This window comes from Bacillota bacterium LX-D (assembly GCA_031628995.1).
GTDB lineage: Bacteria > Bacillota > DUOV01 > DUOV01 > Zhaonellaceae > JAVLUO01.
In genome coordinates, this window is sequence record JAVLUO010000005.1 from 57,672 (window position 1) to 115,342 (window position 57,671).

At 33.8% G+C, this 57,671-nt stretch carries 65 protein-coding genes and 2 pseudogenes (1 of these 67 only partly in view); 65 read left to right on the top strand and 2 right to left on the bottom strand.

The features are described from left to right. The first annotated feature begins 711 nt into the window (after nucleotides 1-711). The gene (locus RDV78_06020) at nucleotides 712-1,101 is read left to right on the top strand and encodes a hypothetical protein (GenBank protein ID MDS1030050.1); all 390 of its coding nucleotides are present in this window, start codon (nucleotides 712-714) and stop codon (nucleotides 1,099-1,101) included. Between the two features lie 576 nt (nucleotides 1,102-1,677). Here the strand turns inward: RDV78_06020 and RDV78_06025 are convergent. Further along, entirely contained in the window at nucleotides 1,678-2,043 is a 366-nt protein-coding gene (locus RDV78_06025) for an ATP-binding protein (GenBank protein MDS1030051.1), read from the bottom strand. Nucleotides 2,044-2,235: 192 nt separating this feature from the next. Between RDV78_06025 and RDV78_06030 the strand changes: the two are divergent. The 27 genes and pseudogenes from RDV78_06030 (at nucleotide 2,236) to RDV78_06160 (ending at nucleotide 23,309) form a co-directional block, all read left to right on the top strand. Next, nucleotides 2,236-2,385 (top strand): annotated as a pseudogene (locus RDV78_06030) (thioredoxin-disulfide reductase). A 99-nt stretch (nucleotides 2,386-2,484) separates the two neighbouring features. Continuing rightward, nucleotides 2,485-3,195 carry an RNA polymerase sporulation sigma factor SigK gene (sigK, locus tag RDV78_06035; GenBank protein ID MDS1030052.1) on the top strand — a complete coding sequence of 237 codons (711 nt, stop codon included), beginning with the start codon at nucleotides 2,485-2,487 and terminating at the stop codon, nucleotides 3,193-3,195. A gap of 140 nt (nucleotides 3,196-3,335) precedes the next feature. Continuing rightward, complete coding sequence (locus RDV78_06040; protein ID MDS1030053.1) at nucleotides 3,336-3,851, top strand: YqeG family HAD IIIA-type phosphatase; 516 nt, start codon at nucleotides 3,336-3,338, stop codon at nucleotides 3,849-3,851. Next, nucleotides 3,841-4,701 (top strand): shikimate dehydrogenase, encoded by an 861-nt coding sequence (gene aroE / locus RDV78_06045; protein ID MDS1030054.1) that lies wholly within the window; start codon nucleotides 3,841-3,843, stop codon nucleotides 4,699-4,701. The genes RDV78_06040 and aroE overlap by 11 nt, the downstream gene beginning before the upstream one ends. Before the next feature lie 112 nt (nucleotides 4,702-4,813). Next, nucleotides 4,814-5,287 carry a MerR family transcriptional regulator gene (locus RDV78_06050; GenBank protein ID MDS1030055.1) on the top strand — a complete coding sequence of 158 codons (474 nt, stop codon included), beginning with the start codon at nucleotides 4,814-4,816 and terminating at the stop codon, nucleotides 5,285-5,287. A 92-nt stretch (nucleotides 5,288-5,379) separates the two neighbouring features. After that, nucleotides 5,380-6,537, top strand: a complete 1,158-nt coding sequence (aroC, locus tag RDV78_06055) for a chorismate synthase (protein MDS1030056.1) — start codon at nucleotides 5,380-5,382, stop codon at nucleotides 6,535-6,537. Between the two features lie 2 nt (nucleotides 6,538-6,539). Then, nucleotides 6,540-7,082: a shikimate kinase gene (locus RDV78_06060; protein MDS1030057.1), complete on the top strand. Its 543-nt coding sequence runs from the start codon at nucleotides 6,540-6,542 to the stop codon at nucleotides 7,080-7,082. Then, nucleotides 7,063-8,136, top strand: coding sequence for a 3-dehydroquinate synthase (gene aroB, locus RDV78_06065; protein ID MDS1030058.1), 1,074 nt, complete (start codon nucleotides 7,063-7,065; stop codon nucleotides 8,134-8,136). Before RDV78_06060 ends, aroB begins: the two co-directional genes overlap by 20 nt. A gap of 17 nt (nucleotides 8,137-8,153) precedes the next feature. Continuing rightward, entirely contained in the window at nucleotides 8,154-9,551 is a 1,398-nt protein-coding gene (locus RDV78_06070) for a GspE/PulE family protein (GenBank protein MDS1030059.1), read from the top strand. Between the two features lie 13 nt (nucleotides 9,552-9,564). Continuing rightward, on the top strand, nucleotides 9,565-10,614 hold the full coding sequence (locus tag RDV78_06075) for a type IV pilus twitching motility protein PilT (protein MDS1030060.1): 1,050 nt from the start codon (nucleotides 9,565-9,567) through the stop codon (nucleotides 10,612-10,614). A gap of 98 nt (nucleotides 10,615-10,712) precedes the next feature. Next, a complete protein-coding gene (locus RDV78_06080; protein MDS1030061.1) occupies nucleotides 10,713-11,915 on the top strand; it encodes a type II secretion system F family protein in 1,203 nt (400 codons plus the stop codon). A 34-nt stretch (nucleotides 11,916-11,949) separates the two neighbouring features. Then, complete coding sequence (locus RDV78_06085) at nucleotides 11,950-12,285, top strand: prepilin-type N-terminal cleavage/methylation domain-containing protein (GenBank protein ID MDS1030062.1); 336 nt, start codon at nucleotides 11,950-11,952, stop codon at nucleotides 12,283-12,285. Beyond that, nucleotides 12,248-12,766: a prepilin-type N-terminal cleavage/methylation domain-containing protein gene (locus tag RDV78_06090; protein ID MDS1030063.1), complete on the top strand. Its 519-nt coding sequence runs from the start codon at nucleotides 12,248-12,250 to the stop codon at nucleotides 12,764-12,766. Before RDV78_06085 ends, RDV78_06090 begins: the two co-directional genes overlap by 38 nt. Then, the gene (locus RDV78_06095) at nucleotides 12,747-13,121 is read left to right on the top strand and encodes a hypothetical protein (protein ID MDS1030064.1); all 375 of its coding nucleotides are present in this window, start codon (nucleotides 12,747-12,749) and stop codon (nucleotides 13,119-13,121) included. Before RDV78_06090 ends, RDV78_06095 begins: the two co-directional genes overlap by 20 nt. Before the next feature lie 142 nt (nucleotides 13,122-13,263). Further along, a complete protein-coding gene (locus RDV78_06100) occupies nucleotides 13,264-13,593 on the top strand; it encodes a hypothetical protein (GenBank protein MDS1030065.1) in 330 nt (109 codons plus the stop codon). A gap of 3 nt (nucleotides 13,594-13,596) precedes the next feature. Beyond that, complete coding sequence (locus RDV78_06105) at nucleotides 13,597-14,022, top strand: hypothetical protein (protein ID MDS1030066.1); 426 nt, start codon at nucleotides 13,597-13,599, stop codon at nucleotides 14,020-14,022. Between the two features lie 3 nt (nucleotides 14,023-14,025). After that, the gene (gene pilM / locus RDV78_06110; protein MDS1030067.1) at nucleotides 14,026-14,946 is read left to right on the top strand and encodes a pilus assembly protein PilM; all 921 of its coding nucleotides are present in this window, start codon (nucleotides 14,026-14,028) and stop codon (nucleotides 14,944-14,946) included. Nucleotides 14,947-14,948: 2 nt separating this feature from the next. Next, nucleotides 14,949-15,491 (top strand): hypothetical protein, encoded by a 543-nt coding sequence (locus RDV78_06115; protein MDS1030068.1) that lies wholly within the window; start codon nucleotides 14,949-14,951, stop codon nucleotides 15,489-15,491. 2 nt (nucleotides 15,492-15,493) lie between these two features. Further along, on the top strand, nucleotides 15,494-16,234 hold the full coding sequence (locus tag RDV78_06120; protein ID MDS1030069.1) for a hypothetical protein: 741 nt from the start codon (nucleotides 15,494-15,496) through the stop codon (nucleotides 16,232-16,234). Between the two features lie 11 nt (nucleotides 16,235-16,245). Continuing rightward, nucleotides 16,246-16,974: an NPCBM/NEW2 domain-containing protein gene (locus tag RDV78_06125; GenBank protein MDS1030070.1), complete on the top strand. Its 729-nt coding sequence runs from the start codon at nucleotides 16,246-16,248 to the stop codon at nucleotides 16,972-16,974. A 109-nt stretch (nucleotides 16,975-17,083) separates the two neighbouring features. Then, on the top strand, nucleotides 17,084-18,469 hold the full coding sequence (locus tag RDV78_06130) for a TldD/PmbA family protein (GenBank protein ID MDS1030071.1): 1,386 nt from the start codon (nucleotides 17,084-17,086) through the stop codon (nucleotides 18,467-18,469). Between the two features lie 13 nt (nucleotides 18,470-18,482). After that, nucleotides 18,483-19,823, top strand: a complete 1,341-nt coding sequence (locus tag RDV78_06135; protein ID MDS1030072.1) for a TldD/PmbA family protein — start codon at nucleotides 18,483-18,485, stop codon at nucleotides 19,821-19,823. Nucleotides 19,824-19,888: 65 nt separating this feature from the next. Beyond that, on the top strand, nucleotides 19,889-20,341 hold the full coding sequence (gene aroQ / locus RDV78_06140; protein ID MDS1030073.1) for a type II 3-dehydroquinate dehydratase: 453 nt from the start codon (nucleotides 19,889-19,891) through the stop codon (nucleotides 20,339-20,341). Then, entirely contained in the window at nucleotides 20,331-21,404 is a 1,074-nt protein-coding gene (locus tag RDV78_06145) for a Xaa-Pro peptidase family protein (protein MDS1030074.1), read from the top strand. The genes aroQ and RDV78_06145 overlap by 11 nt, the downstream gene beginning before the upstream one ends. A gap of 24 nt (nucleotides 21,405-21,428) precedes the next feature. Continuing rightward, entirely contained in the window at nucleotides 21,429-21,986 is a 558-nt protein-coding gene (gene efp, locus RDV78_06150) for an elongation factor P (protein MDS1030075.1), read from the top strand. 87 nt (nucleotides 21,987-22,073) lie between these two features. After that, nucleotides 22,074-22,514, top strand: a complete 441-nt coding sequence (locus RDV78_06155; protein ID MDS1030076.1) for an AraC family transcriptional regulator — start codon at nucleotides 22,074-22,076, stop codon at nucleotides 22,512-22,514. Between the two features lie 222 nt (nucleotides 22,515-22,736). Beyond that, nucleotides 22,737-23,309, top strand: a pseudogene (locus tag RDV78_06160) (transposase). An 815-nt stretch (nucleotides 23,310-24,124) separates the two neighbouring features. On the opposite strand, the gene RDV78_06165 reads toward RDV78_06160, so the two are convergent. Next, a complete protein-coding gene (locus tag RDV78_06165) occupies nucleotides 24,125-24,772 on the bottom strand; it encodes a transposase (GenBank protein ID MDS1030077.1) in 648 nt (215 codons plus the stop codon). A gap of 340 nt (nucleotides 24,773-25,112) precedes the next feature. On the opposite strand from RDV78_06165, the gene spoIIIAA reads away from it, so the two are divergent. The 37 genes from spoIIIAA to RDV78_06350 form a co-directional block, all read left to right on the top strand. After that, a complete protein-coding gene (gene spoIIIAA / locus RDV78_06170; GenBank protein MDS1030078.1) occupies nucleotides 25,113-26,144 on the top strand; it encodes a stage III sporulation protein AA in 1,032 nt (343 codons plus the stop codon). Beyond that, entirely contained in the window at nucleotides 26,144-26,662 is a 519-nt protein-coding gene (gene spoIIIAB, locus RDV78_06175; GenBank protein MDS1030079.1) for a stage III sporulation protein SpoIIIAB, read from the top strand. The genes spoIIIAA and spoIIIAB overlap by 1 nt, the downstream gene beginning before the upstream one ends. Nucleotides 26,663-26,677: 15 nt before the next feature. Then, nucleotides 26,678-26,887 (top strand): stage III sporulation protein AC, encoded by a 210-nt coding sequence (spoIIIAC, locus tag RDV78_06180; protein ID MDS1030080.1) that lies wholly within the window; start codon nucleotides 26,678-26,680, stop codon nucleotides 26,885-26,887. A 39-nt stretch (nucleotides 26,888-26,926) separates the two neighbouring features. Then, nucleotides 26,927-27,316 (top strand): stage III sporulation protein AD, encoded by a 390-nt coding sequence (gene spoIIIAD / locus RDV78_06185; protein ID MDS1030081.1) that lies wholly within the window; start codon nucleotides 26,927-26,929, stop codon nucleotides 27,314-27,316. 15 nt (nucleotides 27,317-27,331) lie between these two features. Continuing rightward, nucleotides 27,332-28,495, top strand: a complete 1,164-nt coding sequence (gene spoIIIAE, locus RDV78_06190; protein MDS1030082.1) for a stage III sporulation protein AE — start codon at nucleotides 27,332-27,334, stop codon at nucleotides 28,493-28,495. A gap of 25 nt (nucleotides 28,496-28,520) precedes the next feature. Continuing rightward, nucleotides 28,521-29,120 (top strand): stage III sporulation protein AF, encoded by a 600-nt coding sequence (locus RDV78_06195; protein MDS1030083.1) that lies wholly within the window; start codon nucleotides 28,521-28,523, stop codon nucleotides 29,118-29,120. 17 nt (nucleotides 29,121-29,137) lie between these two features. After that, on the top strand, nucleotides 29,138-29,731 hold the full coding sequence (locus RDV78_06200; GenBank protein MDS1030084.1) for a hypothetical protein: 594 nt from the start codon (nucleotides 29,138-29,140) through the stop codon (nucleotides 29,729-29,731). 11 nt (nucleotides 29,732-29,742) lie between these two features. Further along, on the top strand, nucleotides 29,743-30,300 hold the full coding sequence (locus tag RDV78_06205; protein MDS1030085.1) for a SpoIIIAH-like family protein: 558 nt from the start codon (nucleotides 29,743-29,745) through the stop codon (nucleotides 30,298-30,300). A gap of 362 nt (nucleotides 30,301-30,662) precedes the next feature. Next, nucleotides 30,663-32,543 (top strand): acetyl-CoA carboxylase biotin carboxyl carrier protein, encoded by a 1,881-nt coding sequence (gene accB, locus RDV78_06210; protein MDS1030086.1) that lies wholly within the window; start codon nucleotides 30,663-30,665, stop codon nucleotides 32,541-32,543. Between the two features lie 5 nt (nucleotides 32,544-32,548). Further along, nucleotides 32,549-33,895, top strand: coding sequence for an acetyl-CoA carboxylase biotin carboxylase subunit (accC, locus tag RDV78_06215; GenBank protein MDS1030087.1), 1,347 nt, complete (start codon nucleotides 32,549-32,551; stop codon nucleotides 33,893-33,895). Nucleotides 33,896-33,977: 82 nt separating this feature from the next. Further along, on the top strand, nucleotides 33,978-34,379 hold the full coding sequence (locus RDV78_06220; protein ID MDS1030088.1) for an Asp23/Gls24 family envelope stress response protein: 402 nt from the start codon (nucleotides 33,978-33,980) through the stop codon (nucleotides 34,377-34,379). 17 nt (nucleotides 34,380-34,396) lie between these two features. Next, nucleotides 34,397-34,930: an alkaline shock response membrane anchor protein AmaP gene (amaP, locus tag RDV78_06225; protein MDS1030089.1), complete on the top strand. Its 534-nt coding sequence runs from the start codon at nucleotides 34,397-34,399 to the stop codon at nucleotides 34,928-34,930. A gap of 16 nt (nucleotides 34,931-34,946) precedes the next feature. Further along, nucleotides 34,947-35,165, top strand: a complete 219-nt coding sequence (locus RDV78_06230; GenBank protein ID MDS1030090.1) for a DUF2273 domain-containing protein — start codon at nucleotides 34,947-34,949, stop codon at nucleotides 35,163-35,165. Between the two features lie 25 nt (nucleotides 35,166-35,190). Beyond that, entirely contained in the window at nucleotides 35,191-35,619 is a 429-nt protein-coding gene (gene nusB, locus RDV78_06235; protein MDS1030091.1) for a transcription antitermination factor NusB, read from the top strand. Next, a complete protein-coding gene (locus RDV78_06240; GenBank protein MDS1030092.1) occupies nucleotides 35,612-36,559 on the top strand; it encodes an O-sialoglycoprotein endopeptidase in 948 nt (315 codons plus the stop codon). Before nusB ends, RDV78_06240 begins: the two co-directional genes overlap by 8 nt. A gap of 51 nt (nucleotides 36,560-36,610) precedes the next feature. Continuing rightward, on the top strand, nucleotides 36,611-37,435 hold the full coding sequence (locus RDV78_06245; GenBank protein ID MDS1030093.1) for a sulfide/dihydroorotate dehydrogenase-like FAD/NAD-binding protein: 825 nt from the start codon (nucleotides 36,611-36,613) through the stop codon (nucleotides 37,433-37,435). A 33-nt stretch (nucleotides 37,436-37,468) separates the two neighbouring features. Next, nucleotides 37,469-38,836, top strand: a complete 1,368-nt coding sequence (gltA, locus tag RDV78_06250; protein MDS1030094.1) for an NADPH-dependent glutamate synthase — start codon at nucleotides 37,469-37,471, stop codon at nucleotides 38,834-38,836. A gap of 25 nt (nucleotides 38,837-38,861) precedes the next feature. Continuing rightward, entirely contained in the window at nucleotides 38,862-39,497 is a 636-nt protein-coding gene (locus RDV78_06255) for a cyclodeaminase/cyclohydrolase family protein (GenBank protein MDS1030095.1), read from the top strand. After that, nucleotides 39,494-40,711: an exodeoxyribonuclease VII large subunit gene (gene xseA / locus RDV78_06260; protein ID MDS1030096.1), complete on the top strand. Its 1,218-nt coding sequence runs from the start codon at nucleotides 39,494-39,496 to the stop codon at nucleotides 40,709-40,711. The genes RDV78_06255 and xseA overlap by 4 nt, the downstream gene beginning before the upstream one ends. 3 nt (nucleotides 40,712-40,714) lie before the next feature. Beyond that, nucleotides 40,715-40,957, top strand: coding sequence for an exodeoxyribonuclease VII small subunit (locus RDV78_06265; GenBank protein MDS1030097.1), 243 nt, complete (start codon nucleotides 40,715-40,717; stop codon nucleotides 40,955-40,957). After that, entirely contained in the window at nucleotides 40,947-41,837 is an 891-nt protein-coding gene (locus RDV78_06270; protein MDS1030098.1) for a polyprenyl synthetase family protein, read from the top strand. The genes RDV78_06265 and RDV78_06270 overlap by 11 nt, the downstream gene beginning before the upstream one ends. Before the next feature lie 689 nt (nucleotides 41,838-42,526). Further along, nucleotides 42,527-43,123, top strand: a complete 597-nt coding sequence (locus RDV78_06275; GenBank protein ID MDS1030099.1) for a hypothetical protein — start codon at nucleotides 42,527-42,529, stop codon at nucleotides 43,121-43,123. Then, nucleotides 43,120-45,021, top strand: coding sequence for a 1-deoxy-D-xylulose-5-phosphate synthase (gene dxs, locus RDV78_06280; GenBank protein MDS1030100.1), 1,902 nt, complete (start codon nucleotides 43,120-43,122; stop codon nucleotides 45,019-45,021). Before RDV78_06275 ends, dxs begins: the two co-directional genes overlap by 4 nt. Continuing rightward, nucleotides 45,018-45,842: a TlyA family RNA methyltransferase gene (locus tag RDV78_06285; GenBank protein MDS1030101.1), complete on the top strand. Its 825-nt coding sequence runs from the start codon at nucleotides 45,018-45,020 to the stop codon at nucleotides 45,840-45,842. The genes dxs and RDV78_06285 overlap by 4 nt, the downstream gene beginning before the upstream one ends. A 2-nt stretch (nucleotides 45,843-45,844) precedes the next feature. After that, nucleotides 45,845-46,369, top strand: a complete 525-nt coding sequence (locus RDV78_06290; protein MDS1030102.1) for a GxxExxY protein — start codon at nucleotides 45,845-45,847, stop codon at nucleotides 46,367-46,369. A gap of 13 nt (nucleotides 46,370-46,382) precedes the next feature. Then, nucleotides 46,383-47,240, top strand: a complete 858-nt coding sequence (locus tag RDV78_06295) for an NAD(+)/NADH kinase (protein MDS1030103.1) — start codon at nucleotides 46,383-46,385, stop codon at nucleotides 47,238-47,240. Further along, complete coding sequence (locus RDV78_06300; GenBank protein MDS1030104.1) at nucleotides 47,240-47,836, top strand: class I SAM-dependent methyltransferase; 597 nt, start codon at nucleotides 47,240-47,242, stop codon at nucleotides 47,834-47,836. The genes RDV78_06295 and RDV78_06300 overlap by 1 nt, the downstream gene beginning before the upstream one ends. A gap of 3 nt (nucleotides 47,837-47,839) precedes the next feature. After that, complete coding sequence (argR, locus tag RDV78_06305) at nucleotides 47,840-48,292, top strand: arginine repressor (GenBank protein MDS1030105.1); 453 nt, start codon at nucleotides 47,840-47,842, stop codon at nucleotides 48,290-48,292. Between the two features lie 25 nt (nucleotides 48,293-48,317). Next, nucleotides 48,318-50,015, top strand: coding sequence for a DNA repair protein RecN (recN, locus tag RDV78_06310; protein ID MDS1030106.1), 1,698 nt, complete (start codon nucleotides 48,318-48,320; stop codon nucleotides 50,013-50,015). A 226-nt stretch (nucleotides 50,016-50,241) separates the two neighbouring features. Then, a complete protein-coding gene (gene spoIVB / locus RDV78_06315) occupies nucleotides 50,242-51,708 on the top strand; it encodes a SpoIVB peptidase (GenBank protein ID MDS1030107.1) in 1,467 nt (488 codons plus the stop codon). Between the two features lie 40 nt (nucleotides 51,709-51,748). Next, nucleotides 51,749-52,522: a sporulation transcription factor Spo0A gene (gene spo0A / locus RDV78_06320; GenBank protein MDS1030108.1), complete on the top strand. Its 774-nt coding sequence runs from the start codon at nucleotides 51,749-51,751 to the stop codon at nucleotides 52,520-52,522. 141 nt (nucleotides 52,523-52,663) lie between these two features. Continuing rightward, nucleotides 52,664-53,782 carry a putative cytokinetic ring protein SteA gene (gene steA, locus RDV78_06325; protein MDS1030109.1) on the top strand — a complete coding sequence of 373 codons (1,119 nt, stop codon included), beginning with the start codon at nucleotides 52,664-52,666 and terminating at the stop codon, nucleotides 53,780-53,782. 20 nt (nucleotides 53,783-53,802) lie between these two features. Next, nucleotides 53,803-54,477, top strand: coding sequence for a glycosyltransferase family 2 protein (locus RDV78_06330; protein MDS1030110.1), 675 nt, complete (start codon nucleotides 53,803-53,805; stop codon nucleotides 54,475-54,477). Next, complete coding sequence (locus tag RDV78_06335; protein MDS1030111.1) at nucleotides 54,471-55,301, top strand: hypothetical protein; 831 nt, start codon at nucleotides 54,471-54,473, stop codon at nucleotides 55,299-55,301. The genes RDV78_06330 and RDV78_06335 overlap by 7 nt, the downstream gene beginning before the upstream one ends. A 13-nt stretch (nucleotides 55,302-55,314) precedes the next feature. Beyond that, nucleotides 55,315-56,394 (top strand): DUF3866 family protein, encoded by a 1,080-nt coding sequence (locus RDV78_06340; protein MDS1030112.1) that lies wholly within the window; start codon nucleotides 55,315-55,317, stop codon nucleotides 56,392-56,394. Nucleotides 56,395-56,584: 190 nt separating this feature from the next. Next, nucleotides 56,585-57,115, top strand: a complete 531-nt coding sequence (locus RDV78_06345; GenBank protein MDS1030113.1) for an NUDIX hydrolase — start codon at nucleotides 56,585-56,587, stop codon at nucleotides 57,113-57,115. Further along, nucleotides 57,102-57,671 carry the 5' portion of a hypothetical protein gene (locus tag RDV78_06350; GenBank protein ID MDS1030114.1) on the top strand. The gene runs 114 nt beyond the window's last position, so the window shows 570 of its 684 coding nt (coding positions 1-570); it begins with the start codon at nucleotides 57,102-57,104; its stop codon lies beyond the right edge, outside the window. The genes RDV78_06345 and RDV78_06350 overlap by 14 nt, the downstream gene beginning before the upstream one ends.

Sequence of the window (57,671 nt, forward strand, 5' to 3'; positions counted from 1 at the left end):
GTGGGTCAAACTGACGATATAAAAATGCGGCTGGTTCCGCTTTTTTTGCGGAATAAAAGTTGAGATGCTCTACGACCAGCGCTGTAGTTTTTGAGCAATTATTTACCAACAGACGTTGGTGTTAAGCAGGTAAGGGAAGTGAATACAGTTTTATGTTAATTGGAGCTCGTTGATGAAGAGGAGGTTTTTGAATTTATATCTGCTATTCCACTAATAGTAGATATAAAAGATATAATACTTTCTAAATCGGTGCTTTTAGGTAATCTGGGTAATCTTATTTGGGAACAGCGGCATGTTCTACGGCCAGCGTGCAAAAAGCTTTTGTCTGACAAAACTGAACATGAGACTGCTCTGGAAAACGCATTGCGCATACTAATCTTTTTAGGTGACACCGATTTTATAAAGCTGGCGGAAAGCTTTATTGGAAAAAAAAGGCGATTAGGCAGTATTGCGTTATTTATGCTTAATCTGATTCCGAAATTACTTGATTTTACGTGTCTATTTAACGGGGGACGCCGCATAAATATGAACCTCTTATACTTGATGATATGGATATTGTAAATGTTGTTGAAATATCAATGGATGAAAATAAATGGGAAAGTTAGTATAGATCCTGAATAGAAAATTAGTGATAATACTTAATGCATTGGCGCAAGTATTTAAAAGTGTCACAACAGGATAGTGTGAATCAAAAGTTAGAAGGTATAAAATATGGAGAAAATGTCATTGATTTTTACTAGAATTCTTTATACGTTATTTATAATTGGAACTATAATTTCACTCTTTATTGTTTATAAAGATATAGACAATAGTATTGCTTTCAAATTCTTGATAGGGTATCTATTTTTTACTTTCTTTTTGATTTTGTATGTCCCTTTTATTACTATTTTAAATTCAAGAAAATTAAAGCGGGTTGAGATAAGGAAAAGGCTGTTCAAGTTTATTGCTTTGTTTATTTTATTTGGATCTTTAAATTATATCTTTGATTACGTTTTTAGACCTTCAAACATAGATGTATTTAGAGAATTCTCTATTGCTTTGGGTTTAGCTTTTGGTATCTCCTTTATCGATGTTACATTTTTAAAAAAGAAAGAGAAATAAAATAGTTTAAGGCAAATCCATAAACTTAAGGAGTAGTTTAGTGGAAGAAAAGCTGTAGACAAGGAAAGAACTCTTTGGAGGGGCTGATAGATGAATTTATATATTTTAAATACTTTTACTGAACAAGTTTTTAGTGGAAATCCGGCTGCTGTCTGTGTTTTACAGTAAGAAAAGGTCGGTTATCATAATTCTTTTAGTGTTCGTACCACTTCTCTAAGTATTGCCGGGTTGAAGCCAGGGTGGATCTCTATAACCGCATGCCCTTGACGCTTACATTAGTGCTGCTACCATGATTTCATTCTCAAAAATTTCAGTCCATCTTGAAAACTCAAGATTAGTAGTAACGAGTAACACTTGCGCGTTCAGAATGCTCAGAAATAACCTGAAATAGTAGTTCTGATTGGTGTCTGTTAAAAGTCAGATAAGATAATTCGTCAAGAATTAGTAAATCAACATTTGACAGAGTTTTCTCATACTTTGACAACTTATTGAACTGAAGTGCTTCTGATAGGTCATTAACTAAGGCAGCAGCCGTATAAAATCGGACGTTAAAGCCAGCTTGGCATGCTTTGAGACCTAGGCCAATAGACAATGGGTTTTCCCAGCTCCGGGATTACCGATCATGACTATGTTTTGCCTGTTTCTAATAAAGTCACAGTTTGACAGTTCCCAAATGCAGCCACTTGAAACTTTCTCTAGACAGTTAAAATCAAACTCATCTAATGTTTTAACAAAAGGAAATTTAGCAGCATTAAGCTTACGTTTTTGTTGGTTTTCTTGCCTTTGAGAAACCTCTATTTTCATAAGATTTCGCAGGAAATGTTCATAGCTTTCCCCAGGTTCAAGCTGCCGGATGACATTTTCATAGTTTATAAATGATGAAGTACGTATGTTTTTAGCGTAAAGTCTAATAGTTTCCTTAATCGGATTAATTTCATTCATATGGACATATCCCCTTCCCCTAGCAAAGCATCATATTTAGTGAGCCCAGCATTTCGTACCTTTATTTTATTTGAAACGGGTAACGGGTGTGCTTTAGAAATAGGTGCTAGAAAAGATAGAATTAAATCTACAGTAATGTAAGCGTAAAATAGTCCCCACACTGTGTATAGGTGGGGACTATTTTACGCTTACGAAACTAGCAATGATATGGAAACAAATATTCCTGGTGCTTTTGCAGCTGGAGACGTTCGATCAAAAAATGTACGTTAAGTAATAACTGCGGCATCTGATGGTGTTATAGCAGCGTTAAGTGCGGAAAAGTATCTTCTTTCTAAACGATAAGTAATATCGATTATTATTTTACAATTAATTACCTCTATTAAATTAGAACGTTTTAAATCCTACTCCCATATACTATATGGACTTAAGTTTGGAGGTGGGATTTTGAGTACATTAATGATGGCTTTCTTCGCTTTTTCCGTAATAAAAGGAATTGCTCTTTTAGTTTCGTACATTAGCAATAACGCTTTCCCACAGCCTTTATCAGAAGAAGAAGAAGCATTACAGCTTACAAAAATGAAAAAAGGGGATTTTGAAGCTAAAAATGTTCTAATCGAACATAATTTACGATTAGTAGCGCATATTACTAAAAAATTTGAAGGATCAAGTGAGGATAGTGATGATCTTATTTCTATAGGAACTATAGGTTTAATTAAAGCAATAAACACTTTTGATCCTGGAAAAGGAACTCGGTTAGCTACTTATGCTGCACGGTGTATTGAGAATGAAATTTTAATGCATTTACGATCTATAAAAAAAGTCAGAGGAGAAGTTTCCTTATATGACCCTATTGGAGTAGATAAAGAAGGCAATGAAATTACTTTAATTGATGTTTTAGGAACAGATCATGATGTTGTATCTGAGTCTGTTGAAAATGCTTTTGAACAACAAAGAGTTTTAGAAAAAATCAAAATTCTTAATAAAAGAGAAAGAAACGTTTTAGAGCTACGCTATGGTTTATTTAATTCATTTAGAAAAACACAAAGAGAAATTGCGAAGCATTTAGGAATTTCTCGTTCCTATGTTTCTAGAATTGAGAAAAAAGCAATTGAAAAACTTACTAAAGAATTTACAGCTGATAAAAAGCAATAGTAAGGCTTTTGGTCTGGCTTTTTTGTATTAATTACTTTTTACAACCTTAGAATTAACTATTTTTTGGACGTGATTTATCGGTTATAATAAAATTAGAATTGTATAATTTATTTATCATTTTGCTAAGAAGAGAGGATATAATGGTTAAACATTTTTTAAAACCTCGATTGCATGTTAAAACGTTACTCCAAATACCCTTGCAAGAAATAGTTAGTAAAGGTATTAACGGGTTAATTATTGATTTGGATAATACAATAACTGAATGGAACAGTCCAAAGCTTAGGAAGGAATTTATTGAATGGTTTAAATTATTGTCAGCCTACAATATTAAGGCATGTATTGCATCTAATAACAATAAAGAAAGGGTTGAACAGATAGGCATTAGTTTAGGGATTCCCGCTATTTATAAAGCATGTAAACCACGGAAACGCGCTTTCCGTAAGGCCATAAGAATAATGGGGACAGATATAAAATCAACTGCTGTAATAGGTGATCAACTATTTACCGATATTTTAGGTGGGAATAGATTGGGATTATACACAATTTTAGTTACCCCTTTGAATTCAAAGGAATTCCTAGTTACACGTATGGTGAGGAAGGTGGAACACTTATTTTTAAAAGCACTACTTGAGAAGCGAAGTCAATATGAAAATTAAGGGTGATACTGTAGTAATGGGTATAATAGGTTATCCATTAAAACATTCTTTATCACCAATAATGCATAATGTTGCCTTTAAAGCTTTAAACTTAAATTATGTTTATGTTCCTTTTCCTATAAAACCTGATAATTTAGTTCAAACTATAAAATTTTTACCGAAATTAGGAATTAAAGGTGTAAATATAACTATTCCCTATAAAGAAGAAATACTTAATTTTCTAGATGAAATATCTGAGGATGCGTTATTAATTGGAGCAGTAAATACAGTAGTTATCAAGGAAGAAAAAATGTATGGTTACAATACAGATGGAAATGGTTTTTATCAATCATTGATAGCGGCTGGCTTTAATCCCGATGGTAAAAAGGTATTAATTGCAGGTGCTGGAGGAGCTTGTCGTGCTGTTGCATTTACTTTATGCAAAAAAGGAATTTCTGACCTCAATTTAGCTGTTCGTTCATTTACTAAGGCAGAAGCCCTTGCCAATGACCTTAATTCACACTTTTCAACTGACATAAAAGTTACTTATATAGATAATCTAACTGAAGAAGAAGTTAGTGAGGCAGATTTAATAATAAATACAACTCCAGTTGGTATGTATCCCCAAGTAAATGATCTGGCACCTTTAAAAGTTAAATTTTTGCATTCTAATCAGTTTGTTTGCGATTTAATTTATAATCCATTTGAAACAAAGTTATTACAAGAGGCCAGAAAAAAAGGTTGCCGAACCCTGAATGGATTAGGAATGTTAGTATACCAAGGGGCAGAGGCATTTTCTTATTGGACTGGTCAAGAGGCACCTATAGATTTGATGTCGAAAGCTGTTTTGAAATCCCTGCTAAATAATTAGAAAAGTAATAGTATGAAAAATATTGACAGAAAAAAGTTCTCACTTTTAGGAGGATTTTTCTATTTCCTTGTTAAATTGCTAAATAATAGCAATTTACAGGGAGTTGATTACTATGTCGGAAAAACTTACAATTCAGCAAGTTAGCAATATTTTGCAAGTAGAAATTAGCACACTACGTTTTTGGGAAAAAGAATTTGAAGAATATTTAATGATTAAAAGTAGCAAAGGTATACGCAAACGCTACGGGCAGGAACAACTTGAAATATTTTCACAAATTAAGGAGCTTTTACAAACTGAACAATACACTATTAAAGGTGCAAAAAGAAGGCTTGAGCTAGAAAGAACATTGACAAATGCTTTAGGAGTTGAGCAAAACTTTAAAACAACAGTATTTCATATGTTGAATTCTATCATGTCAGAGTTACAAAAAACTCGAGAAGAAAGCCAAAAATTGACTAGGGAAATTCAATTATTAAGAATGGAAAAAGAAATAATAGAAGGTAAATTGTTGGAAGAACAGAATAAAGGTATATTTGAATTTTTAAAAGGGAAATGGCAGATTAAGAGGACAGGTGAAGTAAGTTAGCTGGGTTCTTTCGGTTTTATAATTTTAATTACAAAGCTAAACATTTTTAGAAAAGATATAATATTATTAATATATATTAAAGGAGAGTTGACATGCTGCGTTTTTTAACAGCTGGTGAGTCGCATGGAAAATGTTTGACGGCTATAATCGAGGGGTTTCCTGCGGGATTAAATTTAACTGCAGATTATATTAACAAAGAATTGGCTAGGAGGCAGCATGGCTATGGTCGGGGAGCAAGAATGGAAATTGAACATGACCAGGTTAGTATTCTTTCTGGCATTCGCGGAGGGAAAACTCTTGGCAGTCCAATAACTCTAAATATAAGTAATAAAGATTGGGAAAATTGGCAGAATATTATGAGTCCCGAGGAAGAAGCTGATTTAAATTTAGGAACAATCACTAAGCCCCGACCAGGCCATGCAGACCTAAGCGGAGCAATAAAATATGAACATAAGGATCTCCGTAATGTATTAGAACGAAGCAGCGCACGAGAAACAGCTACTAGAGTTGCAGTTGGAGCTGTTGCAAAGAAACTTTTACAGGAAATTAATATAGAGATTATTTCCCATGTGATTAGTATTGGTGATGTAAAAAGTTTAGGGCCTATTAGTATTCAAGATATAAAACAAAAAGCTTCGAATTCACCAGTTTTTTGTGCAGATATTGAAACCGAAAAAGCCATGTTGCAAGCAATTGACCGAGCCAAAGACAATAAGGACACTTTGGGAGGGATTTTTGAAGTCATTGTTTTAAACATGCCTATGGGAATTGGTAGCTTTGTACATTGGGATAGAAAGTTAGATGCTATGTTGGCACAAGGCTTAATGAGCATTCAAGCTATTAAAGGAGTAGAATTTGGCATTGGCTTTCGCAGTGCAGCATTACCTGGATCTAGGGTGCAGGATGAAATAGCCTATAACCAAGAGCAGGGGTTTTTTCATTTAACCAATAATGCTGGGGGCTTAGAAGGCGGAATGACTAACGGTGAGCCATTGATTATTAGGGCAGCAATGAAACCGATACCTACATTAATGCAACCCTTGGCAAGCGTAGATTTGCATACTAAAGAACCTTTTAACGCTGCGGTTGAACGTTCTGATGTTTGTGCTGTTCCTGCTGCTTCTGTTATAGGAGAAGCAGTCGTTGCTTTTACCTTAGCGCAAGCTATTCTGGAAAAGTTTGGAGGAGACACTTTGGAAGAAATAAAGGATAGAGTAAATAAATATCGTGAATATCTGAGGCAGGTTTAATTATGGGACAGCAACTAAATATTATATTGATAGGATTTATGGGAACTGGGAAAAGCAGTGTTGGACGGAAATTAGCTAGAAAACTGAATAAAGAATTTATAGATACTGATCAAGAAATAGAACAGTTAATTGGTTTGAATATTACACAAATATTTAAAAAATATGGAGAGGTAAGATTTAGGTCTGAAGAAAAACTAATGATTGAAAAAATTGCCTCTAAAAGAAATTGTGTAATTAGTACGGGGGGAGGTACTGTCTTAGATCCTGATAACGTTGCAATACTCAAAAATAATGGGATATTAATCTGCTTAACGGCTTCGCCTGCAACTGTTCTTTCGCGAGTAGGTAAAAATAATAATCGGCCAATGCTTAAAAATAAGTCGTCATTAGAGTTAATTTCAAGCCTTATTGATGAACGCAAACCATATTATAAGTGTGCTGATTTTTCCGTTGATACATCAGACTTAGATATAGATGAAATAGTGGAAAAAATTTTTTTGTTTTTAGATGAAAGAGGTTTATTGAATGCAGAAGTTAATGGTTGATTTAAAAGAAAAAAGCTATCCGATATATATCGGAAAAAATCTATTGGGGAAAATAGGTGAAATATTATTAGATTACTCTTTAAGCAAAAATTGCTTAGTTATTTCAAATAATACAGTTTTTAGCTTATATGGTGAAAAGCTTATAACGTCCCTTCAAAATTACGGGTTTAATCCTAGAATTGCTTTAGTAGAAGATGGTGAAGGGGCAAAAGCTTTAAGTTGGGCCAATACTTTGTATAATCAGGCCATAGATGCCTCTTTGGATAGGTTATCACCAATTATTGCTTTAGGTGGTGGAGTCGTTGGTGATCTGGCTGGTTTTATTGCAGCTACCTATTTACGCGGAATTCCTTTTATACAAGTCCCTACTACATTGTTAGCACAAGTTGATAGTAGTGTAGGGGGGAAAGTTGCAATTAACCATCCTCGAGGCAAAAACCTGATTGGATCATTTTATCAGCCGAAGTTGGTGGTTACTGATTTAACCACTCTTGTAACACTTCCCGAACGAGAAGTTAAAGCTGGTATGGCTGAAATTATAAAATACGGTGTTATATGGGATGGCGAATTTTATCAATATATCAAAAATAACTGGAACGGAGTTTTTAGATTTGACTTTGAAATATTAAAAAACATTGTTACTCATTCATGTAAAATAAAGGCTGAAATTATAGGAAAAGACGAATTGGAAAACGAAGTAAGAATCATTCTTAATTTTGGCCATACCATTGGACATGCTTTAGAAACATTAACTGGCTATACCAAATATAGGCATGGGGAAGCAGTAGCTGTTGGCATGGTTATTGCTGCTAATATTGCTCTTCAAAAAGGTTTGGTTACTGAAATAGTTAAGAATGATATTGCGGAATTTATAAATTCCATAGGCTTACCTACTGAAATTCCTTCTGAACTTAAACCAGAAAAAATAGTAGAATGTGTTCACCACGATAAAAAGATGAAGAATGGGTTAATTCAACTAATTCTGCCTCAAAAGTTAGGTAAGGCAATTTCAATGAATTTAAAACCGGAGGAAATCTTGCTTTATCTTAGTTAAGAGAGTTAGGTGATTTTATGGTTTTACAAAAAAACTTAGGTGAATTTTTAATCGAAAAGGGGTTAATTTCCTGGGAACAGTTGCAAAAAGCCTTAAGTATTCAAAAACCAAAACAAAATTTAGGACAACTTCTAATTAAATTGGGTTTTATTTCTGAGGATGAGTTTTTAAGCGTTCTAAAAAATGAATTTGATGAACAAAAAGAACCTATTAAACCTATTAATGAAAAGCTAAATAATAATTATCTTATTGATGGCAGAGCTCCTATTATAAAATTAGTAGATGAATTAATAGAGGAAGCTATTGGAAGACAAGCTAGTGATATTCATATTGAGCCCCAAGAAGACCGTTCCCTTAGGGTTAGATTTAGGATAGATGGACAATTACAGGAATATACAACTTTATCAAAAGATGTTGCTCCTAATTTCATTGCTAGAATTAAGATTATGGCCGATATAGATATTACTGAAAAAAGGATTCCTCAGGATGGTAGAACTAGGGTTATATTCAAAAACCAAGAAATTGATCTTCGTATCTCTTCCGTACCATTAATCTTTGGCGAGAAAATTGTAATACGTATTTTAGATAAAGAAAAGAGATTTATTAACCTTGAAAAATTAGGGCTAGAATCAGAACAATTTGAAGAATACAAGAAAATGTTAAGAACCACCCAAGGTATGATCTTAATTACAGGTCCAACTAGTAGTGGCAAAACTACTACTCTTTATGCTAGTTTAAAAACAATTAATAGTTTAGAAAAAAATATTGTAACTATTGAGGATCCTGTAGAATACGTATTAGAGGGTATAAACCAAATGGGAGTAAATCAGAAGACAGGATTAACATTTGCTCTGGGGCTTCGTTCCATCTTACGTCAAGATCCCGATGTTATTATGGTAGGAGAAATAAGGGATAATGAAACAGCTGATATAGCAATACGAGCTGCTACTACGGGTCAGTTAGTATTAAGCACATTACATACGAATGATGCAGCAGGAGCTTTACCCCGTTTAATCAATATGGGTGTAGAGCCTTTTTTAGTTGCTTCAGCTGTAATTGCAGTTGTTTCGCAAAGGTTGGTTCGTAAAATTTGCCCTTATTGCAAGGAAGGTTATGAGGTAGCTAAAAACTCTTTGGAGAGGTTACTTTTAGGTAATGTTCAAGATGATTTAAGATTACATCGAGGAAAAGGGTGTGCAGAATGTGCTGGGACGGGCTATAAAGGAAGAACGGCAATTTTTGAGTTGTTACCTATAGACGAGGATATACAATATTTTGTGATGCAAAAAATGCCTTCAAAGGAAATTAAAAAACAAGCAATTAAAAAAGGAATGTTAACATTAAGAGAAAATGGCATTAGGAAAGTTTTAAATGGAAGTACAACTTTAGACGAAGTTATGAGAGTAATTGGTTGATGGAGGCTTGGTTATGCTTTTGAAAGATATATTACAATCTGCTCTTAATAAAAAGGCCTCAGATATTCATTTGACTGTTGGGCAAAGGCCAGTTTTTAGAGTAAATGGAAGCTTAGAACCTCAACTTGACTTTGAAAATATTTCTCCAGAAAAGAATGAGCTTTTTACTAAAGAAATGTTGGACAGTTCAAAGCTCAGCTTATTACAACAAAATGGTGAACTTGATTTTGCTTATTCAATTGCTGGACTTGGACGATTTAGGGTTAATGCATTTTATCAAAGGGGATCCATTAGTTTAGTACTAAGAATTATTAATTCTTCAATTTTGTCTTTTGAAGAATTAAATTTACCAACTATTTTAAATGAATTTACTAAGAAAAATAGTGGAATTGTTTTAGTTACTGGGCCAACGGGAAGCGGTAAATCAACAACTTTAGCTGCTTTAATTGACAAAATTAATAATGAACATAATTGCCATATTATTACTTTGGAAGACCCTATTGAATATACGCATAAACATAAAAAAAGCATTGTTAATCAAAGGGAAATTGGTTCAGATTCAAGATGTTTTGCAGCTGCTTTAAGGGCTGCTTTGCGCCAAGATCCCGATGTTATTATGGTAGGAGAAATGCGAGATTTAGAAACCATTAGTACTGCTTTAACTGCTGCCGAGACTGGCCATTTAGTTTTTGCCACATTGCATACAAGTTCAGCATCCCAGACAATAGATCGCATTATTGATGTATTTCCCAATCACCAACAGCAACAGGTTCGCATTCAATTAGCAGATAGCTTGCAAGGAATTGTATCTCAGCAACTTATTCCACTGAAAAATTTGAAAGGACGAGTTGCTGCATTTGAAGTTTTAGTTGCTTCTACTGCCATTCGTAATTTAATTAGAGAAGGAAAGACGTATCAGATTATCTCCAGCATTCAAACTGGAGCAAAGTATGGAATGGTTTCAATGGATATGGCGTTAAATAATTTGCTTCAAAAGGGTTTAATTAGCCAAGAGGAATTTTTAGCTAGAAATACTGATAAAAATAGTTACTTTAATAAGTAATTTTGTTACATTTTGTTTTTTAATGAAGGAATTTACAACTGCATATAGAATATAATCAATAATTTAACTTTAATATAAAAAAATGGAGAGCTTGGTTGATGCCTAAATTTTTTTATAAGGCAAGAGATGAAATTGGGAAATTATATGAGGGTCGTATAGAAGCTGAAAATATTAATGATGTAGTTAGACAATTACGCAACCAAAATCTTTATATAATAAAAATAGTTAATACTGAAGATATATTTAAATTGCAGAATATTTTTAATTTTAGGATACCTCCTTCCGAACTAGCGATTTTTTGCCGCCAATTTTCTTCTATGTATGATTCTGGTTTACCATTATATACTGTTATAACAATCCTTCAGAATCAAGTGTCAAATAAAAAATTGCATCATGTTCTTAAAAGTGTAGGACAGAGCTTACAAGAAGGTACTTCACTTGCTGCAGCTTTTGAAAAACATATAGATATTTTGCCAAATATGATGATATCCATGCTTAGGGCAGGGGAAGTTAGTGGAACCTTGAATAAAATACTACGTCGCATGGCTGTTTATTTTGAAAAAGATTATAACATAAGAGAAAAAATAAAAACTGCTATGATTTATCCTGTCATTTTAATTTTTGTTTTTTTTATCTCTGCTTATATTGTCTCAAGTTACGTATTGCCAGCTTTTCAAGAAATGGCTATGAGCTTAGGTATTGAATTACCATTTACAACTAAATTAATTTTTGGAGTAAATAATTTAATCGTTAATTTCTGGTACTTTTTTGTTTTTGGTCTGGTTATTTTGTTAATACTTATGCAAAAAACTTATAAAACGGAAAGGGGAGCAGCTTTATGGAACGAAATTCAACTGAAAATACCAATTTTCGGCGATCTATTGCAGAAAATAATAATTGCTCGTTTTGCTCGAATTTTAAGTGTGCTTTTAGATGCCGGTACGCCAATTTTGCTTGCGCTTGAGATGAGCAAAAAAACTGTAAACAATAGAATTATCTTAAAAACCCTAGATGAAATACAAAGCAGTATTCGTCAAGGAAAAAGTATCTCCAGTTCTTTGTTACACAACAAAGCCTTTCCACCCTTAGTTATTCAGATGATTGAAATTGGAGAAGAAATTGGACAACTTGATCGGATGCTGGAAAAGCTTAGTACTTTTTATGAGGAAGAAATTAACCATTTAATCGGCAGACTAAACTTATTAATTGAGCCTTTTACTACAATTATAATGGGCGTTCTTGCAGGTGCTTTTGTCGGCGCGGTTTTACTACCTATCTACAATGCAATTAACTCTCTTTAAAATATTGCTGTTAATTTTTTGGGGGGCTAAGAATATGTTGAAAATTAGAAAAAGTTTTTTACTTAATAGCAATGGATTTACTTTGTTAGAGCTGCTGGTGGTAATTGTAATCATAGGATTGTTAGCTTCAATTGCCATTCCGTCTTTTTCAGACGCGGCTTATAAATCAAAAAATAAAAAGGTAGAGGCAGACATAAGGGTTTTGCAAAGTGCTGCCGAACTATATTATGCGGAAAATAACAAATACCCTGAAGAATTACATGAATTAGTAGACTCCGATATATTAAAAGAGATACCAAAAGATCCCTGGGGAGGGGATTATAAAATTGATAATGGAGAAGTGTCTAGTAGTAAAACTTCTGATGAGTAATGAAAAACAAAATGCATTTGAAAAAAATAATAACCAAGGGTTTTCTTTGCTGGAATTGGTTGTTATTCTAACTATTATTTCATTTTTAACATTTATATATATACCTTCTTTAGGAAAAACAATTGAGAAGCAAAACCTAATAAATGCAGCCAGAATAATGACCGTTAACCTGCGAGAAGCCAGACAACTTGCAATTTCCGAGGAAAGGAATATTACTGTTCTTTTTCGGCGACAGCGTGTTCCCCAAGAACCTAACTCTTATGTAATTCGGTATGGTCCTACTGAAACTTATAAAAAAATATTCATAAAGTCAGGAATTTCACTTGTTAAGACTACTTTTACCTTGGAAACGCTTACGTTTAATACAATTGGAAATTGTAATGCAGGTACTGTTATTTTGGAAACACCGAACGGTGGAAAAATGTATGTAATTGTTGATAGCGTAGGGAGAGTAAGAACGAGTGATGTACCGCCTTTATAATACTTCAGGTTATTTATTAATTGAATTAGTTATAACTACTGTAATTATATCATCTACCCTTGTCGGTGGGATGCTTTTTTATGAATTAGGTGCTAAGATTGAAAATCAATCTGATCTAGAGTTAAAGGCTTTATATCTTGGACAAGCAAAAATTGAAAATTTAATTGGCACATTTAATTCGCAGGATACTTTTCTACCTACTGGATCGAATACTGAAATTATTGGTAGGTATGAAATAAATACAAAAATATTTGAAACCGATTCTAACGTACAAATGATTCAGGTTACAGTAAAATATATTATTTATAACAAAACTAAAGAGGTAAATTTAACTACAGAGGTGTTTAAATATTAATTTAAAGAAAGTGGAAGAAGGATTCACTCTAATTGAATTAGTTGTTACATTAACAATACTTAGTTTAATAATGTTACCGGTATTAAATTTGCAGGCTTTAAGTATCAAGGCTTATAAAAGATTTGATGCGGGTATAGAGCTTATGCAGCATCTTAGTATTGCCATGGAGTCTGTGGGCAGCGATATTAGAAAAGCAAGTTCTATTAGTTTTAGTTCGGAGTTAAGCAAGCTAGTTTTGAATACTAAGGATGGTGTTATAACTTATAGATTGGAAAATGAAAATATTTTCGGTCCATCGGGAGTTAGAGGAAAACAGCTATGGAAAAATTATGCTAATGACCCAATAGCAAGCTATTTAAACAGCTTTAATGTTAAAGTGGAAAATAATTTTGCCAAAGTTAAATTGACTGCAATTAAGCCGAATGGTGAAAATGTAGTTTTAGAGAATATGTTTTTTCTCAGAAATAAATAGGAGGTGTTATTTATTAAATTAAGTAAAAATTCAGAGGGGTTTGTTCTGATATTTGTTTTGCTTATTTTTCTCTTAATATTGACTTTTGGCAGTGCTATTGCTTCTGTTACGGTGAGTGAATTTAGAATATTAAAAAACCTAAGCAATTCAACAAAAGCATTTTATCTTGCTGAAGCTGGTTTGGCGGAAGCAAAAAAAATTATTATTAACAGTAACTATTCTGCTATCAATAATCTTAGTATTAATAAGGAAATTGGTGAAGGGGACGTAAATATAAAAATAACTCGTAAAGCAGATCTGTATACAATTATTTCTGTTGGAAAGATCGGTAGGGCTCGTAGAACTGTTGAGGAAATCATAAGAATTGTAATTAATCCTCAACTCCCTAAACAGGTAAAATTAATTAGAATTAACTGGTCTGAAGGGTAAAAAATGCTTAGTATACTTAAATATTTTAGTAGCGTTAAATCTGTTGTAGGCATGGAAATAAATTCATCGTATATTAAATTGGTAGAACTAAGAGGTTCTTTTAAGAATTGTGAGTTGATCGGATTACAGAAAATTGATTTGCCACTAGGTATTATTGATGATGGAAAAATAATAGATCAAAAAAACTTTATTAAATTATTAAAGGAAATTGTTGAGGAACAGAGTTGGCAGGGAAAGCAAATAGCTATAGCTATTAATAGTAGCAAAATAAAGGTAATTCCAATTTATTTGCCGCTAATGCCACAAACTGAGTTAAAAAATGCGGTAAGCTGGGAATTGCAAAAATTAATTGATTTTGAAGAAAAGGAAATTGTCTTTGATTACATTTGCTTTGGTAAAACCCAAGTTGAGGATAACGAAAAAATGCTAATCTTGGCAGCAATAGTACCAAAGCTAATTAGTATTCAATATTACAATACATTTCAGAGTGTAGGGTTAAAACTTACTACTTTAGATATTATTCCCTGTGCTCTTTGCAGAACTTTCCCTTGGCCCCCTAACGACTTTAATATATATGCGATTATAGATATTGGAAATGAAAGAGCAGTTTTTTGCCTTGTGTCCGAAAACAAGCTATTATTGACGAAAACTATTAATTTTACTGATATAAAAATAATCCCGAGTAATTTACAATTGCTTATAAATGAATTAAAAGGCTCACTAAAATTTTTAGGAAAAACGGTTAAAAAAATTATCTTAACAGGGGAAAGATCTAATCTTCCTGGCTTAATAGAATTTTTAAATATAGAGTTAGATATAGATGTAGAATTAGGTAACCCTTTAGTTGGCATTTTAGCTGCTAACGATTTTCTAGATCCTAGTTTTAGTGTTGCAGGGGGGTTGGCATTAAGGGGGTTAAATTAATAATGGAGATAAACTTACTGCCTGCGGAATTGAGAAGTAGCTCATTACCTAATTCATTTTACTTTATAGGTAAGATTACAGTTGGTATACTACTACTAATTACTTTGTTAACCTATTTAATTTTCAAGGGATTTAATTACGTTCTCCAGAGTAAGAACATGGAAATTTCCCAAAAATTAGACCAAAATCAAATTATATATAGGCAGATAAATATTATCAAGGGTGAAATAGCAGAACATGAAAAGGAAATAAAAGAATACGAATCAATTTTAGAACAAAAAAATTATTGGAATAAAATATTTTGCACAATAAATAACAAAAAACCTAGTACTGTATCTTTAACTAAACTCCAGGTACAAGGTAATAATAAATTACTAATTAGGGGCACTACTTCGAAATTAACTACTATTGGTGCTTTCATTTATCAACTTAGTAAAATAGAATTTTGTAATAAAGTAAATCTTAATATTGCTACAACGTCATTGGAGAAAAACACAAATATTGAATTTGAAATTATTGTTGACCTGAAAGAGGATGTGGTTTAATTATGCAACGAATAAGGTTAACAATAGATAAAAAAGAATTTAATCTTATTTTTGGGCTTTTTTTATTGTGGATAATTGTTATGAAACAATATTGGTTACCAGAATGGCACAAAATAGAAAGCAATATAATTTCCTACCATTCTAAAGTCGAACAAATAAAATTTGAAAAAGAATATATTAGCAAATATAAACAATATACTAATCAAAATAAAAGCATAAAATTAAAATTAAACACTTTGAGTCAAAAATTTACAACTGGGATACCTAATGAACTACTCCTTGTAAGACTAGAGAACAATTCAAAGGAGTTACTTTTTTTAGAAATAAAGCCGTCGCCTATTAAAAATAATTTAGCAACAAAGTGTATCCCAATCAAGTTAAAAGTTCAGGGAAGCTATTTGAAGATAATGAAGTACATCCAGGAACTCGAAAAGAATTCAAATTTAATTATAGTAAATCCTACTTTCGAAATTGAACCTCCTGATATAGCTACGGCAGAATTCACCGTTGAATTTTATATTAGTAATAAACAAAAGGGAAAGGAAAATGAATTTATAGACTTGCAGTTGGAAAAAAATCTGCTTAAATCTCAAGAGCTTCCCCAAGTTAAAGCTGAAAAAAATCAAGAAAAAACAGTGAAAACCTTAGATGGTATTGAGCAAAAGAAAACAAAGACTGTTGGTAGTGATCAGAAGAAAAATGAAAACTTTTATGATGATAACTATAAATTTCCTATTCGATAAAGGTGAGAAATATGTTTAAAACTCATTTTAAGGCAATTTTGATAATCTTTTTAACCATTATTTTTTTAATTGGGAGTATACCTATAGCCTTTTCTGCCTCCTCACAGGAAAGTAATTATAAATTAAAAAAAATTAATATATATTTTAACGGCAAGAAATTTAATCAACAGATAGATGCTATCGTACAAGTTAAACAAGGAACCATGTTCATACCTATAAGAAAATTAAGTGAGATTTTAGGTGTAAGCGCAGATTGGCAGGGAAAAAATTCTAGTTTGTATTTAACTGAAATAAAAACATCTAACCTTGATTCAAAAAAAGTTTCGACTCCACTAGAGCAAATTACCGTGTTGCGTAACGTCGGGCCTTTTTACCAACAAAAGACTAGAAAAATTAAAATTTCTGGTAGAGAATTTGCCAGGGGAATTGAAGCTGATTTAGCGAAGGGCTCAAAAGAAGTTGTCCTCGAACTCAAAGGTAAATACAACTTACTGAATGGATATGTTGGAATAGATGATGAAACTAGAAATAGCAAAGGCGGTTTTACGATTACTTTTTATGGAGACGAATCTGAAATATACAAAAGTCAAACGATAAAACCATCTTTTTATCCTTTTTATATTAATATTAATGTGGCAAAAGTACAACGTTTACGAATTAAAATTGATTGGCATGACTGCGAAGTGGGAGATTACGATAAAATTATTGTTGCATTAGCTAACTTTTCATTTCATCAGTAATTATAGCCCTTGAAATTTTATTAAGGGCTTTTTGTATTTTTCTTTGAAGGAATATTCTAATTGTGCTTGAATAATACTACAAGGAAATATAGGTTTAAGAGGTGAAGTAATGTTAAGTCGGAACCAATTAAGTGAAGTTTTACAGACGGCATTACAAGAAGGTGGAGATTTTGCCGAAATATATATAGAACGAAAAATGACTTCTGGTATTACTTGTGAAGCTAATAAAATAGAACGCGTAGTTTCCGGTGGAGAAAATGGGGCGGGAGTTCGAGTTATTAACGGGGATAATACTATGTATGCTTTTACGAATGATATTACATTAAATGGGCTAAATAAAATTGCAGAGGCTGTGTCCAAAGCAGTTAAAAACCAAAAAAAATCTTTATCCATAAACCTAATAGAAGTTAAACCAGAATTGAAATTTCCCATTTTAAAAAGGCCAGAACAAGTTAAAATAGACGATAAAGTTGAAATTGTGCAAAGATGTGACCAATACGCTAGAGAGGTAGATAGTCGAATTAAACAAGTCACTGTTAGCTATGGTGATGTAGTGCAAAATATCACAATTGCCAATTCTTTAGGAAATTTTGTAGAGGATGAAAGAATTAGAACCAGGTTAGTAGTTAATGCCATAGCTGTAGATAAAGGAAATATCCAAACGGGTTATGAGTCTATGGGTGGCTTTTCTGGATTTGAATATTTTGATAAACACGACCCTGCTAAGTTAGCAAAAGAAGCAGCTCAAAGAGCCATATCTATGCTCTCTGCTAAACCTGCACCAGCTGGGAAAATGCCTGTTGTAATGGCAGGTGAGGCAGGAGGAACTATGGTCCACGAGGCCTGTGGGCATGGCTTAGAAGCAGACTTAGTGCAAAAAAAGCTTTCGGTTTATGCTGGTAAAAAAGGACAAGAAGTTGCCTCTAAATTAGTTACTGTAGTTGACGATGCTACTTTGCAAGGCAAATATGGATCTTTTAGATTTGACGATGAAGGTATGAAAGCACAAAAAACAGTATTAATCAAAGACGGTATTTTAGAAGATTATATGTACGATCGATTAACGGCTAAAAAGGATGGAAAAGAATCAACTGGTAATGGTCGTCGAGAATCCTACCAAAACCGACCCATAACCAGAATGACTAATACCTATATTGCTTCAGGGAAAATGATACCGGACGAAATTATTAAATCAACTTCTAAAGGTTTGCTAGTTAAGAAAATGGGTGGGGGTCAGGTGAATACAACTACTGGTGACTTTGTGTTTGATGTTACAGAAGGCTATTTAATCAAAGACGGACAAGTTGCTGAGGCTGTTAAAGGAGCTACTTTAACAGGTAACGGCCCCAATAGCTTAAAAATGGTTGATATGATAGGAAATGACCTAGGCTTTGGTATTGGAGTATGTGGAAAAGATGGGCAAGGAGTTCCGGTTACTGATGCGCAGCCAACTCTTAGGATTCCAGAATTAATAGTAGGCGGATTACTAGATTAAGGAGGAACTTAAGATGAATATTTTAGAAAGAAAAGCACAGCAAGCAGTAGAAATTGCCCAAAGTTTAGGAGCGAATATGTCTGAAGCCTATCTAGAAACAGCTAAAGAATTAAATGTAGAAGTAAGTTATCAGCAAGTTGAAGCAATGAAATTTGCGGATTCCCAAGGACTAGGTATGCGTGTTATTATAAACGATAAGGTTGGCTTTGCCTATAACTCTGATTTAAGTGAAGAGGCAATGGTGGCCACAGTTAAACAAGCCATAGCCAATGCTGAAAAAAATCACATTGATGAATTTAATGTACTACCTAAGCCTAGCAGCAGCTATCCCAAATTAAGTTTGCTAGATAGTTCGATACATGAAACATCTATAGAAGAGAAAATTTATTTAGCTAAGAGCATAGAAAAAGAAGCAATGGCCTTCGATCCTAGAGTTAAGATAATAGAAAATTGTACTTACCAGGATGCAGTATATTCAATTGCTTTAGCTAACTCAAATGGTATTACTAATAGTTACGAAGGTGCTTACTGCGGAGCATATGCTTATTTAGTGGCAGAAGAAAACGGGGATAGTCAAACTGGTTTTAGTTTAGATTATAGCTTGAGCTTTAAAAAGCTAGACCCAGCAAAAATTGGTCGCAAAGCAGCGTTTAGAGCAGTAAATATGCTTGGTGCCAAGGAAATAAGAACTCAAAAGTCCACAGTTGTATTAGATCCATATGTGGCTACTAATTTTTTAGGTATTATTGCACCATCCTTGTCTGCAGAAGCAGTTCAAAAAGATAAATCCATTTTTGCCGGGAAAAAAGGGAAAAAAGTATCTTCGGATGTTATTACAATTGTCGACGATGGTACTATGGAAGGGGCAATACTTTCTGCCCCATTTGATGGTGAAGGTATTGCAACAAGTGAAACTGTTCTAATAAAAGATGGGATCCTTCAAAATTACTTATATAATAGTTACGCAGCGTGTAAAGAAGGAGTTGAGTCCACAGGCAATGGAATAAGAAGTTCTTTTAAAAGTACACCTGAAATAGGCACAACTAACTTTTTTATTAAACCAGGACAAAAAACTAAAGAGCAATTAATTGAGGAAATTCCTAAGGGCTTATATGTAACAGAGGTAATGGGTATGCATACTGCTAACCTAATATCCGGTGATTTCTCCGTTGGAGCTGCAGGTATTTTAATAGAAAATGGAAAGCTGACAACTCCAGTAAGGGGTGTAGCAATCGCGGGTAATGTGTTTACCCTTTTAGAAAACATTGATTCCATAGCTAATGATCTTACTTTTTTTGTTGGAAGTGGATCACCAACTATCCGAATTGCTAATATGACAATTAGTGGAATCTAATTTTACTCTATCAAATTACTTAAAATTATGGTAAAATTTTGCCATGTTTAAAAGGAAGGGTCTTCTTGAAAATTTTAGTTGTTAACGGGCCAAATTTAAATTTGCTAGGAACAAGAGAGCCAAATGTTTATGGGAGCCAAGATTTAAAACAGATTGAACAGCAAATGCGCGAATATGCCCATCAGCACCAAGTAGAACTTAGATTCGAACAGTCTAATTATGAAGGGCTGATAATTGAAACATTGCACAAGGCTATGGGAGTCTATGACTTTATTATTTTAAACGCGGGAGCATATACTCATTACAGCATCGCTATCCGCGATGCAATAAGTGCTATTAAAGTTCCGGTGATTGAGGTGCATATGTCGAACATTTATGCTCGTGAAGAATTTAGACATAAATCAATTTTAGCTCCAGTAACTGTAGGGCAAATCTGTGGCTTTGGAACAGCAAGTTACATCTTAGCTATTAAAGCAGCTTTGTTGTTAGGTCAGGAAGGAAATAGTAATGTTGTTTGATAATCGTATTCAAAAATTAAAAGAAAGCCTCAATAAATTAAATTTAGAGGCTATTATTATTGCCAAGCCAGAAAATGTGATGTATTTAACTGGTTTTAAGGGTGGATCTGGTTTAGCCGTTATTACTTTAAATAATAACCATATTATTACTGATGCTAGGTATACAGAACAAGCTAAATTAGAAGCAGTAGGTTTTGAAATTATTGACCAAAAATCTAATTTAAGCAAGACACTAAAAACTATCTTAGAAAAGGAAGCCATTCAAGAGGTTGGGTTTGAAAGTGATTTTATTACGTATCACCAATTTATAGAGTGGAATGAAATTATTACACCCATTAAGTTAAAAGCAACAAATGGCATTGTGGAAAATTTGCGGCAGTTTAAAGATAAGAGGGAAATTGTAAGTCTGAAAAAAGCTGCCCAAATTGCAGATGCTGCTTTTGAATATATTCTAAAGCTATTAAAGCCAGGAGTATCTGAGCGAGATGTTGCTAATGAGCTTGAATATTATATGAAGCAGCATGGATCTGAAAAACCTGCTTTTGAAACGATTATTGTTTCTGGTTACCGCTCATCACTTCCTCATGGAGTGCCATCAACTAAAAAAATTGAAAATGGTGACTTTATTACCCTTGATTTTGGGGCAGTTTACGATGGATATCATTCTGATATGACTAGAACTGTAGTGGTAGGCAAAGCTAGTCAAGAACAGAAAAAATTATATAATACTGTTTTAGAGGCTCAGCTTAGATCGCTATATGCCGTTCGAGAAGGATTGAGTTGCCAAGAAGTAGATATGATTGCAAGAGACTATCTAAAAGAAGCAGGATATTGCAAAGAATTTGGACATAACCTAGGCCATGGCATTGGTCTAGCGATACACGAAGAGCCAAGGCTCTCCCCTAAATCAAATATTTTATTGGCTGCCGGAATGGCTGTTACAATAGAGCCTGGAGTATATATTGAGGGTTTTGGTGGAGTGCGCATAGAAGACTCAATAATAGTAACAAGTACTGGCTTCGAAGTCTTAACTAATTCAACAAAAAAATTAATTGAACTATAATCACAATAAGCAGGAGGTTTATTTATGATTTCATCTAACGACTTTCGTACAGGTTTAACAATTGAACTTGATGGGGATGTTTTTACTGTAGTAGAGTTTCAACATGTAAAACCAGGAAAGGGTTCAGCTTTTGTTAGAACTAAATTAAAAAATCGTCGGAGTGGTGCTGTTGTAGAACGTACCTTCCGAGCTGGTGAAAAGGTAGCAAAGGCTCATATTGAAAAGCGTGAAATGCAGTATTTATATCATGATGGTGATCAATACACTTTTATGGATACCGAGAATTATGAACAAATGACACTAACTGAAAGCCAGCTGGATGAAGCTGTTAAATATTTAATTGATAATATGAATATTGATATTTTATTTTACCAAGGACAGCCATTTGGTGTGGAATTACCTAATACAGTAATCTTAAAAGTAGCGGAAACAGAGCCCGGAGTTAAGGGCGATACTGCTACTGGAGCAACTAAACCTGCAACATTAGAAACAGGAGCAGTTGTACAAGTTCCATTATTTGTGAACGTTGGAGATTCTTTAATCATTGATACTCGTTCAGGGCAATATGTACAAAGAGCATAAACTTAGTAAAGTTTGTGTTTGGTGTTTATAACTCCCTTAATTAGGTAATACTATTGCTTGTAAATTAAATAAAAGGGGGAATTGTAATTGCAGGATATATCAAAGAAGGTTGCATATCTTCAAGGTCTGATGGATGGATTGGAAATCGATGCTTCTAGTAAAGAAGGTCGAATCATTGTTGAAATAATTAAAGTTCTTGAAGAAATGGCTGATGAATTAAAATCTATAAAAGCTGGGCATGAAGAGTTGGAAAATTATGTAGAAACTATTGATGATGGCTTATATGATTTAGAAGAAGAAATTTACGAAAACAATGATAGCTACGATGATGAGGATAAAAATGATTACATAGAAGTTGAATGCCCGGAATGTCATGATACTGTTTATTTTGATGCAGATATTTTAGATGACGAAGACTTGATAGAAGTCACATGTCCAAACTGCGAAACAGTAGTTTTTGTAAATGATCAAGAATTTGAGGCTGTGGTTGATAAAAATAATAGTAATCATGAAGATGATGAGATTTAGAATTTAATAGAAGATTCGATGTTTAATTAAATTTAAAAGAGTTGATGTTTATCGACTCTTTTTTTAATATATGGTTGTTCTTGCTTTTAAAAATTATATTTAAAGTTACTGCTTATTTTGGAATCGATTTAGGAGCTGAATAATTATTTTATTCAGCGTCCTCGAGAATGTAAAGAGTTTTGTGTATTTGGTTAAACTTACCATTAAGGGAGATGATCATTTATGCAAAACTCTTTTGCTAAAGAACTGGCAAAGGGCTGTAAAAGTGTAGAAGACATTCAAGAAAAACTAAAAGAATTATTTAAAACCACACTACAAGAAATTTTAGAAGCTGAAATGGATGAACACCTTGGCTATGAAAAGCATGAACCTTCTGGTGATAATAGTGGAAATAGCCGCAATGGATACAGCAAAAAAACCATTAAAACCAGGTTTGGCAAATCTGAGCTTGAAATATCTAGAGACCGTAATGCTGAATTTGAGCCGCAAGTCATTAAAAAATATGAAACAACTTCAAATCAATCAGAAGATCAAATTATCGCTATGTATACCAAGGGCATGTCTACTCCCGATATTGAAGGCCATATGCGCGATATTTATGGAATTGACGTACCACCAATTATGGTTAGTAAAATTACAGACAAAATTATGCCAATGATTGTAGAATGACAGTCACGACCCCTAGATCGTATTTACCCTATTGTCTTTCTTGATGCAATTCACTTTAAAGTTCGCCAGGATAATAGGATAGTAAATAAAGCGGCTTATAATGTTTTAGGTATTACTATGGAAGGACATAATATTACAAAAAAATGGACCATGCCTATAAGGGAATGGAAAGATTGTATCTCCCAATTTGCAATCTATTTCAGTGATAGAATAGAAACTCAGACAGTAATTTAATGGGGCTTCGCCCCAAAGTTTATCGCTTTTTTCCAAGGATAGCCATAAAAAAAATAGCCACGAAACCGATCCATGGCTATCCTCGTTACTTGCTAGACGATCAGGTTGCTCTCCAGCAGTTGCCTTATCCTCCTAGCAGGTAATGAATATATTACCCTAAAGCTGGAAAACAATACAAATTAGATTCAAAATATTTAAACGGAAAAATCAAATACACAAAATAATTGACACTCCCTTCATTCCATCTGTTAATTTGAACTCTGTTACATCAGTTAGCCATTTTTGGTTTGGTTTATCAGCGTGGAATTCCCTATTCAATATATTCTCAGTAGTAATCTGCGGCGTGTTTGGAATATAATTCTTTTTCTTTTTGCGGATAACAGATTTCATGTTAACAGACTTCATTAAATGATAAATACGTTTATGGTTATACTTCTTTCCCAGTATTCGGTTTATGTTTAGTTTCATCCTCCGGTACCCGTAAATACCTCGGACCTCCGTGTACAGTTGAATCATGACATCAAGAATCACTGCATTTTCCTTATCTGACTCACTCTCTGGACGGTTCAACCATTTATAATAGGCAGAACGAGCAATACCTGCTATTCTACATTTCAGTTATTGAGAATCTGGTTTCTTCGTTATACTTTTTAATGGCTGTATATTTATCTTCCCAGTTCGCCTCCTTTCCACTTCTTTTAATTTTTTTAAGAAGCCGTTCTCCATCTGTAACCGTTATTTTCAGCTTCAAGAAGTTTGACCTGTGCAGTAAGTTTTTGGGTTTCTGTCATTTCCTCCAGATCTTTTCGTTTTCCACGTTGGTCGGTAAGCGCCTCAGATCCGTCTTCTTTATACTTCTTTGTCCAGGTATAAACCTGTTGGTAGGAAACCCCGAACTTCTCCGCGGTTAGTTGATAATTATCATTATTTGCTATACAGAATGATATTATTTCAACTCTTTCTTCATAAGTTGTTTTTTTACCACTGGTCATGTGTTTATCTCCTTTTGAATTATGAGATTTCATTGTTTCATGACCATTGTAACTCTTTATCCATCTTTGAAGAACACTGTGAGATGAAATATGATACTTTTTACAGATTTCATACTGAGAAGCTCTACCTTCCAGATAATCAGTAACTGCTTGGATTTTTAGGTCACTGTGGTAACAGGTATTTTGGGGTAAACTTTGTAACCCAATTGGACCATAGGTTTGGTATTTACTTATCCATTGTAAAATAGTGTAACGACTAACGTGTAAAGCGGTAGAAATTTGCTCAATAGTATTAATGCCATTCAAATAATCCTCAACAGCATTCAATTTTTCTTCAAACGAGGCTTTACTTTTTCTTCCCACAAAAAAACTCCCTTATGGAACAGTTTTATTATTTTAACTGTCTACCATAAAGGGAGCATATCAATTCGCCGGTAGCCTTTTCTTGTGTTCCTATATTCCCAAGCCTTGTAATTTTCCATTCCAAGTTTCACAAGGTTATCATGTTTGGTTTTAATTTTCTTCCTTTGCTTCCAAAAACCGCATTTCTTCGTATCCTTCAAAATTTGGAAATCCCCTATTGTTCAGTCTTCCCACGGCGTATCAAGAGCAAATAAACTAATAAAATTTTAGTTGGCTTTTTTTGCATATAATTACCAAATTAATAATACTTATAGTAATGAAGGGAGGGACAACTTCGAATATGTCTATCATTTATAATGCAAATGATTCAAACAATGGAAATATTGCAAGTCGAGTTAAAGGAGAGATAATTTCTCTTTTACCTATAAATTTAAGAAATATATTTGATAAATTGGATACCAACGCTTTTAATGCTTTAGAAGAAATACGTTTCAGGGAGAATAAGCCTTTAATTTTAAAATCTGGTGATGATGAAATTTATTTAAATCAAGATGGTATAGTAAATTCAGCTATTAAAGCATATAAAGTTACGTTAGAAGATATTCAAAAAACCTTACATTTAATTAGCCAATGTTCCATTTACGCAATCGAAGAAGAATTGCGAAACGGATACTTAACTTTACCTGGTGGTCATCGTGTAGGTTTTGTAGGTGAAGTAGTGCTGGATAACGGAAAGGCTAAATCTTTGAAACATATCTCCAGTTTAAATATACGTTTAGCAAAAGAAGTTTTAGGATGTGCGGACAAAGTTATGCCGTATTTGTATGATGAAAAAAATAATAGAGCATATCATACATTGATTGTCTCCCCACCTCGTTGCGGAAAAACAACTTTATTAAGAGATATTATTAGGCAATTTAGCAATGGAGTAAGCAAAAAAAACATTGGCTTTAACGTTGGTTTAGTAGATGAGCGTTCAGAAATTGCTGCTTGCTACCTGGGTTCAGTACAAAATAATGTTGGGATAAGAACTGATGTTTTAGATGGATGTTCTAAAGCAGAAGGAATGCTGATGCTGGTAAGGTCCATGTCACCACAAATAATTGCTACTGATGAAATAGGACGTGTAGAAGATGTCCAAGCCCTGGAAGAAATTATTAATTCAGGAGTTACTGTAATAACTACAGTGCATGGTTATAACGTACATGATATTCAACAGCGTCCCAGCTTGCAAGCTTTAATCAATAGAAAAATATTTGATAGATATATAATACTAGGCAGAACTTTAGGGCCTGGGACAATAGAAGAAATTCTAGATGCTAAGACTAATTCCAATTTGATAACAAGGCCAATTCAAGGAGGGGGTGTGTGATGTTAAAAATCATTGGTGCGCTGTTAGTAATTATAGTATGCAGCCTATTTGGCTTTCGCATTGGAAAGTACTTTCAGCTAAGACCAATTCAGCTTAGAGAGTTAAGATCGTTGTTAAATCTATTAGAAACAGAAATAGTCTATGCTTCTACACCTTTGCCTATAGCTTTAGAAAAATTAGCTCATAGATGTTCAAAGCCTCTTGATACATTATTTTTAACTACAAGAGAAGGATTATTGTCTGGCTACGGGTTAACTGCGGCTGAAGCTTGGGAAAAGGGAGTAGCTAAAATTAAAAATGTAATAATGCTTGATCCAGAAGATTTGTCAATTCTAAACGATTTTGGTATGGGTTTAGGTAGTTCTGATAAACAGGAACAAATTAAACATTTAGAACTAACTAAAGAATATTTAAAACAGCAAGAGTACAAAGCAGAACAAAAAAAAGTACAAAACGAACGTTTATGTAAAACCATGGGATTCTTAACGGGAATGATAATTGTCTTAATAATGTACTAAAAGTGAGGTGGAACAATGATTAACTTAATGGATATTGGACTAATTTTTCAAATAGCAGCCATTGCAATTATTACAACAATTTTCTACACGTTTTTAAAACAGGCTGGTCGAGAAGAGTACGCTTACTTATCCCTTGTGGTAGCGATAGCTATCGTATTAATCCAAGTTGTACCCGTAATTACTAAATTGTTTAGAGCAGTTGAGCAGGTTTTTCAGTTGTATTAATAATAATTTATGCAGTAGCTCCTGAAAGGTGGATTATTAATGGATATTATACAAATTGTTGCCCTGGGATTAGTTGCAACGATTATTATAGTATTCTTAAAACAGAGCAATGCTTCTGCAAATGCTCTCTTAATTAGTGCAATAGTTGGAGTAATCATCTTCTTAACTATGATAGGAAAAATCGGTTATTGTATTAGAATTTTACAAGATTTGGCCAATAGAGCAAATGTTAATCAATATTACTTAGGAACGATTTTAAAAATAATTGGGATAGCTTATATTGCAGAATTTGCAGCTCAAGTATGCAGAGATGCTGGTGAAAGTTCAATTGGTGGCAGAATAGAATTTGCTGCAAAAATAATTGTCATGGTTTTAGCAATGCCAATAATCGCTGCTGTTTTAGAGTCAATTATTCGTCTTTTACCTTAAGGAGTGAATTTTAAGTTGAGGTTAAAACTATTACGAATCATTACAACTGGACTGCTGCTATACTTTGTTTTAATTAGTAACGCTTTTGCTAGTCAAGATATTTCCAGTTTGCCTAGCAAGGAAATGGAAAATTTAGATTTATCCCAAATTGAATCTTATATTAATCAAGTAGATAGGGATGTTGGTAAATATCTTCCTGATTTGGATCTATCCAGGATGTTTGAGGATTTAAAACAAGGAAAATTAAAAATTGATTTACAATCCTTTTTTCCTGGATTACTAAATTACTTTTGGTCAGAAATATTGGTTAACATTAATTTGCTAGGCATTTTAATTGTGTTAGCAGTATTATATGCTGTGCTAGAAAATATTCATTATGCGTTTGCAGAAAACAGTCTAAGTAAAATTACCTTTTGGGTATGTGGGCTGGCCTTACTTACCATAGCTTTGGGGAGCTTTACATTTACTATAGGAATCGCTAGGGAAACAGTTGATAAAATGGTAAGCTTCTTTAATTCATTGCTACCCCTATTAATTACATTAATTGTTTCAGTAGGTCATTTTTCATCTGCAGCCCTTTTAAACCCTGTAACTTTAGCTTCAACTGCATTTTTTAGCAACATTATAAACCAAATAGTTATTCCTTTAATCTACATTAGTTCTGTGCTCTTTATTTTAGACCATATAAATGATCGTTTTAAGGTAACTTATCTAGCAAAATTGTGTAAGGATGTATCTATGTGGATTATAGGTCTATCCTTAACTATTTATATTGGTATTTTAGGTATACAGGGTATAGCAGGCGGTGTAACTGATGGAATAGCATTAAAAACTGCTAAATTTGCTACTGGAAATTTTATACCTGTAGTCGGAGGCTTTTTATCCGATGCTTTAGAGACTGTAGTTGGTACATCGCTACTTATAAAAAGTGGTGTTTCAATGATAGGAATGCTTCTTATTATTTTAATTTGTATTTTCCCAATGTTAAAAATTTTATCAGTAGTCATAATTTATCGAGTAGCTGCGGCTTTGGTACAGCCCTTTGGAGCCAAGCCTATTGCTGAAGCCTTACAGACGATAGGTAATTGTTTGTTACTAGTTTTTGGTGCAGTTGCTTCCATTGCTCTTATGCTGTTTATGGCCCTGAGTATAATGGTCAAGGTAGGAAGACCCTTTTAATATATAGATCACAAAGGGTGATATTATGGAATTGATTAAAGAGATTGCGAGGAACATTATTCTTATAGTTTTTTTTGCAGGGGTTTTAGAAATATTTTTACCGGTAAGAACATCTGTTGGAAAATACTTGCAACTTGTTATGGGTTTGTTCGTAATAATTACTATTATATCTCCTATAGTTAAATATTTTGATCAAAATACATTTTTAGAAACATTAACTGATGCGGTACAACAAACAAAATCAAATGATATTATTTTTCAACAAGGAGTTGAGCTGAAAAAACAAAATGAATCACTAGCTGTGCAATCTGCAGTTGAAAAAATTCAAAAACAAGCAACTGCATTAGCACAACTTGTGCCAGGAGTAGATAAAGCTGAAGCAAAAGTAGATATATATCAAGATGGACAGACACTACAACTAAAATCAATTAAAGTATTTGCATCTGTAGAAGAATTAGAAACTTCTCAACAGTCCAGTGAAGTTGAAACAGTTTCTGTTGATCTTAAAACAAATGAAAAAAAAGATGCACATGTTTCCAGCCAAAAAACAAAACAACTGCTAGTTGAAACAATTGCTGGGTTTTATTCTTTGCGTCCGGAACAAGTTCAAATAGTTATTAAATAATAAAGGAGGAGTTAGAAATGGTGCCTTTCAAATTTAACATTAAAGAATTTAAATCCTTTCCCGTTCTTTTAGCTATGTTAGTAATTGGAATCGCACTTCTAATACCCTGGCACAATAATAAAAACGAGCAGGGTATAATATCAACCAACGCTAATAGTTCTATCGACAATGACGTAAATGATAATAATAAAAAATCGTCCAGTGATTTAGATAATTTAGAAAAAAATTTAGAATTACGCTTGCAAAAAAGTCTTAGCCAAATTGAGGGTGCTGGTAATGTTGACGTGACAGTTATTTTGTCCTCCGGGCCCAAATACGACTATGCTGTTAATGTCAATAAAAATGTTAAATCTGTGAGTGAAAAAGATCAAAGCGGAGGGACAAGAGTTACTACGGAAAATACGGAAGATGGTCAGCTTGTTGTCTTACAATCAAGTAATACAGGAAATGAAGTCCCTGTGATAGCACAAGAATTCAAACCAGATGTCAAAGGAGTTTTAGTAATAGCAGCAGGAGCCAATAATCCTTTAACAAAAGAAAAATTAGCTAAAGCTGTTGAAACTCTGCTTGATGTAGAACCGTATAAAGTAGATATACAAGCAAAAGAATAGGAGGGTACAAATTGACTATATTTACTAATAAAAAATTACTGAGTTCTTTTTTGCTGATCTTATTAGCAATGGTTGTACTTATTGGTTATCACGGAAGCAAAAATAAAAGTGTTAATACAATTAATGGGCAAAACAGTATAGTTAATGAAGAAAAAAATTCAGTTAATACAAAAACTAAATTAAATAGTGAAAGTGACACTTCTATTAAAAAGTCAAACGAAGATTTTTTTGTGGAGTATAGACTAGAGAGAGATAAAAATCGTAGTCGCCAAATTGAATTACTTATGCATACTATCGTTAACAACCCTAATTCTGGGCAAAAGGAAAGAGCGGAAGCACAGAAGAAAATATTAGATTTAACGAGTATGTCGGAACAAGAAATAAAGTTAGAAAATTTGTTGAAGGCTAAAGGTTATAATGAAGCGGCCCTATTTATTCAATCAAAATCGGTTATTGTAATTGTTCAAGGTGCTAATTTTACCGATAGTGACGCATTAAAAATTAGTGATTTAGTAAACCGTACAATAGGCTATCCGTTTGAACAGATTACCATTATCCCTAAAGTTTAATACAATTATTAAAGAAAATTATTGTTTAATAGGCAATTTTGTTATTCCTCAGTGGAGCATTTGGCTAGTAAAATAAAGCTAGCTGCGTTGGAATAACTAATTGCCTATTTGTTTAACATTTAATTTATAATTTTGTGTGTTACTATTAGATAATTAGTAGTTAATTTGTAATAATTTTAAAAATATGTTAGTTTAATTAAAAGTCTAATAAATTTAGTTTTGCAAAAATAATGTATACTTAACGAAAACATATTGCTATTACCATTAATGATTTAATATAATAAGCATTAACCTGTACATTTAGATTAAGTTAAGCTTAGGGATTATAATTAAGAATGATATTATTCAAAGGAGGTAGTTGGATGCACTCCGTTAAAATTACAGACACAACATTAAGGGATGCTCATCAAAGCCTTTGGGCTACAAGGATGCATACTGAAGATATGATTCCAATTGCTGAAAAATTAGATGATATTGGTTATCATTCACTTGAAGTATGGGGTGGTGCCACTTTTGATGTTTGTATGCGATATCTTGGTGAAGACCCTTGGGAAAGGCTAAGAACTTTAAAGAAGAGAATTAAGAAGACTCCTTTACAAATGCTGCTTAGGGGTCAATCTGTTGTAGGCTATCAACATTATCCAGATGATGTAGTGGAGGCCTTTATTGGGAGAGCAGTTTATAACGGTATCGACATTATTCGAATATTTGATGCTTTAAATGATTTACGTAATATGGAAGTTCCAATTAAAATAGCAAAAAGAGAAGGAGCTCACGTGCAAGGTTCTGTTGTTTATACTATTAGTCCAGTCCATACAATGGAACATTACCTTGAAACAGCCAAAGAATTAGAAAATATGGGTGTTGATTCCGTTTGCATCAAAGATATGGCTGGCCTTTTAGCTCCTTTTAAAGCTTATGAACTTGTTAAGCTTTTCAAAGAAAATCTACACGTTCCTATACAATTACATAGTCATTACATCGGTGGTTTAGCTGTTGGTGCCTATTTAAAAGCAGCTGAAGCTGGTGTAGACGTTATAGATACTGCTAGTGTTCCTTTGGCATTTGGTGCTTCCCAGCCGCCAGTGGAAACACTGGTAAGGGCTTTAGCTGAAACACCGTATGATTCTGGCCTAGATATCCCAAAATTGTTTGAAATAGCAAGATATTTTGAGGATTTAAGGAAAAATTTAGGTTACGAACGTGGTGTAACTAGAATTACAGATATGTGGGTTTTCCAACATCAGGTACCTGGGGGTATGATCTCAAATTTAGTTAGTCAATTAAAAGAGCAAAAAGCAGCTCATAGGATTGAAGAGGTCTTAGATGAGATACCAAAGGTAAGGGAAGAACTAGGATTTCCTCCACTTGTAACCCCCACCAGCCAAATTGTAGGTACTCAGGCAGTGCTAAATGTATTAGTTGGTGAACGATATAAGCTAGTTCCTGGTGAGGTAAAGGCCTATGTACGTGGCCTCTATGGTAAGCCTCCTGGGCAGATTAATCCAGAAGTACGTAAAAAAATAATCGGCGATGATAATCCTATAGAATGTCGTCCGGCAGATTTACTAGAACCTAAAATGGAAAAAGCGAAGGAAGAAATATCTTCTTTAACTACAGATATTGACGATATTATTTCATATGCATTATTTCCACAAGTTGCGCAGAAGTTTTTTGAAGATAGGAAAAAGGGCATTGTTGTCAGAGAATCCCATATGGAAGAAAAGAAAGCAGCTGACAAAGTAAGGCAGGAAGATATTAAAGATATCAATGCCAAGAAAGGGGTTAAAAAAATGGATATAAAAGAAATTAAAGAATTAATTAATATATTAAACGCAACTGATATAACGGAGCTGAATTTAGAATCTGAAGGCATGAAATTAAAGATTAGAAGAGGCAAAGATACAGCACCTTCAGAACAAGTAGTATCAGAGGTTAAGGCTGAAAAGCCTTCTAAAGAAAGCAAAGAACATTTAGAAGAAAATACATACAATAGTGCAAAAGCAGTTGCTGTGAAAGCACCTATGGTTGGTACTTTTTACTGTGCCCCTACACCAGATGCAGACCCCTTTGTTGAAATTGGATCCCAGGTTAAAAAAGGTCAAACTTTATGTATAATTGAAGCTATGAAACTTATGAATGAAATTGAAGCCGAAGTAAATGGCAAGATTGTGAAAATATTAGTAGACAACGGCGAGCCAGTAGAATATGGTCAGGAATTGTTTATTATTGAAGAGGAGTAATTTAAATGTTTAAAAAAGTCTTAATTGCTAACAGAGGAGAAATTGCTTTAAGGATCATCAGGGCTTGCCAAGAAATGGGAATAAAGACTGTAGCTATCTATTCTGAAGCTGATAAAGATAGTACTCATGTTAAATTTGCTGATGAGGCTGTTTGTATTGGTCCTGCCCAATCGAACCGTAGTTATCTAAATATACCAAACGTAATTAGTGCTGCTAAAGTGACACAGGCAGATGCCATTCATCCGGGTTATGGGTTTCTTGCGGAAAATGTTAATTTTGCGGAAATGTGTTCCAGCTCTAATATAGTTTTTATTGGCCCTCCACCTTCAGCCATGGAAGCAATGGGAGATAAAGCCAATGCTAGAGAAACCATGATTAAGGCAGGAGTACCTGTAGTTCCAGGTTCAAATGGAATTATTAACAATGAACAAGATGCCATTAAAATAGCTAAAGAAATTGGTTACCCTGTAATGGTTAAGGCTTCAGCAGGGGGCGGCGGAAAAGGAATGCGCGTAGCATATGATGATGAAAGTCTTCAGCAAGCTCTCTTAATGGCGCAAAGGGAGGCAGAAGCTGCTTTTGGCAACTCTGAAGTTTACATTGAAAAATGCATTGAAGAACCACGACATATTGAAATTCAAATTTTGGCCGATAAGTATGGCGAAGTAGTGTATTTAGGAGAAAGAGACTGCTCCATGCAACGTCGTCATCAAAAAATTTTAGAAGAAGCACCATCCATGGCTGTTTCTCCCGAACTACGTTTAAAAATGGGCGAAGTAGCAGTGCGTGCCGCTAAAGCTGTTAATTATGATAGTGTGGGAACTGTTGAATTTTTACTGGATAAGCATAATAATTTCTATTTTATGGAAATGAATACTAGGATTCAAGTAGAACATCCTGTAACTGAAATGATTACTAATATCGATTTAGTAAAAGAGCAGATTAGAGTTGCTGCCGGCGAAAAACTGGGGTATACACAGGATAATATAAAGATCAATGGTTGGGCAATTGAATGTAGGATTAACGCCGAAGATCCAAACCATGATTTCAGGCCATCGCCTGGTACTATTAGCACTTACCAGGCACCGGGTGGCTTTGGAGTTAGGGTAGATAGTGCTGTTTATCAAGGATATCAAATCCCCCCTTACTATGATTCCATGATCGGTAAGTTAATTGTTTGGGCCCCAGACCGCCAACAGGCTATTAATAAAATGCGCAGGGCCTTAAGGGAATTTCAAATTGAAGGCGTGAATACTACTATACCTTTTCATTTGATGGTTTTAAGCAACGAAGATTTCTTAAAAGGTGAAGTAACTACGAATTTTATTCAAACAAAGTTATCTTTGGCCTAATTGTTTATATATTGATAATTTGGTATAATATACTAGGTAGTTTATATAACTACCGTTATTTTTTGTATGGAGGAGATAATTAATGGATAATATTAATTTAGAAAATAATAGCAATATGAATATGGGTTCCATTCGCATCGCGGATGAAGTTGTGGCGGTTATTGCTGGTTTAGCTGCAACTGAGGTTGAAGGTGTCGCTGGGATGAGTGGTGGGATAGCAGGAGGAATAGCTGAGTTATTAGGAAGAAAGAATTTATCTAAAGGAGTAAAAGTAGAGGTTGGTGAAAAGCAAACTGCTGTAGATTTACACATTGTAGTTGAATTTGGGGTTAAAATTCCTGATGTAGCTCTAACGGTTCAACAAAATGTTAAAAATGCTATTGAAAGTATGACTGGACTAACAGTAATTGAAGCTAATGTACATGTCCAAGGAGTAGTATTCCCTATTCAAGAAACTGTAGAAGAAGAGACTAGGGTAAGATGATTTAAGGGGAAGTTCTAATGAAAAATAGCGAACGTTTATTTCTGGCCATTTATTCATTATTAATTATTGTTATTTCTTCTTTATTATTAATTGTTTCTATAAACCAAAACTTGTTAAGCTATGCTGCAGGGTTTCTTTCTATACCTAATAACCGATATTTACTTGACGCTTTTGCCATACTATTCATTATTGTCGGTTTAAAAACTTTTTTTAATCTATTTACAAAAAAACTTCCTGATTCCGCTAAAGTTCAAAATACAGATTTAGGAGCTGTAAATATAACTATCATTGCCTTAGAACACCTTGTAAGTAAGGCTGCCAAACAAGTAAGGGGAATAAAAGACGTTAAAGCTAAAATTAGATCATTGCCGGAAGGAATTTTCATAAAACTTAGGGTAATAATTAATCCTGAAAGCAGTATACCAATGGTCACCCAGGAATTACAGGAAACTGTGCAAGGTTACATTGAAAGGATTGCGGGTATTAAAGTTTTAGAGATAAAGGTCCTTGTTGATTATATTAGTCAGGATGCAAAGTCCAGGTTAGAATAGCACGGGGTGAACATAAATGGAATTAGAGCAACTAATAAATGTTTTATTTAAGCATCATAGGGGAAAATTAATAGGTATACTACTTGGGCTTTTTTTTGGGTTACTTTCCGCTGTGTTAGGTTTTTGGAAAGCTTTATTTATTGCCTTCTGTATTTTTGTTGGATATTATATAGGAAAAAGAATTGATGAAAATAAAAATTTTAAGAGCCTATTGGAAAAGCTTTTTAAAGAATAAATGAAAATTTTGAGGTGATTCTTTTTTGGGTAGACGTTTAGCTAGGGAAAAAGCCATGCAGGTTGTGTTTCAAATAGACGTAGGTAAAATTCAACCTGATATAGCAATAGAAAATATTATGCAAGAAACGGAATTAGCTTCTGATGATTTTGAATTTTTTAAGAAACTAGTGGATGGGGTTCTTGCCAATTTATACTTTTTAGATGAGAAAATAAAAAAATATACAATTGATTGGGATATAGAACGTTTAGCTAATGTTGACCGAAATATATTAAGATTAGCTGTATACGAAATGTATTTTCTTCCAACGGAAATACCCCAAAACGTTTCAATTAATGAAGCAATTGAGTTGGTTAAAAAATTCGGCAACCCTGAATCTAGTAAATATATTAATGGAATTCTTGATCGAATTAAAAAAGAGGCAGTAAGTCAGATGGGTGATAAAAATGTCTGATATTTTAGGTATTGATACCAGCTGTTATACTACTTCAGTAGCAGTTGTAAATACAAGTCAGCAACTAATAATGGAACACCGCCAACTGTTACAAGTTCCTTTGGGATCTAAAGGGCTTCAGCAATCTTGGGCGGTGTTTCAGCATATGAAAAACTTGCCTGTTTTACTTGATAAGGTAGCTGCAAAAATAAATTTTCATAAAATTAGCACCGTTGTTGTTAGCAATAGGCCAAGACCCGCAATAAATTCATACATGCCTGTATTTCAGGTTGGTCTAAATTTTGCTAAAACAGTATCTACAATCTTACAAGTACCTGTAAAATTAACATCTCACCAAGAAGGACATATTATGGCTGGTTTATGGTCTGCCAATGTGGGCTTATTAAAAAGATTTATTACGGTACATTTATCGGGAGGAACATCTGAAATACTTTTAGTTGAAAAATTGGAGAATGAAGAAACAGTATTCAACGTAAATCTACTTGGAAGTACCAAAGATATTAGTGCAGGGCAGTTAGTTGATCGAGTTGGTGTTGCCATGGGTTTTCCCTTCCCTTGTGGCTACTATATTGAAGATTTAGCCAAAAATGCACAAGGAACAATAACTATACCATCTACTGTTAAAAATACCGATTTTAGCTTTTCGGGAGCAGAAGCTCAGGCAAAAAGGCTACTTGAAAATGGTGAGAATAAGGCTGAAATTGCTAGAGCCATCGAAAGTTGTATCGCCAAAACAATTGAAAAGGCTATACTTAAAGCAACTGAAAAATTTAATTGTTCGGATGTTTTAGTTGTTGGAGGGGTTGCTAGTAACCAGTTTATAAAAGCTAGATTATGCTCCCGTTTACAACATAAGTCCTTTGGAATAAAAACATACTTTGCAGAAAGTAGATATAGCTCAGATAATGCGGTTGGTTGTGCTTTGATAGGAATACTTTAAAATTAAGATAACTACATTTAAGCAAGAGAATTTTTTTGAGGAGGAATTGGAGTGTACAAAATCATTAAGAAACAAATTTTATCTTCATCTATTAAGCTAATGGAAATTGAAGCTCCTAAAGTTGCTGCAAAAGCAAAAGCAGGGCAATTTATAATTGTACGAGCAAATGAAACCGGTGAACGAATTCCCTTAACTATAGCAGATTCTAATAAAAATACTGGCATAATTACAATTATTTTTCAGGAAGTTGGTTACTCCACATTAGAGTTAGGCCGTATGGAAGTAGGACAAAGTGTAACTGATTTTGTTGGTCCTTTGGGGAAACCTTCAGAAATTGAAAACTATGGTGAAATTATATGTGTTGGGGGGGGAATAGGTATAGCACCTATTTATCCAATTGCAAAAGCGTTAAAAAATGCAGGCAATAAAGTAATTTCAATCATCGGTGCCAGGACAAAAGAACTACTATTTTGGGATGATCAAATGCGCCAAATAAGCGATGAACTTTACATTGCCACTGACGATGGTTCTTACGGCCAGCAAGGTTTTGTCACGGACATTCTCAAAAATTTTTTAGAACAAAGAAAGCAAATTGCAAAGGTTTGGGCTATAGGTCCTGTTGTTATGATGCGAGCCGCTTCCAATATAACAAAAGCCTTTCATGTTCCTACCATTGTTAGTATGAATCCAATTATGGTTGATGGTACGGGAATGTGCGGCGCATGCCGAGTTGCCGTTAACCAAGAAACGAAATTTGCTTGTGTTGACGGGCCAGAATTCGATGGCCACTTGGTTGACTGGGATTTAGCAGAACGTCGATTAAATATGTTTAAAGAGGAAGAAAAAGTTATTTTAGATAAAAAATTGTGGAGGTGATTGTAGGTGTCGCTAAATTTAAACCGGGTAGCAATGCCTGTCCAAAAGGCAACTGAAAGGGTTAACAATTTTGGAGAAGTTGCTTTGGGCTATGATGAAAAAATGGCTGTTGAAGAAGCTAATCGTTGTATTCAATGTAAAAAGCCAACCTGTATTAAAGGTTGTCCAGTAGGTGTGAAAATACCTGAATTTATTCAACTGATTAAAGAAAAAAAAGTCCCTGAGGCTGTAAGTAAAATTAAGGAAAAGAATAGCTTTCCTGCTATTTGTGGACGTGTTTGTCCCCAAGAAAACCAGTGCGAAAAATATTGTGTTTTAGCCAAAAAAAAAGCTCCCGTGGCCATAGGAAGATTGGAAAGATTTGCAGCTGACTATATGTTAGATAATCGCGAAGAAAGTTATGAAGTTCCTTCAGATACGGGGTATAAAGTTGCTATTGTTGGTGCTGGGCCAGCTGGGCTTACATGCGCTGCTGATTTAGCAAAATTAGGCCATAAAGTAACAATCTTTGAAGCTTTACACGTACCTGGTGGTGTTTTAATGTATGGAATACCAGAATTCCGTTTGCCAAAAAATATTGTAAAAACAGAAATTGAAAACTTAAAGAAATTAGGAGTAGAAATTGAATTAAATTATGTGGTTGGAATGCTGGATACTGTAGACGAATTATTAGAACAAGGTTATAATGCTGTATTTATTGGGACCGGCGCGGGACTACCTTATTTTATGAATATACCTGGTGAAAATTTAAATGGAGTATACTCGGCAAATGAATTTTTAACTAGAACAAATTTAATGAAAGCCTATGATTTTCCTAATAATTCTACTCCAATAAAAGTTGGTGAAAAAGTAGCTGTTATTGGAGCAGGGAACGTAGCTATGGATGCTGCACGTACAGCATTACGTTTAGGGGCAAAAGAATCCTATATTGTATATCGACGATCCCAGGAAGAAATTCCTGCAAGACACGAAGAATTAGAACATGCAGTGGAGGAAGGTGTACAGCTTAAGCTCTTAATTAGTCCAACCGAAATACATGGTGATAAAAACGGCTGGGTCAAAGGAATGACATGTATAAATTACGAATTAGGGGAGCCTGATGCTAGCGGACGGCGGAAACCAATAGCCATAAAAGGTTCTGAACACTATTTTAGTATTGATACTGTTGTAATGGCTATTGGTCAAGGTCCAAATCCCCTTGTCTTAAAAACTACTCCTGGATTAGAGCTAAATAAGTATGGAAACATTGTTGCTAATGAAAATGGGCAAACATCTAAACAAGGTGTTTTTGCTGGAGGTGATATTGTAACTGGTGCTGCTACAGTTATTCTAGCTATGGGAGCTGGTAGAAAGGCTGCCAAGGCCATTGACGAGTATCTAAAAACAATATCTAATAATTAGAATATTAATTTAGGAGGTTGTTTAAATGAGTGAGATATTTGATATGCCATTTAGGAAGGTTATCGAGGTTTCAGCTTCTAAGTCTCCAACTCCAGGCGGAGGAAGTGTCTCTGCCATGTCAGCTTGTTTTGGCGCTGCGATGCTATCAATGGTGGGTAATTTAACTACAGGCAAAGAAAAATATCAAGATGTTGAAGCTGATATTCAAAGTATTCTTAAGAAACTTGACTCTATTCTTAAAGAGTTAGAAGTTTTAGTTGAAAAAGATATAAATGATTTTAACAATTTCATGACTATAATAAAAATGCCTAAAGAGACAGAAGAACAAAAACAACAAAAAGAAAATTTAAAACAAAAAGCATTAAAAGACGCAACAGATACACCATTAAAAATTGCTAAAACATGTTTGGAAGGACTAAAAATCGCAAAAGAAATAGCTTTAATAGGAAATAAGGGTGCAATTAGTGATGTTGGTGTTGGAGCATATGTTTTAGAATCAGCCTTAAATAGTGTATTGCTAAGTGTTGATATCAACCTTCCAAGTATTAAGGACGAATTATATAAACAAAATGTTATTAAAGATAAAGATAAAATTGTAAATGAAGCAAAAGAAATATTAAACAAAACTATTGAAGTAGTTCAACAAAGAATTAATCAATGAGTAGTCCTAATTTTCCACACACGTTAACTGTAACTGAATTAAATAACCATCTAAAATCTTTAATTGAGAATAACTTGTTGTTACAAAACTTTTGGATACGCGGTGAAATATCAAATTTAAAACTGGCTACTTCTGGACATATTTATTTTACTTTGAAAGATAAATATTCCCGTATAAAATCAGTAATGTTCCGCTCTGCTGCACAAAAGTTGCTTTTTAGTTTAGCCAATGGAATGGAAGTATTGTTAAGGGCATATTTGTCTATTTATAATAAAGAAGGAATCTATCAATTATATGTCCAAGAAATACACCATCTAGGTTTAGGGAATTTAAAAATTGCTTATGAACAGCTCAAGGATAAATTAAAAAGAGAAGGACTATTTGAGCTTGATCAAAAACAAACGATACCAATTTTATCTAATAAAATTGGTATCGTTACTTCATTAACCGGCTCTGTTTTACATGATATTATTAGTATAATATCTCAAAACTTTCCGAACTTAAACATAATTATTTGTCCTGCTGCTGTGCAAGGTTCAGAAGCTCCTTATGAAATTGCGCAGGCAATAAAAAAGTTAAATATCTACAATGATGTCGAGATAATAATTTTAGCACGAGGCGGAGGTTCAATTGAGGAGTTATGGGCTTTTAATACCGAAGAAGTAGCTAGAGCTATATACGCCTCTAAGATTCCTATAATTTCAGCAATTGGGCATGAAACAGATTTTACAATAGCAGATTTGGTAGCAGACTTGAGGGCACCTACTCCATCTGCTGCTGCAGAATTAGTGTCCTCTCAAAAAAGAAGATTTCAAGATGAATTACGCCAAAAAAAGTTTTATCTCGTGAAAAATATCTATAATTATTTAGAAAATTGTCATTTGGGGCTTAAAAAAGTATTGGAGAGCAATGCTTTTAAATATCCTTTTAGTAATCTAAGAGAACACAAACAATCATTGGAATATACAAAAAAACAGATTCAAGTTCTAGTTAAGAACATTTTAAAAGGAAAAAGGAATGAAGTAGCCCATTATGCAGAAAAATTAAATACACTAAGCCCTTTAGCAGTTCTCCAACGTGGTTATGCTATTTGTAAGGATTCTAACGGTAATTTAATTACTGACGCGAACCAAGTCCAAGAGGGAGAAAATATAGAAATACAACTAAAATACGGGGAATTATTCTGCTTAGTCCAGCATCAAATTAAGGAGTAAATAATGAAGAAAATTTCATATGAAGAGGCAATGCAACGTCTGGAAATTTTGATTAAAGAGTTAGAAGCAGGAAATGATTCATTGGATGGTGCTTTAGCTAAATTTGAGGAGGGTGTTAAGCTTATTCAGTATTGTCAACAAAAATTAAATAAAGTTGAGCAAAAAATAAGTGTTTTAATTGAAAGTGGACTAAATAATTTACAAGTTGAGCCATGGAAAGCAGAGGAAGGACAAAATGAATCTTAAATTATATTTACAACAAAGAAAAGACATTATTAACCAAGCCTTGGAGCAACAGTTGCCCAGCAATGAACAATACCCTCAAAATATATATAAGGCTATGCGACATAGCATTTTTGCTGGTGGGAAAAGAATACGTCCAATTCTTACCTTGGCAACTTGTGAACTTATCAGTGATGACTATGAAAGAGCAATTCCTGCTGCATGTGCAATTGAGTGTATTCATACATATTCTTTGATACATGACGATTTGCCTGCTATGGATAATGATGATTATCGGCGAGGTGTTCCAACTTGTCATAAGGTATATGGGGAAGCAATTGCAATTTTAGCCGGTGATGCTTTACTAACTTATGCATTTCAAATTTTAGCTGAAGACCAGTTAGTAAGTAATTATAATCCAGCAGTGGCTATTCGACTTATCCATGAGATTAGCAGTGCCTGTGGGCCTTTCGGTTTAATTGGTGGACAGGTGTTAGACATTGAGTCTGAAAATAAAAAAGTTGATGAACAAACATTAAAATATATTCATCAAAATAAAACAGGAGCTTTAATTACAACATCAATTAGGGCGGGGGCGATTTTAGGAGGAGCGACGGAAGAACAATTAGATGCTCTGACCAGTTACGGAAAATTCCTTGGTTTGGCATTTCAAATTACTGATGATATACTTGATATTGAAGGAAGTATAGAGAATTTAGGTAAACAACCTGGTAGCGACCTTAAAAATAGCAAAGTAACTTTTCCTGCAGTCTATGGACTTGAGGAAGCTAAAGTACGAGCTAATAAGGCAGTTGAAGACGCTATAGATAGTTTACATATTTTTGGCGATAAAAGTGCTTGCCTAAAAAATTTAGCAAAATTTATTCTAGAGCGCTCTAATTAATCTGTGGCTTTTTTGTATAATGGTAATTTAATATTTGAATTTTTAATAAATTTATGTTAAAATAAATATTTATATAATACCATGGGTGGTGCAGTATTCTAGTCAGTATTACCAATTTTGAAGGCGGGCCTAAAAATCCGTCAAGGGCATAGCGATGAAGTTCCTGGTAGTGGCTTTCGACGCCCAGTTGGGGGTTACTGCTGGGAGTTAAGGGGGATGGGGCAATCTACAATGGCATGTAGGCGTTGACCCCGCCCCCGTGGAGACCCAAGTTCGTGGTTAATTATAACATTAATTATGGCTTGGGATAGAAACCTGCATGTTGGTACAAAAATGCTAGCTGCAGTGTAGCCTGCCTTGAGTGGTATTGGTGGATTAGAGTAACCTCTTATTAAGGGATTAAGGCCTTAAACCTTAATAAGTTTCTTTGAAACCACTACTGCAAAAGAGGCTAGAATTTGGTTAGTACTGTTGGGGAAAACCCCTAGACTGTTTGTTCATACGGGATTAAAGTATGTGCTAAGTGGAAATCTAGTCCTGAATTTGGTGACAATTCAGAGCAGCTTTTAAAGGGAAACCGCTAGTTTGGTAACGAACAGTAAGCTGTTGGGAAATCCTACTGGACCTAAGCCATAAAGTTTACCGTATGAATTACCACCCATTCTTATCATATATACGGAGGAATATCCATGGGCCAAAATGATAATAATACCAATGCTTCTATAAAACATGCTCTTTTTATAAGCATGTGTGCCTTTTTATTGGCCGTTGGTATTGGCGTTGGCTCCCAAGGCCTATTAAAAAATATTTCTTCATTAATATTAGCTTTTACTTTGCTTACATTAATTATACTTATAGGTATTATATTTGATATTATCGGTACTGCTGTAGCTGCTGCTACTGAAGTCCCTTTTCATGCTAAAGCTGCACGTAAGGTTTCTGGTGCAAAACAAGCTATATTGTTAATCAGAAATGCGGATAAAGTGGCAAATTTCTGTAATGATGTTGTAGGAGATGTTAGTGGGACTCTGAGTGGAGCAATTGGTGCGACAATAATTAGCTCTTTAATCCTGAGTGGGAATGAAAGCCATCTTGTTATAGGCGGAACAATCATGACCGGTTTTATTGCCGCTTTAACTGTCGGAGGAAAGGCATTAGGAAAAAGTTTTGCTATTAATGAAGCAGATAACATTATATTTAAAGTAGGAAAAATACTAGCATGGGTTGAAAATATAATTAGAATTAATCTTCTTTGGATTGAAAGAAAGAAAGGTAGAAAAACATGACTTCTTTGGAAAGTATAACTGGTCCCGAATCTATACATGATTATACTATAAAAGATCTAGAGAAAACCGCGACTAAAATTAGACGGCAAATTATTGATACAGTTTCTAAAAACGGAGGACATTTAGCACCTAATTTAGGTGTTGTTGAATTAACTCTGGCCTTACATAAAGTATTTGACTCTCCCAATGATAAAATTATCTGGGATGTTGGTCATCAATCATATGTACATAAAATTTTAACGGGAAGATTGCAAAATTTTCATACTTTAAGGCAATATGGGGGATTAAGTGGCTTTCCTAAAAGATCTGAAAGTATTCATGATCCTTTTGAGACTGGACATAGTAGCACTTCTATTTCAGCTGCACTTGGACTAGCTTTAGCTAGGGATCTGAATGGAGATAAACATGAGGTTGTAGCCGTTATTGGTGATGGTGCTCTTACAGGTGGAATGGCTTTTGAAGCTTTAAATAATGCAGGTCATCTTGGAACACATTTATTAGTAGTACTTAACGATAATGAAATGTCTATCTCATCGAATGTTGGTGCTTTATCTGCCTATTTAAGTCGTATACGAACTGAACCTTTTTACTCCAAAAGTAAAGAGGAAATAGAAAATATTTTACGAAAATTACCTACTATAGGTGATAAAGTTGTTCGTGTAGCAGATAAAGTTAAAGATAGTTTGAAGTATTTAATTGTACCAGGCGTTTTATTTGAAGAGCTAGGTTTTACGTACCTAGGTCCCATTGACGGGCATAACATTGGAGTCATGAAAAGTGTCTTTGAAAGAGGAAAGCAAACTAAAGGACCCGTACTAATTCATGTTGTAACTAAAAAAGGTAAAGGTTATAAGCCTGCTGAGTTAAACCCTGATTTATATCATGGAGTAGGCCCTTTTGATATTTCTACAGGAAAAATACAAAAAAAGGATAAGATTTCAAATTATACAGAGGTTTTTGGCAAAAAGATAGTAGAAATGGGTAAGAATTATCCGAAATTAGTTGCAATTACTGCCGCAATGGCTTCTGGCACTGGATTAAGTAAATTTGCTAAAATTTTTCCAGACCGTTTTTTTGACGTAGGAATTGCAGAACAACATGCAGTTACATTAGCTGCTGGTTTAGCTGCTGGTGGGTATAAACCAGTTGTCGCTATTTACTCAACATTTTTGCAAAGGGCATTTGATCAAGTATTGCATGATGTTTGCATGCAAAAGTTACCAGTAATTTTTGCAGTTGACCGTGCAGGGCTCGTGGGTGAAGATGGGGAAACTCATCAAGGTGTTTATGACATTTCCTTTTTGCGAACTATACCAAATTTAACGATGTTAGCACCAAAAGACGAATACGAATTGGAAGAGATGTTTGAGTTTTGTCTAAATCTAGAAAGCCCATCAGTAATCCGTTATCCAAGAGGAAGCGGTATTGGGGAGAGGGCAATAATTTCTCAACAAAAAATACAAATTTCCAAACCGGAAGTGTTGCGTAAAGGGAAAAATTTAGCTATTATAGCTTCCGGTCCCATTATATATGATTGTCTGGTTGCTGCTAATTACCTTAGTAAAAAAGGTATTGATGCAGCTGTAGTAAATTCTAGGTTTATTAAGCCTTTAGATATTAATTTTATTCGTGATATAGTGAATAAGTATAAGGTACTAGTTACTGTGGAAGAGCATACTTTAGCTGGAGGATTTGGAAGTGCTGTAATGGAAGCTGTAGCCAGAGCTGGGGAAACTGCTAACTTTCTATGTATTGGACTGCCTGATCAATTTATAACTCACGGCAATGTAAGTACTCTTCGTTCAATATTTGGCTTAGATGCCCAAGGAATCTACAACCAAATTTTGCATTACCTACAAAACAATTACTACAAGAAAACAAGGAGTAATTTATTATGAAAAAAGAGCGTTTAGATATACTTCTTGTACAAAGTGGATTCTATAGTAGCCGCGAGAAAGCAAAGGCAGCTATCATGGCAGGGTTAATTTTAGTAAATGGAGAAAAAATTGATAAGCCTGGTACCTTAGTGCCTGTTGACTCTACACTGAAAAAAACTGGAAACGATCTTCCATTTGTGAGTAGGGGAGGATTAAAATTACAAAAAGCTTTACAAGTTTTTCCTATTAATTTAAATGATAAAATTATTTTAGATGTGGGTTCTTCTACAGGGGGCTTTACTCATTGCGCTTTGCTTAATGGAGCAGCTAAAGTATTTGCGGTGGATGTAGGCTATGGTCAATTAGCCTGGCAATTACGTCAGGATCCTAGAGTAATTTCTTTAGAACGTACCAACGTTAGATTTTTGTCACCTGATAATTTGGGTATGAAAGCAGATATTAGTACCATTGATGTATCTTTTATATCCCTTTCTAAGGTTTTTCCAACTGTTAAGAATTGTTTAAAAGAAAATGGGCAGATTATCGCTTTAATTAAACCTCAATTTGAAGCTGGTAAAGAAAAGGTTGGGAAAAAGGGAGTAGTTAAAGATCCTACAGTTCACCAGGAAGTAATTTTGAACGTTATACGTGAAGCACAAGCCCAAAGCATGTACGTCGCTGGATTAACTTTTTCTCCTATAACAGGATCAGAAGGAAATATTGAGTATCTGATTTGGTTAAAATGTGAAGGATTGGATCATATAGATTTAAAAAAACTAGTTGTTGATACTGTTATTGAAGCACATACTAAGCACCGAAAAAAGATAGCAGATAACGAGTAAATATGAATTCTTTCGACTTTTTATTGATAGGTATTATTATAGGATTAATTTTATATTATTGCATAGCAAAAAAATATAAAAGAAAAAAGAATCAAACTAGGCTTAAAGTGGCTAAACAGGCCGAAACTGCCGCTGCTAGATTACTACTAAAAGCAGGATATGAAATTATTGCTTCCCAAAAGAAGATTCAATATAGTCTAAAATTTGATGGTCAAACAATTAAAAATTTAGTTATAGCAGATTTCATTGTTCAAAAAAAAAATAAGACATATCTTGTTGAAGTTAAAACTGGAAAACAAACTTTAAAGCCGACTGCTCCTGCAATTAGGAGACAGTTATTAGAATATTTTTTAGTTTTTAAAACTGATGGTATTATCCTTATAGATATGAATGAAAAGATATTTCATGAAATAGAGTTTGCTTTTTCTAGAGCTAACGTAGACTTTAATACTAAAGCAGTTATAGTGTCTTTTCTACTTGGAATTTTTTTGACTTGTTTTCTTTTACTAAACTTAGGATATTTTTAGGGAGCGTTTTAGATTGAAAAAAATAGGGCTAGTAGTAAATCTTCAAAAAGAGGAAGCCATTAAGGTGGGCCAGGAATTAGCTGGCTGGTTCTCAAAAAAAGGAGTTACTATCTGTGTACCACCAAATAGCGCTAGATATTTTAGTGATAGTAAGGTGGAAGTGCTAGATAGTAAAGGGCTTCAGACAATAGAATGTATTTTAGTATTAGGTGGAGATGGTACTTTATTAACTACAGCCCGTGAAATAATAGATTATTCTATCCCAATTTTAGGAATCAATTTAGGACAACTTGGATTTTTAACTTCTTTGGAGTTAGCAGATCTATACTATGGTATGGAATGTCTGCTAGTTGGCGAATATACAGTCGATAAGCGAATGATGTTAGAGGCAGTAGTAATTCGAAACAAGAATGTAGTTGGTAAATTTTTTGCCTTAAATGATATTGTTGTTACAAAAGGGGCTTTTTCAAGAATGATTAGGCTTGAAATAGGTATCTCAGGACAGTATGCTGCAACATATCCTGCCGATGGCTTAATAATTTCTACTCCGACTGGTTCAACTGCATATTCCTTATCAGCTGGGGGGCCTATAGTTGCTCCCGATTTAGAAGTCATGATTTTAACTCCAATCTGTCCGCATACACTTTACTCCAGACCTTTGGTTATTTCACCTTATAATGAGGTAACTATTACATTAACTACTACTAACGCAGAAGTGATGCTTACCTTAGACGGGCAGTATGGCTTTCGCCTAGAAAAAAAAGACCAAGTAATAGTAAAAAAGGCCAGTACCACAACAAATTTAATTCGTTTTGCGACTAGAAATTTTTTTGATGTACTTAGGGAAAAACTAAATAAGGGTGGGCGATAATGAGTTTGCGTTTATATCAGAATGCAGTGGATATAAGCCATAATGTTTTGGCAAGTATATTATGCCCTGGTGATATAGTTTTGGACGGTACAGCAGGTAACGGAAACGATACAGTATTTTTAGCAAATCTAGTAGGAAAAACCGGTAAGGTTTATGCCTTTGACATACAAGAGGAAGCTCTTAAAAAAACCAAGGAAAAAATTATTAATCTAAAGATTCATACGCATCTTGAATTAATTCAAGATGGGCATGAAAATTTGGACAAATATATAACATCACCTATTAAAGCGGCTGTTTTTAATTTAGGCTACCTCCCAGGAGGAAATAAAAAAATTATTACTAAACCTGAATCTACGGTTTTAGCAGTACAGAAAGCTATGTGCTTTTTATGCAAAAAAGGTGTTATTTCATTAGTAATCTACACTGGGCATCCAGGGGGCCTGGAAGAATGGGAAGCTTTAAAAATGTTTCTATGCGGTTTACCTCAAAGCAAGTATGATGTACTTACATATAATTATTTAAATAGGCATAATTGTTGTCCTTTCCTAGTTATTATTCAATCACTTACAAGTCCAAATATTTATATAGGAGGTTAGAACATGAAGGAAGGACGACATCGTAAGATACTAGAAATTATTTCAAATCTTGCCATAGAAACTCAAGAAGAGCTAGCAAATGCCTTAAAAGAAGAAGGTTATGATGTAACACAAGCTACTGTTTCGAGGGATATTAAAGAGTTAGGACTTGTTAAAACATTAGTTGGAGAAAATCGTTACTGCTATTCATTACCACAGGAAAACAAACTGGGAAATGCTTATAATCGTTTATCAAAATTATTTGCAGATTCGGTTATTTATATAGATTACAGTGAAAATCTGATTATAATAAAAACACTACCAGGTACGGCCCATGCCATAGCGTCCTGCATTGACCATATTGAGATAAAAGAGATTATTGGTACCGTAGCTGGAGATGATACTATTTTAATAATAGTAAAACCGAAGGAAGCCGTAGTGTATGTTCTAGAAAATTTAAAAAAAATGCTGGGATAGCTTTAAATTATCGGGGGATAAAATAATGCTAAGAGAGCTAACAATTAAAAATTTTGCTTTAATTGATAGTTTAACTATTGAATTATCTGATGGCTTCAATGTTTTGACAGGTGAGACTGGAGCAGGAAAATCAATTATAATAGATGCTATTGGAATTTTGATAGGAGACAGGGCCTCTTGCGATTTTATCCGGGAAGGCTGCGATAAAGCAATAATTGAAGGATATTTTGATTTTTCGAACGAAGAAGAATTAATTGATAAACTTAAAGAAACGGGTTTATTAGATAATGAGGTTAATGATATATTACTATCTCGTGAAATTACGCGAATAGGTAAAAATGTTTGCCGAATTAACGGTCGCATGGTATCACTAAATTTATATCAAGAGTTAGGAAGAGAACTTATAGATATCCATGGGCAAAATCAAGAACAGTCTTTATTTTCAACTGCTAAACAATTAATGCTATTAGATCTTTTTGGTGGGAAAAAGATCTTAGATAAGAAAATTATTGTCAAGAACTTATTTGATGAAATGTCTATCCTGCAAGTAAAGTTGGATAATATTAAAAGTAATTTACTTGATAAGGAAAATAAGATTGACTTTTTAAAATATCAAATCGCAGAAATTGCTGAGGCAAATTTACAACCTAAGGAAGATGATGATTTAGTTCAGGAAAAAAATATTTTAGCCAATAGTGAAAAGTTGTCAAAATCAACTGCCCTTATTTATCGATATTTGTTTAGCGGTGATAAAGAAATTCAATCAGCCTATGACTCCTTGGGTTTAGCTTTAAATGAAATGGAAGTACTCGTTTCATTAGATCCACGTTTCATGTCGATAAAGAATGGTATGGAATCTATTATGTACCAGTTAGAAGATTATGCACGTGAAGTTGAGAAATATAGTGAAAATATAGAACATGATCCATATAAATTAGATGCAATTGAACAAAGGTTAGATTTAATTAAGCAGCTTAAGAGAAAATATGGTCAAAATATTGAAGATATTTTATGCTATTTTGCAAATATACAAGAACAACTTAGTCGATTAGAAGATAGTGAAAATGAAGTTGATCAACTAAATTTACAATTGGAGAAAATCAGACAGGATTACCTGAAGGAATGCCTAGAGTTGTCCGAAATTAGAAAGGAAAAAGCCCTAGAACTACAGGTTATGCTGAACGATGCTTTAGTTGATTTGGAATTACCTAATAGCCAATTTGAAATTAAAGTTGAAACTTTAGACAAATATCAATCTAATGGCATAGATACTGTACATTTCTTATTTAGCTCTAATATTGGTGAAAATTTAAAAAATTTGGAAAAAGTCGCTTCGGGTGGAGAAATCTCTAGAGTTATGTTGGCTTTTAAGAGCGTTCTAGCTGAAGTAGATGTCATACCAACACTAATCTTTGATGAAATAGATACGGGTGTAGGCGGCAGTGCAATTCTTTCATTAGGAAATAAGTTATCAAAATTAGCTCTTAAAAAGCAAGTAATTTGTGTTACACATTCACCACAACTTGCAAGTTTTGGTGATACCCATTTTCATATTTATAAGCAAATTATAAAAGATAGGACTTTAACTAAAATTAAGAAATTGCAACACCAGGAGAGAATAGAAGAAATTGCTAGAATGCTTGGTGGTATTGATCGATTAGAAGGAGCCAGGGAGCATGCAGAAAAAATGCTAAACTTTGCTTTCAATGAAAAATGCGTTTAAAAGCGCATTTTTTTGTTTTAAACACAAAAATTACATAAAAGAAAAGAAAGTTTAAGTAGCAATCATTTAAGCAGCTGATATTTAAATCGGAAAAATAAGTGCTTTTATATTCGGCATAAAAAAAACTTGTCTGGACATTTTAAAAATACACTCGAGTTTTAAATGCCGGCAATTTTTAAGTAGGAGGGAGAGTTTTAAGGTAGGGTAAGGGAGTGAGTTTCAAAATATGAAACAAAATAAATATCAAAAAACACTAGGAATCTTGTTTTCTGTTCTTATACTAACCCTCTGCCTTACACCACAAGCAAGAAGTTTTTTTAATATGCCTCAGGAACAAACAGTTATTGTTGGCGAAGAAATTAAGTTTAACCTAAACTTTCCACAACAGTTTTTGCAAAAATTAAGTTTTTATGTATCACCTTCAAGTGGTAATTTATTACAAATTAAAGAAAATGATTTCAAGCAAAATACTTTCAACTTAGCTGATGGTTGGCCTGTAGCTTCTAATCCAGGTAAATTAAATTTGGAAATGAAACTTTTTGGGTTTATACCAATCAAAACTGTTACCGTTAATATCTTTCCAGAAGTCAAAGTTATTCCAGGTGGACACTCTATTGGCGTATTAATGCATTCCAAAGGAATTATGGTTATCGGCTTTTCTCCTATTAGTGATAAAAATAATAAAAAACAATATCCAGCCAAAAAAGCAGGATTGGAAATAGGAGACATTATTTTAGCAATCAATGGGCAAACAGTTAAGACAGACGGTGAAGCTGCACAGCTAATTGACAAATTAGGTGAAAAAGGAAATGCTATAAATGTTTTAATTAAACGCAATGATAAGCAACTTTTACTTAAAGTTAAACCTATTTATTGCTCAGAGACTAAAAGGAATCGAGTAGGGCTTTACATCAGAGATAGTGCGGCAGGAGTTGGTACGCTAACATTTATTGAACCAAATTCACACTGCTATGGTGCTTTGGGACATATTATTGCTGATACAGACACAAATAAACAAATTGCCTTAGGTGAAGGGAAAATAATTAATGCATCTATTCAAGGAATAAATCAAGGAGAAAAAGGTCGCCCAGGGGAAAAAATTGGAACATTTTTAGACAATACAACTCTTACTGGAGATATTAAAAAGAATACTCCCTACGGAATTTTTGGAAAGCTGGATAAAGTGGTAGAAAATAATCTTTATCCAGAACCAATTCCTATCGCCTTGGGAAGCCATATAAAAACCGGGAAAGCAGAAATATTAACTGTTGTAAATAATGAAAAAATTGAGCGTTTTAATATCAAAATAGAAAAAGTTATGCCACAACACAGCCCTGATGGAAAAGGTTTAATAATTCGAATCACAGATCCTCGATTACTAAAAATAACTGGAGGAATTGTACAGGGCATGAGCGGAAGTCCAATTATTCAAAATGGTAGTTTAGTTGGAGCTGTAACCCATGTGTTTATTAATGATCCTACTAGAGGTTATGGTATTTTAGCAGAATGGATGTTACTAGAAACAGGTTTATTAAATAATAATATTCATAATATTGGCAAAGGAGCTTTAAGCTCCTTTTTTTGTCGAACCATATTACTTTCTAGTATAATAATAAGTAACGTGAGAAGTTTTTGGTTTTTAAGTAGTAAGGGAGGATTAACAGTTTTTTACGTCGAATATTTATTCTACTAGAAAAAAATTACAGTGTTTTATAGGGGGCGTGTTTAGAATAATGGGGGAAAAAATAAATATTTTACTTGTTGATGATAATAAAGAATTTTGTGATATTTTAGATGAATATTTATCAGCTCAAGAGGATTTCTCAATTGCAGGGGTTGCAAATAATGGTCTGGAAGCAGTAAAGCTAATCCAAGAATTAAATCCTAGTGTAATTGTACTTGATATAATAATGCCGCATTTAGATGGAATTGGCGTTTTAGAAAAATTGAATAATATGGCTTTGCCTCAACGTCCAAAGGTTATTATTCTAACTACTTTAGGGCAAGAATTTATGACTCAGCGCTCAGTTGAGTTAGGGGCAGATTATTATATTTTAAAACCTTTTGATCTAGATGTTTTAGGTACAAGAATAAGACAAATGTTTAAAGGTGTTACAGCCAACTCAGGACATCAGCCTGTTGTAATTAAAAATCGTAATCTAGATGTTGAAGTTACGAAAATCATCCACCAAATGGGTGTTCCTGCACACATTAAAGGATACCAGTATTTACGCGATGCTATTTTATTTGTCATTGACGAAATTAATCTGCTAGGGGCAGTAACTAAGGAACTATATCCAATGATTGCACAAAAATATTTAACCACGCCTAGTCGGGTTGAAAGAGCTATACGTCACGCTATTGAATTAGCTTGGGATCGTGGTAATGTAGAAATGATGAATAACTTTTTCGGTTATACAATTAATGTGGAAAGGGGTAAACCCACTAACTCAGAATTTATTGCGATGGTCGCCGATAAACTTCGTATTGGCGCAAAAGTTAGCTAAACAATTAAAAAAACCGTAAAAAACCTTTTTTATTGCTTAAGCAAGTAAAAAGGTTTTTATTTATTTATTTATTTTTTTTTTTTGTATTTTTTTCTATTTATTCTACATACTAACAACAATAGTTTAATTTGAGGTTTATAAATGAATATTAAAGGCAAAGTAAAAAAAGATCAAAAAACAAAAGAATTAGTTAAAAGATTAAGTATTAACGATATTGCAGTTATTAACCATTGCGATCTAGATGAAATTGCCGCATTGGCTTTAATTAAAGCTAAGCCTAAGGCCATAATTAATACGGGTGTTTCTATTACCGGCAAATACCCTAACTGGGGACCATTAAAGATTATTGAGGCAGGTATTTTATTAGTAGAAGGATTAAGTACATATTTTTTTTCTTTAGTTGAAGATGGAAAAGATATTGAAATTGAAGACAATGTTATAAAATATGAAAATTATGAATTTCGCGGAGTTGTACTAAATAAAAAAAGTGTACTTAAAAAGATTAATGACAGCCAAGAAAATTATGAAAAAGAGCTTACTAGTTTTGTTAATAACACTTTAGAATATGCCGCGAAGGAAATAGATATTATAACTAACAAATATCAATTTCCTAATTTAAAAACAGAAATTAAAAAACAACAAGTGTTGATAGTTGTTCGTGGTCAAAATTATGAAGAAGATTTGAAAACTATAAAACCTTATATAAAGGAAGTAGGTCCAATTTTAATAGGGGTTGATGGAGGTGCAGATGCATTAATCGAGCATGGGTATAAACCCCATATTATTATTGGAGACATGGATAGCGTTTCCGATGAAACTTTACTTTGCGGAGCCGAGTTAATTGTTCATGCCTATTCTAATGGAACAGCACCCGGGTTAGAAAGGTTAGAAAATTTAGGCTTATGTGCCCACGTCCTTCCAATACCAGGAACAAGCGAAGATATAGCTATGTTATTAGCTTATGAAAAAGGTGCTGATTTGATTGTAGCCGTTGGCACACATTCTAACGTTATAGACTTTTTAAATAAGGGAAGGAAAGGTATGTCAAGTACATTTTTAGTACGGCTTAAGGTAGGCTCAATATTAGTTGATGCCAAAGGAGTAAGTAAACTTTACCATGGTAAAGTAAAACTAAGGGATATGCTTAAGATAGTCTTTGCAGCCTTGATTCCTTTAATAATTATTATTGTTGTTTCGCCAACAACATACCAACTTGTTAGACTAGTTGCTATTCGATTTAAACTGCTTTTTAGTTTTTAGTTTGTTGGAGGTAAATCCAAGTGTTAGTTACGGCATTAATTCCCGTATATAATGAAGAAAAAAAAATAGAGCAAACAATTAATAGCCTAAAAAGAATTGATTTAATAGACAATATTATCGTTATTGACGATGGCTCAACAGATAATACAGTCTCAAAGATACAAAGTTCAGAAGTTAAGATAATTAAACTGAAAAATAATCAAGGTAAAGGACAAGCGCTAAATCAGGGAGCATTAAATATTTCAGGAGATATCATACTACTCGTTGATGGAGATTTAGGAGAAACAGCAATTGAAGCGGAAAAGCTAATCAGACCAATTTTAGCAGGAGAAGCAGATGTAACTATTGCTAAATTTCCTTATTTACAAGGGCAAAAAGGGGGATTCGGAATTGTTAAAGGATTGGCTTTTTGGAGTGTTTATCTGGCCAGCGGATTTAAATGCCACTCTGTTTTATCGGGACAGCGAGCTATGGTATATAAAGCTTTTAAAGAACAACTTCCGTTTACTAGTGGGTATAGTGCAGAAGTGGCTTCAACAATTAAGTTGGTCAACTTAGGTTATCGCATTTTAGAAGTGCCTGTCCAGATGAGCCATAATTTTACCAGGAGAAACCTTGCGGGATTTTATCATAGAGGTAAACAATTCTGGCATATCTTCTTATTCCTTGCCAGAAGGTGGTTGTGTAAATGTTAGGCCAAGCAAAATTAATGATTTTAATATTATTTTTAGGCTTATTTAATGGATGGATAATAAGACCAATTATTTTTAATTTTTTAGTTAGTAAATCATTAGTATCTGATAACTACAAAGGTAAAAAAGTAATTACAGCGGCAGGAATTAGTTTGTTTTTTAGTTTTATTACTACTGTTTTTACACTAGAGCTCATTAAACCTGAGCAAGAAATTCCTTTATTGTTATTATGGGGAGTTTCTTTAGTTAGCATGGTAGGCTTTTGGGATGATATTTGGGAAGATTCTCACACAAAGGGATTAAAAGGACATATTAAAGCGCTTACTGAAGGTAGACTTACTACTGGAGCGATGAAAGCAATTGTAGGTTTGTTGGTAGCATTTTTTGTCAGTCGTAATTTTAGCACTAACCTATTTTCTTTGGCATTAAATATCTTAATTCTTGCTTTAACTATAAATGCCTTAAATCTTTTTGATTTAAGACCTGGCAGGGCAATTAAAATTTTTTATATTGCCTTTTTTGGACTTTTATTTACTCATCCTTGGGAGAATGAAACTCTTTGGCTGTTAGCACTGGCTGGAACGTTATTTGTCTATGCACCATGGGATTTATCTGGCAGAGCAATGCTTGGTGATACAGGCTCCAATTTACTTGGATTTTTTATAGGATACAACTTCGTAGTTTTAGTCTCAACACCTAATAAGATTTTAATTGTGTTGTTTCTTTTATTAGTTCACTGGTATAGTGAACATTATTCATTAACAGAGCTAATTAGTAAAAGAAAGCTACTTAACTTTCTTGATCGTTTAGGTAGACCAGAAGTTTGAAAGGTTGATAAAGTTGTTTAGCTATGAACAGGGGCAAGTAACTAAAGTTATTGAAAAAAATGATTATGTTACTGAAATAATAGTACTTGTTAGCGGTAAAGAAGAAAAGGCTATAAATTATAACTTGCTAACAGGACCAGTTGGTTTAGGGGATAGGGTAATATTAAATACAACTGCTGTTCGTTTGAACTTAGGCACAGGTGGTTATCATTTTGTAATTAATAATTTAAAACAAATTGAACAACCGATTAAAGGTTCAGGACATATTATGAAGATGCGCTATACTCCTTTTCAAATTAAGGTATTAAGTGTGGAAGAAGCAACTAGCCCTTTTCATAATGTAATGTCAACTGCTAATAATTTGAATAATACGCCAGTAATTATTGGAACATTGCACAGCATGTTAACACCCATTACTTGGGGGATAAAAACCAGGTCTAGCAGAGATTTAAAAGTCATCTGTGTTATGACTGACGGAGCAGCTCTACCTTTAGCTTTTAGCAAAACAATACCACAGCTACGCAAAAAAAAATTGATCCATGGCACCATAACCATAGGCAACGCGTTTGGCGGAGACATTGAAGCAGTTAATATCTATTCTGGATTGCTTGCTGCAAAGCATGTACTAAAAGCTGATATTATTGTTGTTACTATGGGGCCTGGAATAGTAGGAACAGGTACAAAATGGGGCTTCAGCGGTATAGAACAAGGTCAGATAATAAACGCAGTGGAATCTCTTGGAGGAATTCCAATTGCTGTACCCAGAATAAGTTTTGTGGACCAGCGTCAGCGCCATTATGGGCTTAGCCACCATACAATTACTGTGTTAGAAAAAATTGCTTTAGCACCTGCTATTGTTCCCTTAGCAAAACTGTATTTTCCAAAATTGAAGTATGTCCTAAAGCAATGGAAAGAAGCTAACTTAGGTAAAAAACATTTTTTGAAGATAATTGATGTACATAAGTCTTTAAATGAATTAATTCAAACAGATTTAAAAGTTTCAACTATGGGAAGGAAAATACATGAGGATCAGGAATTCTTTGCTACAGCAGTTGCGTCCGGGGCAATGGCTGTTAAATATTTAATTAAATGACCTATTTAGAAATTCGATTAAAGTACAGTCGTTTTGTAAATTCTTTAAAAATTTTTTAAATTCCTTTGCCCTACCAATAAAAGTTAAAGATGTTTTTGTTATATATACTTCCATTTATTTTTCCCTCCTGTAATTTTTATCCAAGTTGTATTATTATATGAACAAGTCCAAAAAATATGAGGTGCTTAAAATGGAAGAAACAAAGAAATCGCAGTTAATTTATGATGGTAAAATAATTAAAGTTAGATTAGATGAAGTAAAGCTATTAAACGGCAAATATGCAAAAAGGGAAATTGTAGAACATCCTGGTGCAGCGGCAATTATAGCGTTATTTCCAACAAATGAGATATTATTAGTAAAACAGTATCGTAAAGCTTTAGAAAAAACACTATATGAGTTACCGGCTGGGAAGTTGGAAAAAGGGGAATTGCCAGAAAAAAGTGCGGCTAGGGAATTATTAGAAGAAACTGGAATAAAGGCAGGAAAAATAATAAAAGTTTTATCTTTTTATACATCTCCTGGCTTCTGTAACGAAACGATTTATTTATTTTTGGCTGAAGATTTACAAGAGAAGTCACAGCAATTGGATGAAGATGAGTTTTTAACCATTGAAAAAGTACCCCTTACTAAAGCTCATAGTATGATTTTAAATGGGCAAATTGAAGATGCCAAAACTATTATAGGTATTCTATGGTTAACGAATCACTATGGTAACGCTTAATAAATTTCAACCCCAAGTTATTTTTCGAACTGATGCATCAGGAGCATGGCAAGCAGGTAAAAATAATGATGTTGTAGTTATCGTTGATATTATAGATATGAGTACAACCTTAGAATGTGCCTTGGAAGCCGGAGCTTTAGCTGTTTTTGGAGCTAGTACAGATCATTGTAAATTTAACATACCGTTAGGCCCAGAGGTGATTGGCTATAAAGCCGGAAGATTGGGAATAGAAAACCAGTCTTCTATTGTGATAGTAACTGAGCCTCGATGGGGGAAAAAAATTGACTTAATTAATAGTTGCAGTAAAACTTTAAAAGGTATAGAAAAAACCGGTGCCGTTATTAAGGATATTATCCCCAATTTAGGGACAGCCTCAGCTAAGATGTGTGATTTTAAAAACAAAGTTGTTATTGCAGTTACTGACTGTGGTGGAGTAGCTTACGATGCGGCATATACAGCAGGTGGCACTGTTTTAACAGGTACAATAGCAAGAACCCTTAATCAAAAAGGGACCAAACCTGCTTTGTCCGCTGTGAACAGATCCTTAGAACTTGCT

What these genes read in the sequence shown, in the direction of transcription:
- RDV78_06020 (MDS1030050.1), top strand. Translation starts at nt 712, where the DNA reads ATGGAGAAAATGTCATTGATTTTTACTAGAATTCTTTATACGTTATTT.
- RDV78_06025 (MDS1030051.1), bottom strand. Translation starts at nt 2,043, where the DNA reads ATGAATGAAATTAATCCGATTAAGGAAACTATTAGACTTTACGCTAAA.
- RDV78_06040 (MDS1030053.1), top strand. Translation starts at nt 3,336, where the DNA reads ATGGTTAAACATTTTTTAAAACCTCGATTGCATGTTAAAACGTTACTC.
- aroE (MDS1030054.1), top strand. Translation starts at nt 3,841, where the DNA reads ATGAAAATTAAGGGTGATACTGTAGTAATGGGTATAATAGGTTATCCA.
- RDV78_06050 (MDS1030055.1), top strand. Translation starts at nt 4,814, where the DNA reads ATGTCGGAAAAACTTACAATTCAGCAAGTTAGCAATATTTTGCAAGTA.
- aroC (MDS1030056.1), top strand. Translation starts at nt 5,380, where the DNA reads ATGCTGCGTTTTTTAACAGCTGGTGAGTCGCATGGAAAATGTTTGACG.
- RDV78_06060 (MDS1030057.1), top strand. Translation starts at nt 6,540, where the DNA reads ATGGGACAGCAACTAAATATTATATTGATAGGATTTATGGGAACTGGG.
- aroB (MDS1030058.1), top strand. Translation starts at nt 7,063, where the DNA reads ATGCAGAAGTTAATGGTTGATTTAAAAGAAAAAAGCTATCCGATATAT.
- RDV78_06070 (MDS1030059.1), top strand. Translation starts at nt 8,154, where the DNA reads ATGGTTTTACAAAAAAACTTAGGTGAATTTTTAATCGAAAAGGGGTTA.
- RDV78_06075 (MDS1030060.1), top strand. Translation starts at nt 9,565, where the DNA reads ATGCTTTTGAAAGATATATTACAATCTGCTCTTAATAAAAAGGCCTCA.
- RDV78_06080 (MDS1030061.1), top strand. Translation starts at nt 10,713, where the DNA reads ATGCCTAAATTTTTTTATAAGGCAAGAGATGAAATTGGGAAATTATAT.
- RDV78_06085 (MDS1030062.1), top strand. Translation starts at nt 11,950, where the DNA reads ATGTTGAAAATTAGAAAAAGTTTTTTACTTAATAGCAATGGATTTACT.
- RDV78_06090 (MDS1030063.1), top strand. Translation starts at nt 12,248, where the DNA reads ATGGAGAAGTGTCTAGTAGTAAAACTTCTGATGAGTAATGAAAAACAA.
- RDV78_06100 (MDS1030065.1), top strand. Translation starts at nt 13,264, where the DNA reads ATGCAGCATCTTAGTATTGCCATGGAGTCTGTGGGCAGCGATATTAGA.
- pilM (MDS1030067.1), top strand. Translation starts at nt 14,026, where the DNA reads ATGCTTAGTATACTTAAATATTTTAGTAGCGTTAAATCTGTTGTAGGC.
- RDV78_06115 (MDS1030068.1), top strand. Translation starts at nt 14,949, where the DNA reads ATGGAGATAAACTTACTGCCTGCGGAATTGAGAAGTAGCTCATTACCT.
- RDV78_06120 (MDS1030069.1), top strand. Translation starts at nt 15,494, where the DNA reads ATGCAACGAATAAGGTTAACAATAGATAAAAAAGAATTTAATCTTATT.
- RDV78_06125 (MDS1030070.1), top strand. Translation starts at nt 16,246, where the DNA reads ATGTTTAAAACTCATTTTAAGGCAATTTTGATAATCTTTTTAACCATT.
- RDV78_06130 (MDS1030071.1), top strand. Translation starts at nt 17,084, where the DNA reads ATGTTAAGTCGGAACCAATTAAGTGAAGTTTTACAGACGGCATTACAA.
- RDV78_06135 (MDS1030072.1), top strand. Translation starts at nt 18,483, where the DNA reads ATGAATATTTTAGAAAGAAAAGCACAGCAAGCAGTAGAAATTGCCCAA.
- RDV78_06145 (MDS1030074.1), top strand. Translation starts at nt 20,331, where the DNA reads ATGTTGTTTGATAATCGTATTCAAAAATTAAAAGAAAGCCTCAATAAA.
- efp (MDS1030075.1), top strand. Translation starts at nt 21,429, where the DNA reads ATGATTTCATCTAACGACTTTCGTACAGGTTTAACAATTGAACTTGAT.
- spoIIIAA (MDS1030078.1), top strand. Translation starts at nt 25,113, where the DNA reads ATGTCTATCATTTATAATGCAAATGATTCAAACAATGGAAATATTGCA.
- spoIIIAB (MDS1030079.1), top strand. Translation starts at nt 26,144, where the DNA reads ATGTTAAAAATCATTGGTGCGCTGTTAGTAATTATAGTATGCAGCCTA.
- spoIIIAC (MDS1030080.1), top strand. Translation starts at nt 26,678, where the DNA reads ATGATTAACTTAATGGATATTGGACTAATTTTTCAAATAGCAGCCATT.
- spoIIIAD (MDS1030081.1), top strand. Translation starts at nt 26,927, where the DNA reads ATGGATATTATACAAATTGTTGCCCTGGGATTAGTTGCAACGATTATT.
- RDV78_06195 (MDS1030083.1), top strand. Translation starts at nt 28,521, where the DNA reads ATGGAATTGATTAAAGAGATTGCGAGGAACATTATTCTTATAGTTTTT.
- RDV78_06200 (MDS1030084.1), top strand. Translation starts at nt 29,138, where the DNA reads ATGGTGCCTTTCAAATTTAACATTAAAGAATTTAAATCCTTTCCCGTT.
- accB (MDS1030086.1), top strand. Translation starts at nt 30,663, where the DNA reads ATGCACTCCGTTAAAATTACAGACACAACATTAAGGGATGCTCATCAA.
- accC (MDS1030087.1), top strand. Translation starts at nt 32,549, where the DNA reads ATGTTTAAAAAAGTCTTAATTGCTAACAGAGGAGAAATTGCTTTAAGG.
- RDV78_06220 (MDS1030088.1), top strand. Translation starts at nt 33,978, where the DNA reads ATGGATAATATTAATTTAGAAAATAATAGCAATATGAATATGGGTTCC.
- amaP (MDS1030089.1), top strand. Translation starts at nt 34,397, where the DNA reads ATGAAAAATAGCGAACGTTTATTTCTGGCCATTTATTCATTATTAATT.
- RDV78_06230 (MDS1030090.1), top strand. Translation starts at nt 34,947, where the DNA reads ATGGAATTAGAGCAACTAATAAATGTTTTATTTAAGCATCATAGGGGA.
- RDV78_06240 (MDS1030092.1), top strand. Translation starts at nt 35,612, where the DNA reads ATGTCTGATATTTTAGGTATTGATACCAGCTGTTATACTACTTCAGTA.
- gltA (MDS1030094.1), top strand. Translation starts at nt 37,469, where the DNA reads ATGCCTGTCCAAAAGGCAACTGAAAGGGTTAACAATTTTGGAGAAGTT.
- RDV78_06255 (MDS1030095.1), top strand. Translation starts at nt 38,862, where the DNA reads ATGAGTGAGATATTTGATATGCCATTTAGGAAGGTTATCGAGGTTTCA.
- xseA (MDS1030096.1), top strand. Translation starts at nt 39,494, where the DNA reads ATGAGTAGTCCTAATTTTCCACACACGTTAACTGTAACTGAATTAAAT.
- RDV78_06265 (MDS1030097.1), top strand. Translation starts at nt 40,715, where the DNA reads ATGAAGAAAATTTCATATGAAGAGGCAATGCAACGTCTGGAAATTTTG.
- RDV78_06270 (MDS1030098.1), top strand. Translation starts at nt 40,947, where the DNA reads ATGAATCTTAAATTATATTTACAACAAAGAAAAGACATTATTAACCAA.
- RDV78_06275 (MDS1030099.1), top strand. Translation starts at nt 42,527, where the DNA reads ATGGGCCAAAATGATAATAATACCAATGCTTCTATAAAACATGCTCTT.
- dxs (MDS1030100.1), top strand. Translation starts at nt 43,120, where the DNA reads ATGACTTCTTTGGAAAGTATAACTGGTCCCGAATCTATACATGATTAT.
- RDV78_06285 (MDS1030101.1), top strand. Translation starts at nt 45,018, where the DNA reads ATGAAAAAAGAGCGTTTAGATATACTTCTTGTACAAAGTGGATTCTAT.
- RDV78_06290 (MDS1030102.1), top strand. Translation starts at nt 45,845, where the DNA reads ATGAATTCTTTCGACTTTTTATTGATAGGTATTATTATAGGATTAATT.
- RDV78_06300 (MDS1030104.1), top strand. Translation starts at nt 47,240, where the DNA reads ATGAGTTTGCGTTTATATCAGAATGCAGTGGATATAAGCCATAATGTT.
- argR (MDS1030105.1), top strand. Translation starts at nt 47,840, where the DNA reads ATGAAGGAAGGACGACATCGTAAGATACTAGAAATTATTTCAAATCTT.
- recN (MDS1030106.1), top strand. Translation starts at nt 48,318, where the DNA reads ATGCTAAGAGAGCTAACAATTAAAAATTTTGCTTTAATTGATAGTTTA.
- spoIVB (MDS1030107.1), top strand. Translation starts at nt 50,242, where the DNA reads ATGAAACAAAATAAATATCAAAAAACACTAGGAATCTTGTTTTCTGTT.
- spo0A (MDS1030108.1), top strand. Translation starts at nt 51,749, where the DNA reads ATGGGGGAAAAAATAAATATTTTACTTGTTGATGATAATAAAGAATTT.
- steA (MDS1030109.1), top strand. Translation starts at nt 52,664, where the DNA reads ATGAATATTAAAGGCAAAGTAAAAAAAGATCAAAAAACAAAAGAATTA.
- RDV78_06335 (MDS1030111.1), top strand. Translation starts at nt 54,471, where the DNA reads ATGTTAGGCCAAGCAAAATTAATGATTTTAATATTATTTTTAGGCTTA.
- RDV78_06345 (MDS1030113.1), top strand. Translation starts at nt 56,585, where the DNA reads ATGGAAGAAACAAAGAAATCGCAGTTAATTTATGATGGTAAAATAATT.